The following is a 57,671-nucleotide window of genomic DNA, read 5'->3' as shown; positions in this document are numbered from 1 at the left end:
TACAATATCCACTTTGGCATCTGGCTGCCCCTTCCTTACTACATCCGCTTGACTAACAGTCTTTGGGCCTTTCCACTGATGATCATTAGTCTTTATCTCTGCAAGCTGATCAGCCTCACCAATTTCCTACAAGGCTTTGTTAAAATTTCCGGAGCCTTGTCACTTGAACTATACCTGGGCCACGTTTCGGCGCGGATTTTTCTCACTGCCCACCACATGTCCTTGTACATTCTTTGGCAATACCTGGTCATGATCGTCCTCTCCTACCTGGGCAGTTTCCTCTTGAAATGGCTGGAAAACAAGATCCAAGGCCGGCTCTTGCCGCCATCGCGTTAAAAATAGAAAGATATAGCATCAAAAGAATAGAAAGGTATTTCTAAATTGGATATAAAAAATAATCTCCACACTAACAGCGAGAGCAACCCGCGTAAATTGAATTTGATTTACCTGGGCCTTTTGCTCTTCGTTACTTTACTGACCACCCTTTACCTGGCCAGCACGAAGGCGATCTTTGCCTTCTCAGACTGGACCTTCCACGCCGCGCGGGTAGAAGAAATCTACCTAAATCTCAAATCTGGCTCCTTCTTTACTTTTATCGCGGCCAGAACTTTCCACAACACCGGAGCTGCTTCTTTCCTCTTTTACCCATATATTTTCTTTTATCCATGGGCCTTCCTGCGTTTTGTTCTCTCTCCGGTCAACGCCTTTTACGCTTGGTATGCCCTGGTAACCTTTGCCACGGCCGCAATCAGTTACTTCTCCATGAAGACATATTCCCAAAAGTCCCTGGCCAGCTTCATCTTCTCCCTGGTCTATACTTTCGCCCCTTACCGGCTCTACTTGGGCGGAGCAGTCTTTGGCGAATACCTGGCTGTAACCTTCCTGCCCCTGCTTTTTCTTGGCATCTATGAAGTCCTGTGGGGCAATAAGAATAAATGGTACCTCTTGGCCATTGGCGGGGCGCTGATTGCTTATGCCCACATCCTCTCAGTTTTTTTGAGTCTGGAATTTGCCGTGATCCTCTTCATCATCAAGCTGATTACAAGCCGCGGCATCAGCGAAGATCGGCTTAAGTCCCTGTTTTTGGCTGCCAGCGTCTGCATCTTTCTGGTTTTACCAGTGATCGTTCCATTTTTCACTGACTTTATCGGTCAAGGGCTCTCCAGCGCTAAGCCAGGCATCAACTATACCATAGGGCCACGCTACCTACTTCTCAACTCCTTCTCAGCCCAAAAGGGCTGGAAGCTGAGCTTCATGCTGATGCTAACAATTTTTACTGCCTGGGCCTTTATTAAAAGCCGAAGGAACTGGATCATCTATGCTTTGGGCCTCTTTGCCTGCTTCTTAACTACCCGCTACTTCCCTTGGAAGCTCACTGCTGGCTCGCCTTTTGAAATGGTCCAGCTGACTGCCCGCTATCTTTCTTACGCTTCACTTTTCTTAACCATCCTTTTTGCCTTGGGTAGTAACGACGTACTTGAAGAACATGTGGCCGACCGAAAAAAGCTTGCCCTCTGCTGCAGCCTGGCCGTCTTCATGGCTCTCTTCTCCCTCAGCTCCCTTTCAGTTTACCGGGATACCTTGAAGCGTGTTAAAGACATGCCGAAAACCAGTGCTAACAGCACCCAGCCGGCACCATTCAATCGCTTGCGTGACTATAACTATTACAACCAGTTCAATTACAAGATTCTTTTCGGAGCCTTTGACTACATGCCAAAGAGCTCACTGACCAGCGTTCAGAAGCAAAATTCCCTCTTGATACACCAAGCCTACCTTAATGGCAAGACTTTAACCTTGAGTCCTTCAATCAAAGCCAATCAAATTACTTACCAAGTCAAGAGTGAAAAAGCAGCTGATATTGACTTGCCAGTAATTGCCTACAAGCACACCACTGTCAGCGTTAACAAGCAAAGCCGGCCATTCCACCGCGGAAATCGAGGAACTGTGGTTGTACAGATCAACCGCGGGCAAAACATTGTCGCGGTTAGTTACAAGGCTAGTCCTGTCCTCTACTTAAGTATCGTCATCAGCATCATCAGCTGGCTCGCCTTACTTATCTACCTATTCAAGTTCAAGACAAAATAAATACAATAGCAAAGCATTGAAAAAAGAGTACGCGAGAAATCACGTACTCTTTTTGAATATAGCCGATTAGTTCATCATGATCGTACCGTTGTTTGAACCGCCAGTTGATTCTCTAGTAACAGTCGAAACCGGAACCCAGGCGATAGCGCCATAGTCGTAGGCATTTCTGTGACTAGAGCCGCTGCCAGCGCTATAGTAGCATGGGTCATAAACTAGGAAGCGGCCGTTCTTGTAACCAGCGATAACCTTAGCGTGGTGCTTGCTGCGGAAGTAAGTTTCATAGCTTGAAAAACCGTAATAAATCACTGGGTGCCCGCTCTTTACGACAGACTCGATCTTTGCCATGCTGCTACCAGTAATGTTGGTAAAACCGCCGTCAAACTTCTTCATGTAGTTGGTTAAGCTTGATGCTGACAGCAAACCGTGGAAGTTGGCAGTTGAGTAAACGCCGCCGTATTGCGGCAGATTGTTATAGGCGTATCTCATGTTGAAAGACCGGTTCTTGATGCTCAAGAGAGTTGCTGAAGACGCGACCGCGCAACCTTCTGGCGCGTAGATTGGCGTAAACTGGCTGTGCCAAGTTGGGGCGTGTAGGACACCGCTTGACAAAGCGTAGTAGTCTCTGCCGCCGACAAAGGCAAACTTTTTGATGAACATAGCGCCGGTTTTCTTGTCAAAGTAGTAGCCCTTGCCCTTGATCTTTTGGTAGCCCGTCTTTCTTTGCCCGTTTGAAGCGTAGTACTTCTTAGATTTGCCAACGGTTTGCAGGCCTGTAGTCATACAAGCGTTCTTCTTGCTGAAGTAGTAACACTTGCCATTGACCTTTTGTTCACCGTATTGCAACTGGCCGTTCGTCGCGTAATAAACCTTATACTTCTTGGTAGTCTTTTTCTTGTACTTCGTCTTGATCAGCTTGCCGCGCTTCTTGACCCACTTGTAGGCTGTCTTGTAAGACTTCTTAGAAACGGTTTGAAAACCAGTCTTCATCGCGCCAGACTTGTCAGCGAACCAATACCAATGACCGTCGATCTTCTTCTTGCCGTAAACCATGTGACCACTAGCATCATAATAAACGGTCTTCTTTTGCTCAGCAATCGTCTGGAAACCGGTCTTCATCGCACCGGTTTCATCATCGAACAGGTACCAGTTGCCATCAACCTTCTTTTGCCCATGGACCAAATTTCCACTAGCATCATAGTAGACTGTTACACCGTTTTCCGTAACAAAACCGCTCTTTTCCACCGCTTGAGCTTTGGTGGCCGCAAAGGCGGTCAAGCTGCCGGTAAGCAGAAGAGCAGTCAATAAGCTATAACCTTTTTTCACTTTTCCATTTCCTTGTTGCAAACAATAGACAAAAACTATAACGACACGGTTAAACAAACAGTGAATATTTACATTACGGCAAAACTTGCTATTTTACTTGTCTTATTCTAAGCCAAACCGGCAACTTACTCCCCAGCTTCTCCAGGCTCCAGTAAAACATATCCAAGAGCAGGCTGGCCAAGACTGTTATGGCCAGCAAAGTCAGATAAGCTACTAGAGGATTCCTTGACCAAAAAACCGCAACCACAAATGGGTAGAAGTAATAGCAAAAGAAAGTGTGAGTCAGCCACATATTTGTGCTCAAATGGCCGAAATACTCAAAAATCTTCCGCGGCCACTTCGCCAGATCCAGTAGCAAAAGGCAACCTGCCATAAAGACCGGAGTGATAATCAGCATCATATCGCTGACATTGCCGAATACCTTTTCTTGAAAATAAAAGGCTGAAACTATCAGCAAAATTCCGATCACTGTCCGCCAAATGGTCGTATAGCCGCTAAAGAGACGGCGAAGATTGCTGAAGACATCATATTTGCCAAAAACGATCCCAAACAAGTAAGTGCAGATAAATGCATTAGGCATAAAGAGTTGGGTCCACAGGTAGCTGGAATCCAGGCTGTTGAACGGTGACAGCTTGGTCAAAGCTGGCAGGAACCTAACCGTAAAGACGGACAGCAGCAAGACCAGGCCTGTTTCCACATAGACATTGTTGACCTTTTCTGTCAAATAATAGTAGACGCTGCCTAGCACAATTGCCGCTACGAAGACACGGACAAACCACCATTCACCGTTATAAGTCGAAGCGTAGCCGGTCAAATTCTGAATGAATTTTCCAAAAGAGAAATCAGCAAAGCGATTCCACATAAAAGCCCGCGAATACCGCGGCTGCTGGCTGAAAAACAAGAAGCCCAGTGGGACAAACAAGAAAAATACGCGCCAGTAAACCCGGTACAAGTTCCAGATTTTCCTCAGCAAATGAAACTTATGCGCCTCAATCTGTTTAGCAAGGCCCAATCCGCCCAAGAACATAAAGATATACACGCAGATTTTGCCGAAACTGCCGACCATCTGCAAATGCTTTAAAGCCTCAGCCGGCAAAGCAAATTTATATTTGCTTGGAATCCGGTCGGGGAAAGCCATACTGTGGTGCAACAGCATCAGCAAAATTGCGATACCCTTCATCGCCTTGGTGTCTTGGCGCGAGAATTGCCATTTGTTTATATTCAAAATAGTTACCCTTTATCATTTTATCTAAGCATATGCAAAACTGTCAATCACTTTATATCAAAATATCAAATTACGTAAAAACAACTTCTTAAGCCTTGAGGCCGGCAATTGTACGCTGAGCCCCTTCTTCTAAAGAAAATTTAGCCTGCCAGCCCAGGGCTTCCAGCTTTTCAGCATCTAAAGAAGAATTAGTCATCAAGTTGTAGCCTTTTTTCTCCACGTCTGTCGGGTTCTCAAAAACAACATGAGTCCCAGCTGCCTTGGCCAGAGCTTCGGCCAACTGGCGGACAGTAACAACGGAATTCCGGTTGGAAATGTTGTAGGCATTGGCGTTCTTGCCATCAAGCAAGATGGTCAAAAGCGCTGACGCGCAGTCTAACGTATAGCAGTATGACCGCAGCTGCTGACCCGCGCTTTTCATGACGATGTCTTCGTGATTGACCGCGTTACGAGTAAATTGGGCTGAGGCCCGGCTATCAGACTTGGTAATGGTTGGTCCGTAAATATGACCGGGGCGGGCGATTACCGTTTCCAAGCCATACTCTTGGCTAAAGGAGGCGCACAGAGTTTCTGCCGCCCGTTTAGCACTTGGGTAGCAAGCACGTGAGTTTAAAATGTCCAAAAAGCCATAGTCTTCTTCTTTGAAAGGATCATTATTGTCTTTGTTCCCGTAAACTTCACTGGAAGACAAGTACAAGAGGCGCTTGGCCCCGTACTCTTTGCCCATCTTTAGCAGAGAATAGAGGCCACTGAAGTTGGCCAGCATCGTTTCAACCGGCTGGCTGACATAATAAGAAGGATTGGCATTGCTTGCCCCATGGATGATATAGTCAACTTTTACATTCAGATCTACTTCTTTGGTAGCATCGTACTGGAAAAAGATATAGTCTTTTCCTTCTCCAAACCCGGCAAAACGGGTTGCCATCCGTTCACGGCTGCGGCCGGCCAGGACCAGACTAATTCCGGCATCTCTGTTTTTGTTCAACCAAAGCAAGACGTCAACCAGGGCTGAACAGATCATCCCTGTTGCTCCGGTAATAAATAATTTCTTACCAAAAAGCAGTTCCAGATTCGGAACTGCCTTTTGCACGTGGTCTACGTCATCCCAATATTGTTCAGTGTACTTCATCGTTACCTCGTTACTTGAGCCACTCGTCTTTCTTAGTGGAAAGCAGGGCTTCAAAAATCATCAAGTCGTCAACCGTCGTAATTTTTAAGTTGGTTTCCGACCCTTTAGAGAAATAAACTCTTTCTCCCAAAGCCTGCATCAAGGTGCAAGTTGCGGCCGTGTTGGTAATACCGCGCTTGCCGGCTTCTTCATGCGCCCAGAGCAGCTTGCCCAAGGTGTAGACGTGCGGCGTCTGCGTTCTGTAAAGCTGCTCACGCGGAATTGAATCAGTTGAAGATACGCCACCGTCACCGCTGCGGAAAACTGCTTCTACACACGGAATAGCGGTAATCGCACTGCCGTGTTCCTTAAAGGTAGCCAGGCTGTCAGAGATGATTTCCTGGGAAACATTGCAACGGTTTCCGTCATGGATTAAGACAACTTCATCATCTCCTAATTCCTTGGACAGGACTTCCAAGCCATTGTGAATTGATTCTTGGCCGGTTGCCCCACCTGGCACGACCCACTTGAGCTTGCTGATGTTAAACTGCTTGGCATAAACTTTCAAAACATCCATCCAGGCGGGCAGGGTAACCACCATGATTGCATCAACCAAGGGATGCTTTTGGAAAGCTTCCATCGTGTGAATGATGATCGGCTTGTTGTTCACATGCATGAACTGCTTGGGAATATCCTGCTTCATCCGTGAGCCAACACCGGCTGCCGTCAATAATGCTACTACCATTTTTACTCCTTCAGCCATTTTCTGGCTTTGCTGTTAAGCCATCAATGCAACTTCTTATTCAAAATTCTCCGGCAAAAACTCGCCATCACTTTCATTTTAACAGATCTATCCAACATTTGAACCGCATTAACAATCTGCTTATTTAGGTATTTTTGTCTTTTCTTCCTGTCATTTTTTAAATTTCTTTAAAAAGAAGAATAAAATTATTGTGGTATACTTGGAAGTTAGTATTGTGCAAACCAGCATACTTTTTCAACTAATGCATCTGCATAAGAATGTGAGGAAATCTAGGTGAACAATTTTTACAGTATGGCTGACACCACGCTCACTTTAAAAGAGCTGGCCAAGCTGATCTGGAAGAATCTACTGCTGATTATTATCGGCACGGCCTTGTTTGGCTGCCTGGCTTATGGAACTGCCAACTATCTGCTTCCAGCCAGATACACTGCCAGCATGAACTTCGTGGCTAAGGGCAAAATCACGCAAGGCGGTTTTACCAAGCGGCAGGCCAGAAGCCAAAACGAGCAAGCAGCCAACGGCTTTCAAAATATTGCCATCAGCCCTGGCGTCATCGATCATACCACTAATGAAATTGACAACGTTTCGCCAACGGCTCTGCGTGAGAATATAACCGTAACATCTACCCCGCGCTCCAACACCTATACCTTGACTGTCACCAGTTCTTCGCCTAAAAAGGCCAAAAAGACGCTTAAGGTTGTGGCCAAAAATTTCAAGAAAGAATTTAAGCTTGAATACAAGCGGGGTCGCAAGGCCATGCCAACCAAGAAAAAGAAGCGCAAGTACTTGAAACCGATCCTGCCAACTGTCCTAGTCAAATCCATCAAGTTCAAGGATAAAACCAGCGTCGTGAAGAGCTACCCGAATATCAAGTTTGCAGTAGCGATCGGCACGGTAACTGGCTTCCTGCTGGCGACTTGGAGATCAATTTACTGGCGCCTGCGCAGAAGTTACCGATAAGGAGGTTAGCGTGAAGTCTATCAAATCAGCTGGTGACCGCTTCTTTGCAGTCATGGCTTATATCATCGTCATCCTGTCGGTCATGTCAACGACAGTCATGTGGAACTACTTAAGAGGAGCTTTCATCCCAATCGGTACCTACCGCTACCTTCTTTTGGGGATCGGGATCCTTTTGGTTTTGGCTACCAATTCTTACAACTTTAAGGACTTGTCCTTCATTGTCTTGATCGTATGCTACCTGCTAGTCTTCATCTTTTTTTCGCAGGCCAATCCTTTCAAGTACTTTTCCAACCTCTGCCTGCCTTTGACAGCGGCCCTTTTGATTACCTTTGTCTACTGCCGGCACGATAATGGGCATCTTCTTTGGGACAGCTATGCCAATATCGTCTTGATCGTGGCTGGCGTGTCGCTCTTCTTTTACTTTTTCGGCAGCATTCTTGGCCTGCGGATTGGGGCCGTTGACACCTTCTATTACTGGGCCAACAACCCCCACTTTACAACTAGCTACTGCTACCTTTATTTCCACCAGCCCTTACAGGATCAAATGTACCTGGGCCACCACGTGATCAGAAATACGGGGATCTTTACCGAAGCTCCAGGCTACACCCTCTTCCTTTTAAACGGCTTGATTATCGAGCTCTTCGTCAAAAAGTCCAAGACCTTCTGGCGGATTAGTCTCATCCTGGTCACCCTGCTGACAACCCTGTCCGCAACAGCAATCCTGCTCGGAGTTTTGGCTGTATTGATTTCCTTTTTGCAATACCTGCAGGCACAGGGTAAGCTCAACTTGAAGATCGTTATCCCAGTCTTCCTGCTTCTTCTGGTATTAGGAATCATTGTCATCCGGATTAGAAAATCTGGTGGGTCATCTTACTCAGTCAGAGTAGACGATCTGCGCATTGGATTGACTGTTTGGGGCCAGCATCCGATCCTCGGAGTAGGTTTTGGCAATGAAGGAGCCTTAATCAAGATGTTTGCCTTCCACCGGGCAAACAACGGCCTAAGCATGGGGCTAACCACTTTGATGGCTACTGGGGGGCTCTACCTGGCTCTATACTTCCTTGTGCCATTCTTTACCACATTATTTGCTCCAAGCCGCCGCTATCTTCTGCCAATCAGTATTTTATTGCTGCTGGAAATCATTATCTCCAATATTTCTACCAACCCGGTCTACTTAATGGCCATGGCTCTTCTCTGGTATGCCACTTTAAACGACCTTAGGGAGCGAAAATCTTTTGCCGGGCCGAACTATACTAGCCTCTACTTTTAAGGCTGAGAAAAGCATTTTTAGACATTAAAAGAGCATTCCCAGCGGAATGCTCTTTTACTTTGCCGATTTAATTTTTATCATGGTCTGGATCAGTGTCCAAATCATCATGAGATAACTTGCTTTCTTCAGTTACCTCATTAGCGTCATACAGATCATGCTTAATCTTGGAAGAACTAATTTCCGGGGTTCTTGGCAGGTAAACGACGTTGACGCCTTCTTCTTTCAAGAAGTCGAATTTGCCTTTCCAGTCATCCCCCATGACAAAGGTATCAATGTGGTATTCATGCATGTCGTTACGCTTTTGGTCCCAGTCTTTTTCAGGGATGACCAGGTCAACGTAACGGATGGCTTCCAGCAGCTGCTTGCGCTGCTCATATGAGAAGTAGGTCTTCTTGTGCTTGGAGTTCCAGTTAAACTCATCAGTAGACAAGGCAACGATCAAGTAGTCTCCCTGTGCCTTGGCTCTTCTCAGCAGGTTGATGTGGCCGTAATGCAGCAGGTCAAATGTTCCATAAGTAATTACACGTTTCATAATTGCTCCTTGCCCCCTATTTCAGGTATTCCTTGTAAGACTTGTCTGGATCAAAGATGACTGAGCCATGGATAGACCCGCCTCTGACAAAGACATTCCACTTGCCGTACTGTTTGGTCAGCAAAGGATCGTAATCCTTTGGAATCGGCAGGCTGAGCATCTCAAATGGCACTCTGACTGGATTTGCCACGTACTTGCGCTTCCAGCAGCACTTTTCCGTTTCCAGCATGACCATCATGACTTCTTGGGTATCTTGGTCGTCATATTTGGTAATTTCCTTGGCAAAGCGGTCGTAATAAATGTTGCGGCCACCACTCTTTTTCTTATCAAAAAAGAATTTGGTGTAAAGGAGGGACTTTTTCAAGCCGGACAAATTCTTATTCGGATAGCCGTTGCAGTAGTTGTAGAACTGCCGGGCCCGGTGCTTGAGCTGGTTGACGTTTTTAACAAAAGCTTGTCGCTCTTCCAGATCGTCTGGCACACTGTCCAATGGAAAGATATCGATGAAAATCCCCTGGTTAAACTGGTAATGAAAATTCTGTTCAGATTTGAGAATAGCCGTGGTCGAGGAATTACGCAACTGGGCGTGCCCCCTCATGGCACCAGGGTCGGTCTCTTCTGTTTGGAAGAAGTACGGCTCGGTAAACTCATTCTTAGCCACTTCGCACAAACGGTCAAAATCCTTCCGGTACATCATCAAATCGATGTCATCATCCCAAGGAATATAGCCATGATGGCGTACAGCACCCAAGAGAGAACCACCCGACAGGTACCAGGGAATATCGTATTTCTGGCAAACCTGATCCAGTTGGTCCAAGAGGTCTAATTCCACGGCCCAGATCTTTTTCATTTCCGGGCTGACCGTGTAGTCGTTTCTGACTTCTTCTTTAAAAAAATCGTCTGAGAGCTTGAGCTTAATATTGTCCATTGTCTTTTCTAAATTCTCCCTTATCCTCTGCTCAAAATCTTCTTAAGCAGGCCAACTGAATCATCCTGCAAGATAAACAAGGTGCCCAGGTAAGTCCCCGCTCCAAGAATAAACTGAATGCCCAGCTTGATAATGCCAGGATGGCCAAATGGGTTCAAGGTCAGGATGACCAGCATCATTAAAGTCCCGGCAATCAGCTTCTTCCAAATCACCTTGCCAATATAAGCTAGCTCCAAGTAGCCATTATCATGGTAAAGGTAAAGCAGACTAATTGTCAATTCCGCGATGATTGAGGCAAAAGTCGCCCCGGCACTGGCAAAGCGCGGAATCAAAAACAGGTTCAAGACGAAGTTGACAACTGCTCCGATGATAATATAAACCGCGCTCTGCTTCCGCAGGCCGGCCGGGTTATAGTATTGCGAACCCAGGCAGTTGGAAATTCCAATAATCACGATCTGCGGGCTAAACAGACGAAGCAAGAGCGCCACCTTATCCCAGCCATGACCGAAGAAAACCGGCACAAATGTATCCGCGATTCCGAGCAGGCCAAAGCCGATCCCCACCCCGATGAAAAGGATGTAGTTTATGGATCCTTGGATCCGCTGCTTGATTTCCTTCTCTTTCTTCTTGGCAAATAAGTAGGAAATTCTAGCTCCCAGGACATTGTTAACGGCGGTAAAAGTCACTGCCTTGGTCAGGTTGATAATCTTTGTTGCCTGCTCATAGTAGGCGTTCTCCGCATTATTCTGGGTCATGAAGCCAATCAAGGTTTTGTCCATGTAAGTATAAATAGAGGTTGCGATAGTCGGAATAAAGTAGATCAGAGTTTCGTGGAAGTGCCGTTTCAAGTTGGCTAGTTTGATTGGAACTTTTACCACGAACTTATGCAACTCCAGCCACATGGACATGGTCCCCAGCAGGGTCGTCCCCGTCATGATGAAGACGTAAAGGTTGGTATCCTTAGGGCTCTTGACAAAAAGCAGGATCAAGACAACCCCAGCCACCTTGACCAAAGCGTTCTTGGTTACAGTGTACTGAAACTGCTCCAGTCCATCAAAGAACCAGGAGATGTCCAGCATGGTGTTGAACAGGTTCAAGGTCAAGATAAGAAACATGACCCGGTAGTGGGTCTGAAAAGCCACGTAGCCTCCCCATAAGAGTAGCATGGCCAAGGAGGTGAACACGCTCAGCAGTTCAATTTCCCAAAAAATCTGGCTTCGCTTCTTGGCATCGTTGCGGCTACGGGCAATTTCCCGCATCCCATACGAAGCTGTCCCCAAGGCCGCGACCAGGGAGAAGTAGGTCTGGATTGAGGAAGTCCAGCTGTAGGCACCGATCCCATCAGTTCCGATGACTCTGGAAACGTAAGGCGCCGTAATCAGTGGTGTAATGATTGCCAGAATCTGGTACAGGGTGCTGATAACTATATTCTTTTTAATACTAGGATTCTTCATTAACGCTTCCGATCTGATACTACTTGCCCAAATACATCTGGTAAACCTGCTCAGCAGATTCCTGGTTGTCGTAGCCCAGCTTGGTCAGCTGGTTTGCAAATTGCCGTCGGTCCTGGCCGTTGGCCTGGCTGGCCACTTGCGCAATCAACTTGGCCCAGGCAGCAGGATCAGCCTGCAGGGATTCCCGGAAAATCAAGCCCTCGAAGTCCATTTCTGAACTGATGACGTCAGAAATCACGCATGGCAGACCAGTCGTCTGTGCTTCCAGCAAGGTTACTGGCAGTCCTTCATAAAGAGACGGCATGACAAAGGCATCCATGGCAAACAAGTAGTCTGGAATCTTGTCAGTAGACAAGACTATGGTCACCTTTTCCTCAAGACCCAAATCTTTGATCTTAGTCCGCAGGTCTGTTTCCTTTTCCCCGCTCCCGATCAAAAGCAAGTGGGCTTGCGGATTGCTTTTAACCAGTTCATAAAAAATGTCTACCAGGAAAAGCTGATTCTTTTGGTCTGCCAGGCGGCCAATATTGCCTAACAAGAGCTGATCGGCTGCTAAGCCCAAGTCTTCTCTAGTCGCCTGCCGCTTTTCTTCAGAAAAAACATAACGGTCTCGGCTGATCCCGTTGTGGATGATCCGAACTCTGCCTTGGTCTTTAGGATTAAAAAGCCAAGCAGCCGCCTCTTTTGAGCAGGCCGCCAGGTCCGTGGCATAGCGGGCAATCTGCTTGCGCTCGTAAGTTACGAAACCAGGTAGTTTTTGGATGCCGTGTAAATGCTGCATGGCATTGTGGGAGTGGACGATCACACGCTTAACGCCATTTTCCCGGGCTACCTTGGCCATGTCATAGCGACTAGGCAGGTCAGTATCGATATGAACCACGTCATAGTGGTGCTTTTTCAAAAACTGGTCAACCACGGCCACCCGGTTGCGGTGGCTCTCAAAGGAGTTCTTGCCCGAGTAGCGCAGAGGGTAAACATGAACACCAAAAGCCTCCACGGCTGCTTCTTTTTCAGGGATGCTCTTGTCTGGATCGAGCAGGACGTAATCATAGTCCACCCGGTCATGGAGGGTCTTGATCCATTCGTATTCAACCGAGGTCACACCATCATAGTAGAGCATCCCCCTAATCAAAAGTACCTTCAACTTGTCAGTCACGCTATCACCTGTTCTTTTACTCGCGTCTTACTTATCTAAACTTTTGACCGCCTTCTCCAAAGCAGTCTTAGTAAAATAGCCTGCTCTGAGCTTCTTAGCCACATCCCTGGCATTAGCCGCGAAAACTTCGTATTCTTCTTCCGTTACATTTTTTAAAACTTCCGGCAAGTCGCGCAGGGAATCAATAGTTAAGCCCAAATTCTTGCTCTTGATGAAACTAGCTTCGGCAGCCTGGCTCCAGATGATAACTGGCAGGGCTGAGGCCAGATACAAGGAGAGCTTGTGGGGATTGTTGTAACGGAGGTAGTTGCCAAAAGGGCCATCACAGGTCTCAATGCTGCTGCCGTCCCAAATCAAGCCAAAGCCGGAATTCAGCTGCTTCGGAATTTCATCGGCTGGAAAGGCTCCATGGTATTCAACGTTTTTGTAGGCATCCAAAGTGAAATTCAGCCCGTAAAGGTTAAACTTAGCGTCGATCTTGCCGATATCGTTCAAATACTGGGTCTTACGGACATCCAAATTGCCGGCCACGGAAACAGCCCGTTCAAACTTGGCATGATTGATCTCGCCGTCTGGAATCAGATAATCAAAAATCCCCAGCGTAACCAGCTTCTCTGGTGCGATCCCCCGGTCAATGAAGAACTTCTTCATGGAATCATTATGGACGATCAAACAGTCAGCGTATTTCATCATCTGCTCAAAGTCTTCCGCGAAAAATTTCTTGTAGAAGAATTGTCTCAATTCTTCTACATCATGGACTAGATAAATGAATTTAACGTTCTTTTCTTTTTTCAGCTTGGCCAAGGTTTCTTCCCGTTGCAGCTGGTGGTCCCGGGACGGGGCCTGGAAGAGGACGATAGAATTAGGTTCGATCTGTTTGTAGAGCTTTTGCCAGCTGAAGCGGTAGTGCAACTGCCGGCGAACCCGGGAAAGGGCATCCTTTTTTCCAGCGCAGACCCGGACCAAGCGCAGGCTTTCAAAGCCCGCCTTTTCCGCGATCTGGTTGATGTCAGACGGAGCCTTCCCTAAGGCAGTGTCGTCTGAACTGAAAACTTCAAAAATCTGGTACTTCTTCATTAATCCTTGTCTTCTCCCAAGCTGAATTCAAAGAGCGGGTGCTTTTCCCGCTTGTCGACCGGCGGCGGGGTCATGTAGTCTGGCCCATACAGCCGGTTCATGTAGCTTTCGATTCCGGCTGGAAGCTTGACCTTGATCCCCTCAAAAGTTCCTTCCGTAGCCTGGCACATATTCTCCCGGGTATCCATTTCCCCGAAATAGTGCTTGCGGCCGCTTGGAATCGTCACGTACTTGGAGTTGTCATTCTTGCAGCCGGAGTAAACCTTGTAAGTCCAGCGCGTTGCCGTATCCAGCGGGATGAACTTGAAGAAGCGGCCGACCTTGTATTTTTTGCCAAAAGCCGCTCTGACTTCCGGCGTGTCCTGGATTGCCAAGAGCTTTGGCAGGTAGTCGTAAACCTTCCGGCAGCTGAGCAAATAGCCTACTGCCAGGCTCCAGTAGCCCCTAAGCTTACGGGCCAAGGCATTGTCCGGGGTGTTTTCCAGGACAAAAATGTCAATGCAGATCCCGCAGTTTTCCTTGGGCTCAGCCACGTCGTTAAAGGTGCGGTAAACCGTCCCCTTCTTGATGAAGCGGCTGGCAGCTGCCCCATAGCCTGGGGTCAGTTCAGGGGCAAGCAGCTTGTAGCCTTCCCCTAACTCTTTGTCAAAAACTTCCTTGAGCTTGTTGAAGTCTTTTCTGGGCATGTTGATGTCGATGTCGTCGTCCCAAGGGATAAAGCCCTGGTGTCTGATCGTGCCCAAGACTGAGCCCCCACTGAGCGTATAGTTGAGGTCATACTTGGCGCAGACGGCCATGAAGTCCTGGAGCATCCCCAGCAGGGTTTGCTTCAGCTTTTTCAAATCTTCGCCTTCAACGTAAACTACGTGGTCGCTGCCTGCAAAAGCATTCTTCTGGGCAGCGAAACCGTCCTTGGTTCCTAATTTGCTCATGCTTAAAATTCCTTCTCGACGGCTTCCAGGGCAGCAGCGATGACCTGGTCCATGTTGTAGTACTTGTACTGGCCCAGGCGGCCGCCGAAGATAACCTTAGCATCTTCCTTGTCAGCCAGTTCCTTGTACTGGGCATACAGGGAGTTGTTCCGTTCGTTGTTGACCGGGTAGTAAGGCTCATCGCCTTGGTGCCAGTCAGCCGGATATTCCCGGGTGATGATGGTCTTGTCCGGGTCACCCTTGCCGAATTCGAAGTGCTTGTGTTCAATTACCCGGGTATAAGGCGTTTCAGCGTCGGTGTAGTTGATCACGGCGTTGCCTTGGTAGTTGCCGACGTTCTTTTCTTCAGTTTCAAAGCGGAGAGACCGGTATTCCAGTTCACCCAAGCGGTAGTCAAAGAACTGGTCGATCGGGCCGGTGTAGACGACCTTGTCAAACTTCTGCAGGTATTCGTCCTTCTTGTCGAAAAAGTCAGTGTTCAGTTCAACCGTGATCTTGTCATCCTTGAGCAGGTTTTCCACCAGCTTGGTGTAGCCGCCCTTAGGGATGCCCTGGTAGTCATCGTTGAAGTAGTTGTTGTCGTAGATCAAGCGGACTGGCAGGCGCTTAATGATGAATGCCGGCAGTTCAGTTGCCTTTCTGCCCCACTGCTTTTCCGTGTAGCCCTTGATCAGCTTTTCGTAAATGTCGCGGCCGATCAAAGAAATTGCCTGCTCTTCCAGGTTTTGCGGGGTCTTGCCCGCCATTTCAGAGCGCTGCTCGTTGATCTTGTCCATGGCTTCTTGCGGCGTCCGGACGCCCCACATCTGGTTGAAGGTGTTCATGTTGAAAGGCAGGTTGTACATCTTGCCCTTGTAGTTGGCTACCGGGCTGTTGGTGTAGCGGTTGAATTCCGCGAATTGCTGGACATAGGTCCAGACTTCCTTGTTGGAGGTATGGAAAATGTGGGCCCCGTACTGGTGAACCTGGATGCCGTCGATTTCCTTGGTGTAGATATTGCCGGCAATGTGGTCACGCTTTTCAATTACCGTCACCTTGTGGCCGCGCTTGGCAGCTTCGCGGGCAAACACAGCGCCAAAAAGACCTGCACCGACTACTAAATAATCAGCCATAATTTTCTCTCCTGTTCTTCTTTCCTAAAAGTGGGTTTGCTTCTTGCCAACGCCAAGCTTGCGCTTGATGAGGTTGATCCCCTTCTTGATCTTCTTTTCTCCGCCCAGCTGGCCCCAAGTCATTTCAGTATAGTTCTGCTTGGTCGTGTAAAGCCAAACATCCATCAACCGCTCTGAAATATAACCATAGACTCTCTGGTCTTGGACGGAATAGCCGGAAATATCGATTTGCCCCTCCAGCTTGCTCAAAACGCTGAAGATGAATTGACAGTAGTCGGCAAACTGCTCCTTCTTCATGACGAACATGTTAAACATGTGGGCGCTGCGCCGCTTCATCATCATGTCAAAAGCTGGCAGATAGTCAGGATAGTCCTTGGCCAGAATCTCTCTGGTCTTGTCCAGAGGTTCTGCCGGGTGGGCGTGAACATAGTGTTCGTAGTTGCTTTCGATATAGTAGTTCCGCTTGGTCGGGACAATTACGTCATATTTTTCAAGCAGCTTGGCATAGTCGGCCTCGTTCGCGACATTTTCCAAGGTGAAAGGCTTCTTCACGTAAAAATAGCGGCGATAGTGAACCAGACCCACCGCGTCAACGTCTTTTAAGTTCTTCCAAGCCCAGTAAATCCCGGTCAGCTCGTTATAATAGGGATTCTTGGCTGAAATGTTGTCGCCTTCGTCATCGCGCTGGTAACCGATTCCAGGCTTGTAGTTCTTGACCGCGCCAACCAAAACCGGCATGTAGACAGAATCGGCCGGCATTGGAAACTGCTTGTGGGCCGCGACTAATACTTTAACCTTCACTAATAAGCCCCTTCTTTTTTGAAAATACTAAAAATCGTCTGGAAGAAGATCTTCACATCATAGGCAAAAGAGATGTTGTCAATATATTCCAGTTCAACATCGCAGCGCTCCGGATAGCTGATATTGCTGCGGCCCGTTGCCTGCCAAAGGCCCATGGCACCTGGCCTAACTGAAAGAAACTTGGCCTTGCGGTCACCATATTCTTCCAGCTCTTTCTCCACCACCGGACGTGGTCCAATGATGCTCATGTCGCCTTTGAGAATATTGACGAATTGCGGCAGCTCATCAACTGACGTCCGCCGCATCCAGCGGCCGATTGGTGTGATTCTTGGATCCTCTTCAGCCAGCAGCTTGTAGTCGTTTGCTACATATTTGGCATACAAGTCAGGGTCGCTTTTCAAGATCTTCTCCGCGTCCATTTTCATGGAACGGAACTTGTACATCTTAAAGGGCTTGCCGCCCTTGCCAATTCTTTCTTGGGCAAAAAAAGCTGATCCGCCATCCTGGCCCTTGATGATTAGGGACAGAAGCAAGAAAATCGGCGAGAAAACTATCAGTGCCAGCAAGCTGCCGACAATGTCCAAGAATCTCTTTATATACTTGTAGGCGCCCAAGTCGGTCTCGTAATTGGACGATTTTGCTTCTTTACTCATTTATTACCCGTACAACTTAACAACTAAAATATTTCAGCGGTTCTTCTTTGCTTATAAGAATCATTCAGTTTAAGCGTATCAGTCAAAGACACTATTAACCGCATTGTATTCAAGTATAACATTTTTGACCTGGATTGTGCATCACCAATCGCAGATCGCCGCTATAAGCAAAAAATGCTGGATGTTTGCACCCAGCATTTTCTAAATTATTCTCGCTTACTGAACCGTCTTGGTTTTAAGGCCCATGGCCTTTCTGATCAAATTGCTGATTCTCTGACGCTCAGCCGTAGATACCTTCTGGTATGAGACACCGTCTTCCATAAAGCCAGTCCCGTGAGTGTAGTCAGTTACGACATTCTTCGTGGCTGGCAGGTATGAGCTGGCCAGGGAAGTCAAATCACTGAAAGTCAAGTCGGTTTGAACCTGCTTGGACAATGATGAAACAAAACTCGTATTCAGCAAGGTTTGGGCGGATTCCGCCTTCTTGACCAGAGCCTGCAGCACTTGCCGCTGCCGCTTCTGGCGGCCGTAGTCGCCTTCTGGGTCGTCATAACGCATCCGGCTGTATGCCAGAGCCTTGGCCCCGTCCATATGGGTCTTCTGGCCCTTGGTGAAGGTATAGCCTTCATAGCTGAAGCTCAAGACTGGTGAGATGTCGACCCCGCCAACCTTGTTGACGATGGTCTTAAGCCCGCCCATGTTGACCAGAACGTAGGCATTGATTGGGATGTTGAAGTACTTCTTCAGCACCTTGGCCAATTCACCGGCATTGCCATAAGCGTAAGCCGCGTTCAGCTTAGACGGTGAGTATTCCGGATAATCTGGCAGGTTGACTTGGATGTCGCGTTCAAAGCTGACCAAGGTAGTCTTCTTGGTCTTGGGGTTGAGGACCGCGACCATGATGGAGTCGGTCCGGCCCTTGTAGGTTCTGCCCAAGGCCCCGGTGTCAGTCCCCATCAAGAGGACTGCCAGCGGCTTCTTGTTGCTGATGACATCGTTCTTGCTCCCGTTTTCGGCACTGCTGATCCCGCCGGATCTGTAAGCAGTGTTGGCCGCGTTCTTGACTGAGCTGTATTCATACCAGGCAAAGCCAGCCAGACCAAGCACGATTACCCCAATGACAGACCAGAAGATCCGCCAAAACTTGTTGCGCTTCTTGCGCTGTTCTGTTCTTGAATTTATCTTTTTCTCATTCACAGCTTTTCACCATATGTCCAATCTTTAGAATTGATGCAATAGTTTCATTATATATAAAAACGCGGTGTCTGCACCAATTAAATCACTTTCTTCTGTTTTTCTTTAAAAATTCAGAAAATTATTGTCTAACACTTTAATTTTACCAGACCTTTCAGGTATTTAGCCCGGGTAAATAAAGAGGGCACGCAAAAAGGGGTCAAACTGGACCGTTCGACTCCCTTGTTTCTTGTTTTAATAACCCGCGCCAGTATTTTGGCCTGGCCCATTTGAGCCGCCCGGCGTGCCAGAGCCGGCATTGTAATTGCTGCCAGCATTTGTGCCTGGACCAGCATTGTTGCCAGGGGCGGAGCCGGTTGTGCCGGCTGAGCTGCTTGAAGTGGTCGTGCTGCTTGAGCTGGTTGAAGTGTCGATTGAATCAGTCTTCACCTTCTTGGTCTTCAGGCCCAGGGCCTTTCTGATCAAGTTACTGATTCTCTGCCGCTCTGAAACAGAAATCTTCTGGTAAGAAACGCCATCCTGCATGTAGCCCGTCCCGTGAGTGTAGTCGGTCTTCAAGTTCTTCGTGGCGGCAACATAGTTTTTGGCCAAAGCGGTCATATCGCTGAAGGTCAAGTCAGTCTGCACCTGTTTGGACAATGATGAGATAAAGCTGGAATTGAGCAAGGTCGTCGCGCTTTCCGCCTTCTTCAAAAGTGCAGACAAAACTTGCCGCTGCCGCTTTTGCCGACCGTAGTCACCTTGCGGGTCGTCATAGCGCATACGTGAGTATGCCAAAGCCTTGGCCCCGTTCATGTGGGTCGTTTTGCCCTTGGTAAAGGTATAGCCTTCATAGCTGAAAGACAGCACCGGAGCAATATCGATCCCGCCAACCTTGTTGACAATGGTCTTAAGCCCGCCCATATTGATCAAAACGTAAGCATTGATTGGAATATTGTAGTACTTCTTCAAGACCTTGGCCAATTCCTTGGCATTGCCGTAAGCATAGGCCGCGTTCAACTTGGAAGGCGACTTGTCCGGATAGTCAGGCAGATTGACCTGTTGGTCTCTTTCGAAGCTGACCAAAGTCGTCTTCTTGGTCTTAGGGTTGATGACCGCGACCATGATTGAATCAGTCCGTCCCTTGTAGGTTCTGCCCAAGGCCCCGGTGTCTGTCCCCATCAAGAGGATCGCGATCGGCTTGGAGCTGCTGATAACGGAATTCTTGCTCCCATTTTCAGCACTGCTGATCCCGCCGGACTTGTAAGCTGAATCTGCCGCGTTCTTCACCGTATGGTACTCATAGTAGGCAAAGCAACCGATCCCTACCAGGAGAACGCCCAGAACGCTCCAGAAGATGCGCTTGATTTTGCCATTCTTCTTTCGCTTGCCGACTCTGGTATTTATATCCTTGTCATTTTTCAATATTTTCACCAGTATCCTATTCTTTTGAGATAAAAATCATTATCTTCATTATAGTTAAACTTGAATCAAATGGATGCTGACGACAATTTTTTTATCTTTTTTGAAGAGTATTTTCACATCTTGGTCAAAGAAAAAATCCCGCTGATGCGGGATTTTTTTGTTTAATATTAGAAGTTTGCGGACTTGATGTACTTGCCGCTAGCTACAGCGTAGAACTTCTTGCCTTGGAAGATGACTACTGAGCCGTAAGTGTACTTAGTGCTCCCCTTCTTTTGCAAGCCCTTGAGTGCCTTAACCTTCTTGCCCTTCTTAACATAGATGTAGGCATTCTTCTTAAGAGTACGCTTCTTGCCGACAGTAATGTTGCCAGCCTTGATATACTTGCCGTTGCTGAGCTTGTAGTAAACCTTGCCCTTGATAATTCGGATGCCGACAGACTTAGTGTACAGGCCCTTCTTGTAGGTCTTGGTCTTAGTACGCTTGCCCTTAGCTGAGTAAAGTGCAGCGTTGTGCTTCAAACGGATGTAAGTACCAACCTTCTGGTAGCTGATCTTAGCACCTGACTGCTTGTCAAACATGTACCACTTGCCGTTGATCTTCTGCAGGCCATACAGCATTTGGCCGGTCTTAGGACTGTAGTAGACAGTCTTCTTTTGGCTGGCGATGTACTGGAAGCCAGTTTGCATCACGCCGGTCTTCTTGTCAAACATGTACCACTTGCCGTTGATCTTAATTTGGCCAGTAACTCTTGCGCCTGAACCTGGAGCGAAGTAGTAAGTCTTGCCATTGATCTTTTGCAGACCGTACAGCATGTGACCAGTAGCTGGGTCGTAGTAAACAGTCTTGTTTTGGCTGGCGATGTACTGGAAGCCAGTCTGCATTACGCCGTCTTCCTTGCTGAAGAGGTACCAGTAGCCGTCAAGCTTAATTTGGCCGCCAAATCTTGCACCTGAACCTGGAGTAAAGTAGTAAGTCTTACCATCAATCTTCTGCAGGCCGTAGAGCATGTGGCCAGTTGATGGGTCATAGTAAACCGTCTTGTTTTGACTTGCCAGATATTGGAAGCCAGTTTGCATCTTGATTGAACCGTCGTCGGTTGAGTCGTTATACAGGTACCAGTAGCCGTCCTTGTTGACTTGGAAGCTGAAGCTGTCAGTTGACCGCTTGGCTTCCTTTAAAGATGCGGCTGCCAGTTCAGGCTTAGGACTGTTTTCGTTCCAATCCCAAACACCTTGGTCAGTAACCGAGTTGGCCAAAACTGTTGTCTTGTCGCCATCGATCAAAACCAAGAAGCTTGGCCCAAGAGTCGAGTTGAGCCCCTTGCCAGCGACTTCACCCCGGTTACCCATGTAGGAGTTGACCAAAACAACGTGGTTGACGAAGTAGTCCTTGTCATAAGTTACGCCATTGACCGTAATCTTATCACTCTTTAAGTTAGCTGGATTAATCTTGACTACATAGTATGAGTAGGTAGCAGTCCGCCAAGTAGATGGTACTGAAGCACCTACAACCAAGCCATCACCGTTTAAAGGAACATAGTCCCCATCAACCTTGTCAGAAACAAACCCCAGCATAGTGACGTTATCCCCAACCGCGATGTTGGTATTAACAGCTAAATCAGTGTCAGCTGCGTGGTTAACCCGGGCATCGACAAAGAGGTAGTACTTGCCATTCAATTTGACCAAGTCAGGACGTTCAATTTCGTCCCCTGACAATACAGTCTTAACCAATGGATTGTAAAGAACCTGCTTACCATTTTCGTCAGTAGCTACTTTAGGATTCTTAGGGTCACTCATGTCAAGCTTGAGCAAACCAATCGCACTGTTGCTTACGATCGCTCTAGTGTACATGTCGGTACTGTTGAGTAACTTGAACAATTCACTTACGTTGTAAGCAGCGTTGCCACCGTATCTGCTCCAATCGTACAGATTGTCAGCTCCTTCTGGATCGTCGCCGAGATCACCAGTAGCAGTTTCAAAGGCGAGATAGTAACTGCCATCGCTGTCCTTAAAGACGTGGCCATCACGCATTTGTGGGTTGTTTGCTCCACGGTTTTCGCTGTTCTTCCATTGTTCATAGTTTTGGTAAACAGTACCATCACCGATAAAAAGTATGTGGTCATTTTCAGTGTTCTTGATGTAAACACCGTCAGCGTTTTGGCCAATATTTACGGTGACAGTAGCAACTCTTTGGTTATTACTTTCTTGAACAAGAACATTAGCATAAAAGAGCTGGATTGAACCATCTTCATTAAGCATGGCAGAACCGGACCATTGACCAGTAGATGGGTCATTGTTGTAGCCAAAGATTGAGCCAGCAACTTTCCAATTAGCAAAGTTGTTATCACCATACTTGCTGTAAAGCAGGTACAGGTGACTGTCGCTCTTGTGCGGAATCCCCATCATTGCCACGACCAACTGGTAGCCATTCCAGTTTTGTACGTAACCAGTTTCCGGGTCTTGCACTGGCCAAGAGTCCCAGATATCCATGGTTGCTTCTTCACCTGTCTCCGCGTCCTTGACCTTTTCCAAGCCAGGCATATTGACAACTTTCTCACCATTAAAGAGCGGGATTTGGGAGCTACTGTCACGGTTGACAATCTTTTTGGTAATTGAATCATAATCCTTAAAAGTATACTGGTTGTCGTCCGTCTTGTTCAGAACCATCTTGTTCAAAGCAGCAATCTGCGTATCAGTCAGCTTGTCCAGTTCCAAGGTACTGCCTTCTCTTAAAGCGGCAGCCACGATTTTCTTGCCAGTGTCATTCAGTTTTGCATAGTTGTCTTTGGCAGTTTGCGTGGTTAGGTAGCTGTTAATAACCGAGCCTTCGCCAATGTTTTCGTTTGAGACGTCTTCGCTGACGTTTTGCTTGCCCAAATCCGAAGTCTGGTCGCTAGAAGTATTGCCAGTTGATGAGCCGGGATGGGTCTGAGTATTGTCACTTGATGAACCAGGGTTGTCAGTCGTGTTCCCAGTACTCTTAGTGTCCGGATTGGTGCCAGTAGTAGTGCCAGTTGAACCTGGGTTAGTTGGATCTGGAGTACCAGTGGCCGTGCCAGTTGAACCTGTGGTGCCGGTTGTAGTGCCAGTAGTACCTTGGTCGGTATTGCCAGTTGCTGCGCTAGTTGTCCCAGTATTTGTGGTACTAGTATTATTGTTAGTACCAGTTGCAGTATTGTCATTAGCTACAGTAGTAGCCGCAGTAGAATTGTTGGCTGTGGTGGTAGTCGTAGTAGCAGTAGTGGCGGCTGTAGTTGTTGCCGCCTTAACCTCAGTCGTTGCCTTGTCAACAGTATCAGCCTTAACGGTTTGTGCCTTGCCCGCGCCAGCAAGTAAACCGATGGTCATTGCTGACAGCATCAAATAATCCTTGCCGAACAGGTTGCGTTTCTTATCTTCCTTTTTCATAGCCTTAAGTTTTTCCTCTAAAATATAGTCTATCTATTACTTAAAAATATAGAATATTTACACATTTTACTCAGCCAGCTAACAAGCACACTAAGCAATGGTTTTATTTTACAACAATTCTTTCACATTTTTTATAACGTTCGTTTTAACTTATCTATTTAAAGGTAAATCGCTTTACCGTGACCGTTTTCCTCTGATTTTTCTTAAAAAATTAAACCTCATTCATTCCGAGCCGTTTGATATGACCCCCGAAATTAGGACACTAATTTCGGGGGTTATTTTCATGACTAAATACACTAAAGAAATCAAACTCGCTATTTACCACGAATGGGTAGACGATCATAGAAGAGGCACCTACCTCAGCCGAAAATATGGGATGGAGCGCGGAGGAATCCAATATTTGGTAGACTTGATCCAAAAGCATGGCGAAGACATTTTGGATCGCCCACAACAGAAATATACTGCTGATTTCAAGCTTGCTGCCATTGATAGAGTTCTGCTAGGTGGTGAAGCTCTTAGGCAGGTTTCCTTAGACTTAGGGCTTACAAATACAGGAATTCTTGCAAATTGGCTTCGCTCTTTCAAAGAAAACGGGTATACTGTCATTACCAAGAAGAAAGGTAGACCACCCAAGAATGCCCAAAAGCAAGGACAAACAACGGATCAAAGAGCTGGAAGAGCAGGTAAAGAGGCTTACAGTCGAGCTTGCATACATAAAAAAATTGGAGGCCTTAATTCAAGAACGGAAGAGCCAAGAAAAGAAGAATTAGCTCGTGCAATCACTGAATTAAGGCAAGAATTGCGGCTTAGCGTTAAGTACATTATCGACGTTATCAATGCCAACCCTGGATTGCCTCATATCTCAAGAAGTAACTACTACTACCAAATCCATAAGCCTGATAAGGATTCTGGTAACCAGAAGCTGATGGATAGAATCAAAGAGATCTTTCTTGAACACAGCCGACGCTATGGGTACCGGCGAATTTACGGACAGCTTCGCCGGGAAGGCTATGAGATCAACCATAAGAAGGTGCAGAGGCTCATGCAAAAGATGGGCTTATTCGCCATCGCAATCCGCAAGAAACGTAAATACAGCAGCTATTACGGCGTTCAAGGCAAGATCAAGCCAGACTTAATCAAGCGCAATTTTTACGCAATTATTCCGGACAGACATTGGTTTACCGACGTGACTGAATTCCATCTTAAAGATCAAAAGCTCTACCTTTCTCCAATTATCGATGGTTGTACCCAAGAAATCATCTCCTACAACATTTCTAGGCACCCAGACCTTAAGCAAGTGATGACTATGCTAGATGACGCATTTGAGAAGCACCCGGCTCTTAACGGGCTTATTTTCCACTCAGACCGTGGCTGGCAATATCAGCACCAAGCATATCAAGCGGCTCTGGCTAACAGAGGGATCGATCAGAGCATGTCCAGGTTGGGTAATTCTCTTGATGACGGCTTAATGGAGGGCTTCTTCGGCATTCTTAAGCGGGAGATGTTCTACGGCCAAGAACATAAATACAAGGACTTAAATGAGCTTGAACAAGCTATTCACAAATACATCGATTACTACAACAACGTAAGAATCAAGACAGGACGAAAAAACATGACCCCGATTGAATATCGGAATCATGTTTTAACAACCTTAACGGCGTAATACTAAATTGTCCCAATTTTGGGGGTCACATCAGTTCAGCTTGTATTTTTTATTCTTTCTCTATCCAATCATGTTAGAATGTCAAAGTTGTTTGTTCTAACACTAAAGTGATTTTGTAAAGAAGAGGAATTTCCGTGAAGAAAACACTGCAAAAATTAACGGCCCTCCTGCTGGCCTCAGCCAGCTTCCTTGTAGCCAGCCCCGCAAAGGCCAGCAGCCTGGCTGAGCAAAACTACCAGGGCAAGAAAGTCATCACCGTCAACCGGAACCGGCCAACTTTTTCCAAAAAGGCCCTTTCAACTGAGAAAGGCGCCTGGCAAAGCTACCATAACTTGGACTCTTTAAACCGGGCCGGGGAAGCCGATGCCATGCTGAACAAGCGGCTTATGCCGACCAAGGCCAGAGAGCCCCTTTACTGGAACCCAACCGCCTGGCACAACAAGAAGATCGCCGGCGGCTGGCTCTACAACCGCAGCCACTTGATCGGCTACCAGCTGACCGGGCAAAACAACAACCCCAAAAACCTGATCACCGGCACCCGGCAATTGAACGACCCGGGCATGCTCAAGTACGAAAACCAGGTGGCCAGCTACCTTAAATCCTCTAGCCGCCACTACATCCGCTACCGGGTCAAGCCGATCTTCCGCGGCCGGGAGCTTTTAGCCCGCGGGGTTGAAATGGAAGCCCAGTCCACTGGCTCTAACGCTGTCCGCTTCCACGTCTACATCTTCAACGTCCAGGACGGCGTTAAGCTCAACTATTCAAACGGCACCAGCGTGGTTACCGGCGCGGCTAAAAAGACGGTTGTCAAAAAATCCACTTCTTCCAAAAAGAAGATCAAAACTTCTACTACTGGCCGGATCGTCGGCAACCGCCGGTCCAAGATCTACCACGTTCCAGGCCAGGCTGGCTACCACATGAATTCAGCCAACGCGGTCTATTTCCGCACCGAAACAGAAGCCAAAAGGGCCGGCTACCGGCGGGCACTTCGCTAAGGCATATTTCTTGAATTTTTGCAAGGGCCTGTGTAATATTGGCAATAGGAAAAGGCAAGAGAGATGAACCTACCTTTTCCTGTGAAGGTTTTATATCATACTCTTTTCTTATTGCATTTTTACACACATACTCTTTTATCTTATTTGTACACTTTTGGTACAACATGTTGGCATATTAGGCGATTCATTTCTAACATTTCTAACATCTTTCGCATTTTTACCGATTCCTTTCTATTCATAAATGCACCGAAGCGCCATATGCCACCCCTTTTACACATCTATTCAAAGAGGAGTCCCAACTAAGTTGGGGCCCCTCTTTTATTTTATTCAGTTTTCTTCTTGCTAGACTGCTTTTCAGCCTTCTTAGCCGTCTTCTTTTCCGTCTTCGTCTTCTTAACCGGCAGCGGGCTCTCTTCCAGCTTGTTCAAGCTGATCTGGCGGAGCAGCTTCTTGAAGTGGACTTCTGCTCCAACTTTTTCCACCTGTCCCCGATTCCCCTTGAACCAGTAAACGCCGCTGGCGTCTTGAAACAGGCAGACCAGGTCAGAGCCGGCAGATGCACCAGTCAAAGTCCCCTCAGTTTCGCCCGCCGCCACCTTCTTCCGGTAAAAATAGCTGGGCTTAGCTCCGCCAACTGGGAAATAGCTAGGCAAGCTGCTTAAAGTAACCCGGCCGCTGGCCGCTACCGCCAAAACCAACAGGTCACTCACCGCCTGCCCGGTCTCATTGTCGATCTCCAGCTGGAGCTGACTGCCTTTTTCTTCCGTCTCCCAAACGTTTAATCCCGCCGCCGCGCTGGCTGCTGGCAGGTCCTGGTTGGCCTCTTTTAGTGCCCCGTTCTCCTTGGCCAGTCTGGAATTCTTCTTCTTTAAACTTGAATTGTCGCTCTCCAATTTGTCCAGCCGCTTTTTAAGACTTGATGCCTCACTGCTCTTGGTCCGGCTGGCCTGGTAGAGCTGGCCGGCCAGCTTGCTGTTTCTCTGGGTCTGCTTGGCGGCTTGCGCGCTCAGCCAGACGCTGGCCCCCATGGCGACAAAGCCCACGACCAGGGCTAAGACTGTCAGCCAGGTCAGCCAATTTTTCTCCTTCATCGTTCTATCCCCCTTATTTTTCGAATATCACCCTTTCATTATACTACCTTTTCATGAAAAGGCTTACGCTTTGCAAAGCAAAAGAAAAAGGCGGGGACTTCCCGCCTTACTGAGCATCGCGCTCGGCGATATCGCAGCGCATCAGCTTCTCAATAATGTCAATGTATTCCCGCGGCACTTGCCGGCCTTGATAAGTGAGGCGCACATCCCGGTCGGTCAAATCGACCACCTTGCGATCAATCAGCCCTTCCTGCTCCAGTACTTCCACCGGCAGACCAGCCAAAATACTGCTTCTGGACACGCCAAAAACATTCGCTATCTTCTCAACAGCCTTCATCCGCGGCACCTTGCGGCCAACCTCCCAGTTGGAAACCGTCTGCTTGCTTACTCCCAAGGCCACGGCCAGCTCCCGCTGGCTCATTCCCCGCTGGCGGCGCAGGTCTCTCAAATACTTGCCAATCGTGTTCTTATCCATCCAAAGTCACCACCTGTCATAAGCATAGCATAAGTTATGACGAAATGAAATGTTTATGAGAGTGATTTGCCTTTTTTTAGAAAAGAAAAAATAAAAAGAAGTCTGCTGGCGCAAACTTCTTCATAAATCTCTTTACTTGGTCATTTCTGACTTCTTTTCCCGCATCATCAAGGCGTCAACGGTTTCCCGGGCGTCGGCACCGTGGTTGACTACGGCATCAACGGCAAAGACGATTGGCATTTCCACGTCATACTTCTCAGCCAGTTCCAAGGCAGCTGGAATGGCATTGATCCCTTCAACGACCATGCCCACTTCCTTCTTGGCTTCTTCAGCGCTCTTGCCCTTGCCGATCAAGTAGCCGGCATTGTTGTTCCGGCTTTCCTTGCTGGTGGCGGTAACGATCAAGTCACCCATGCCGGCCAGGCCGTCAAAGGAGTCTTCCTTGCCGCCCATCTTGAGGCCCAGGCGCTTGATTTCCGCCATTCCGCGGATGATCAAGGCGGCCCGCATGTTGTCCCCGTAGCCAAGTCCCGAGCAGATCCCGCTGGCCAAAGCAATCACGTTCTTCAAGGCCCCGCAGAGCTCAACGCCCAGGCGGTCAGAGTTGGTGTAAACCCGCATGTTCTTGTTCATGAAGACGTCCTGGACCTTTTCGGCCACGTCTTGGTCTTCACAGGCGGAGACGATGGTGGTTGGCAGGTCCTTGGCCACTTCTTCAGCGTGGGTCGGGCCAGACAGGGCAACGTAGTGGACATTGCCATGCTTGCCATCCTTGTTTACTTCGTCAGCGATAACTTCAGTCAAAGTCAAGAGAGTGTCCGGTTCGATCCCCTTAGCCACGTCAACGATGATCTGCCCATCTGGAATAAACGGGGCAGCAGTCTTGGCAGTTGAGCGGACGAAGACTGATGGTACGGCGAAAAGGATGATGTCCTTGTCTTGGCAGGCTTCTGCAATTTCCTTGGTAAATTTAATTTCGTCAGGAATAACCATACCTGGCAGGTTCTTCTGGCGACGAGTTCTTGAGAGTTCGTCGACTTCTTGCGGCAGGGCTGACCAGACGGTCACTTCATGACCAGAGTTGCTGAGCATCCGGGCCAGTGCCATGCCCCAAGTACCTGCTCCCAAAACACCGATTTTTGCCATATTATTACCTCACTTAGTTTGTTGATTCCTATTCGCGGCAGACAAACTACTGCCGCTGATCTAACCTATTATAGCACTCAGCCGGCAACTTTCTCTTTACCCCCGGCCTAATTATTAAAAAATTAGCCTCTACCAACGCAAAAAAAGACGTTTCCCAATTGAAACGCCCATTAGAGAATAGCCATATTAAAAAGTGTAAACAAAAACAGCTATGAATTTATCTCCAAGTGAAAAACTCAAGAGTTTATTAAAAGCAACCGCTTACTCTTGCATAGCCTATTGTATGATGTAAAATAGTCTTTGACAAGAGTTTTCGTGAATTTAAACATTTTTTATGCACCTTTTTTCAAAAGGCGAACAACTTTTTCCTAATTGCTTTCTCAGTTTTATAACATTTTAACAATTTGTAATAACACTCTCCGCTATAGTATACTGAACAATAGGATTATTCGTTAGCAATTTGAACAAATCCGCAGCCAGTGACATTATAACTAAGTCGAAAACATATTATAGTAAAAGCAAGGTGCAATTCAGCAATGTTTAAACAGCTTAGGAAAGCAAATCAAAACGACTACTTGCTCATCGCGGCCACTTTGATTTTGCTGGCCGTCTTCAATCTCAGCTTGCTCAGCTACGTCCAGGAGCAGCAGAAAGCTGCCGAGCGCGACCAGGCCCAGGCCCTGGCGGCCGGTTTCTCCCGGACCTTGAAGGGTGAGATCAAGAATGCCTTGACCCTGTCAACAACTCTGAAGGAACTGGTTTTAGCCAGCAATGGCAAAGTCCAGAATTTCTCCACCGTGGCCAAGGACCTTTTAGAAGAAAATGAAGCAGCCAGCAACCTACAGCTGGCGCCTAATGGCAAAGTCACCGAGATCTATCCTTTAAAAGGAAACGAAGCAGGCAAGATCAACCTTTTAACCGACCCGATCCGCGGCCCTCTTTGCCGCTACGGGATTGCCCACCAGGTCACCGTGACTCAGGGGCCGATCTCCCTTAAACAGGGCGGGAAAGGCGTGGTCATGCGGACGCCGATTTTTATCAAGAAAAACGGCAAAAAGCAGTTCTGGGGCTTCGCCATCGTAGTGATGAAGATTCCTCAGACCTTCTCCTCCACTGCGGCCAACCTTAAATCAGCCGGCTACAGCTATGAATTGGAAAAGCAAGTTTCTCCCTTAAATACCAGCTACAAGCAGGTCATGCAGCAAGGCAATCTCCATGAACCGATCAGCTACAGCTTTACCACTGCCGACAACAGCCACTGGCTCTTGAGAATCGCTCCAGCCAATGGCTGGCGCTACACTAAGTGGAACTGGTTCATGGGCTACCTCATACTCATCGACTTCGCTATCGCGGGTCTCATGCTCTGGGTGATCAACCGGCGGATCAGCGGGCGGATCCTGGAAAGAGAAGCCACGCTTGATCCTTTGACTCAAGCCTACAACCGGCAGGGCTTTGACTGGAAGCTGTCGAGCCTGTCTGTTAAAAAGCAGCCCGAGACCACGGTGATCATGCTGGACATTGACGATTTCAAGTCAATCAACGATGTCTTTGGCCACCAAACCGGGGACGCGGTTTTAGTCCAGCTGACCAGGAATTTGAAAAAGTGCTTTGGGCCCAATGCCATCATTGGCAGAAACGGCGGGGACGAATTCGTCGTGGCACTTCCTGGCAAGATGTGTGACAACCAGGAAGCTATCAAAGGCCTTTCTGTTTTAAAGCAGGAAGTAGAAAGCAACGGGGAGGAAATTCCTTTCTCCGTCTCCATCGGCTACAGCGAATTCCCAGGCCAGGCCAAGGACTATGAGGAGGCCTTGAAGTTCGCCGACGCTGCCTTGTACGAAGTAAAAATTGCCGGCAAGAACAATTTTGCCAGCTACAAGTCCAGCTTGTCGGAGAAGAAGCACCGCAACCAGTTGGGCCTGGGTCTGAGAGCCCTGGCGGCCGGCGACCCAACTCCTCTTTTGGTCATGCAGATGGATACCAAAGAGGTCATCTACGTCAACAAGAGTCTGCTGGAATTGTTTGGCTGCGAGCTGTCAGCTGACTTTTATGACTACTATGGCCAGTCCCTGCTCAACTTGGTTTCACCAAGCGACAGAGACAGGATCAAGGAGGAGTTTACCGACTTTGTTGAATCGGCAGCTGATGAAGAGCGTTTTAGGGACGACTGCCAGATTTTGACGGCGGACGCCCGGACCCTGCGCGTCTTCTGCGACATGAAGTATTCTGTCAACCAGCGCTATGGCGCCTTGGTTTATATCAGTTTTATCCTTAATTAACGGAGGCAGAAAAAATGGCTGAAGAACAAGAAAACAAGCTGAACATTCCCAATCTGCAAATTTTGGGTCAAGACGACAGTCCCCTTTTTCAAGGAGCAGGCAGCGATGCCAAGAAGGTTGTCTATCCCAAGCAGTTTGCCAACCACCCGGGCTTTAAGCAGGTCTTTCAGCCGGGTAAATTGACTTTCGGCTTAATGGCGCCTTTTAAGGGCTACCCGGACAGCCAGATTCCAGATGTCAGCGACCTTTTTGACTGCGCCAAGGCAGCGGAAAAAGCCGGCTTTGACGCCTTGTGGATCAGAGACGTTCCTTTTTATGACCCATACTTTGGCGACGTTGGCCAGGGACTTGATCCATTCACGACTCTGGGGGCTCTGGCCATGACCACGGACAAGATCGTATTGGGGTCTGCCGGCTTTATTTTGCCTGAGCGGAATCCGATTCACGTGGCCCAGGCGGCCGTGTCAATCGACCGGCTCAGTGACCACCGTTTCCTGCTGGGTTTAGTCAGCGGGGACCGGAAAAATGAATTTAAAGCTTTTGGCCGGGACTGGAACGAGCGCAGCGAGATCTTCAGAGAAGGCTGGGATTTGGCCAAAAAGTCCCTGACTCACCCCAACCGCCTGCACTTCAGTGGCAACTACTACAGTAAGCTGACCGGGTCTTTGAGCGTCGTGCCTCAGCTTGAAGAGGGCTACCAGATGCCAATGGTCGCGATCGGCCGCTGCCGGCAGGAATTATCCTGGCTGGCCAATGAGCCAGACGTCTGGATCTGGCATGGGGTTGGCGAAGATGAGACGGCATCGGTGGTTAAGAAGCTGAACGACTTGAATGAGGACGGCAACTGGCATCCCTTCGGCTACCAGAACTTCGTTGAACTTTTGGATGACCCGGATGCCCCATGCCAGCTCTTCAACAAGATCTACCTGCGCGGGGGAGCAAAGAGCCTGGGACAGTTCTGGCGCAAGCAGCGCGAGGAAGGCTTAAACCACGTGATCATCAACTTCAAGCCAACCAAGCGGCCAATTGCTGATTGCCTGGCTGACATGGAAAAGTACGTTTTCCCGGAAGTAAATAAGGACTAAAAAAAGGCTCTGCCATCGTGATTGATGACAGAGCCTTTAGTTTTGCTCAAATTAATTACTTAGCTGAGCTAGTTGAAGATGCTGAAGTTGACTTTGCGCTAGTCTTCTTAGCGGCCTTCTTAGTTGACTTCTTAGTAGTCTTAGCGGCCTTCTTAGTGTCCTTTGCGGCCTTCTTAGTTGACTTCTTAGCAGTCTTAGCTGCCTTCTTAGTATCCTTTGCGGCCTTCTTAGTTGACTTCTTAGCAGTCTTAGCTGCCTTCTTAGTGTCCTTTGCGGCCTTCTTAGTTGACTTCTTAGTAGTCTTAGCTGCCTTCTTAGTGTCCTTTGCAGCCTTCTTAGTTGACTTCTTAGCAGTCTTAGCTGCCTTCTTGGTGGTCTTCTTAGTAGTCTTCTTAGCTACCTTCTTTGCAGCCTTCTTGGTGGTCTTCTTAGTTGACTTCTTAGCTGCCTTCTTGGCAGCCTTCTTAGTTGACTTCTTAGCTGCCTTCTTGGCTGCCTTCTTGGCGGCCTTCTTAGTTGACTTCTTTGCTGCCTTCTTGGTGCTCTTCTTAGCAGCCTTCTTGCTTGATGATGAAGCTTCTGATGAGCTTGAAGCCTTTGATGATTCAGATGAGCTGGTCTTCTTTGATGAAGTTGATGAGCTTACTGAGCTGGTCTTCTTTGATGAAGATTCAGCAGCAGTCTTGTTGCTCTTAACTTCAGTCTTGTTTTCAGTTGCAGCCAGAACTGGGCTTACGCCAGTAGCAAGCAGTGCAGCAGCAACAGTAGCTTTACCAAGGTTCTTCATTAAACGGTTGTTCTTCATAATACGGTTCCTTTCCCTGTATCGAGATCAAAATTATTTTTATTACTTGCCCTTAATTATACTCAATTATTGAAGGATGTTAAGCCAAAAAATGAAGAAAATGAAGAAAATTAGAATTAAACTTTTATCCTAGGAATAGATAAAATTATCCAGCTTATTTTCTAGTCATGCACGTTTTTAACCTGCTTTTTCCACCTATGAACATTGTATGATTCATTTCTATATGTCTACACAAAAAATAAAAGTTATATTTTGCCTAAAAAGTATAAAAAAGTATAAACAAAAACAGCCCTGCTGCTCGCCAACAGGACTGCTAAAAAACTTATTCTCTTTATCTGCTTCGCCGGAGCAAGGCGATCAGCCAGACTACGACCAAAAGACCGAGCAGGGCCATAGCGCCGTAATAGATCAGCTTCTTCGGGGAAATGAAGAAGCCTGACTTGCCCTCCTTATCCTCCGGCAGGTTCTTTACTCTGACCCCTCTGACCAAGAGCCGCTCGGTGTTGATCCCGTAAGGCGTGCAAGTGAGCAGGGTGCAGTAGTCCTTGCCTTTGACGATCTGCAAATACTTGACGTTGTTAGGCTTAACGACATGGATAGCGTCAACCTTGTAGGTGATCTTTTTGCCTAAAGTGGTGACCGTAAAATAGTCCCCCTTCTTCATGGCATCCAGGTCGGTAAACAAGGTCGCGCTCGGCAGACCCCGGTGGCCCACCAGTACCGAGTGGGTCGACTTGCCCCCGATCGGCAGGCTGGTCCCCTTCAAGTGACCGATCCCGTCACCCAAGACGCTGTTGGCTGTCCCGTGGTAGACCGGCAGATGGACTCTGATTTTAGGAATGTCAACGATAGCCATCACGTCTGTGTCCGCTACTTTAAGCTGACTTGAGTAGCCCGGGACCAGGTTTGGGTGGTAAAAAGTTTCTGGATCTTTAGCCAAGGCCTCGTTATAGGCTCTAGCCTTTTTAAAAAGCTGCTGGCGCTGCTTTTTGGTCGCCTTTCTTACGGAACCGGCGTAGCTGTTGACCGCATTGCCGCTGTTTTGCGTATTTACATAGTCACTTATGACCGGATACAGAAGGATGATGAAGCCGGCCAGGATCACCAAGAGCCGGATGATCAGTGATTTTTTCGACATTTTTTCAGTCACTTTCTATTCTTTCTGTACAATATTCTACTACATGCCGCTGGCCAGCAATTACATTGCGGCGATAAAAATACTTGTCAATTCTGCCCTAAAGATGATTCGAGGTTCTAAATTGAAAATTGCCGCTTGTTTATGCTAGTATACGTTAAAAGCATAGTAAGATTAAACAGATACAAGAGGAAAAAATGATCGATCCACGACTACTTGAAGAATTAGTTGCCTTTGCCGAAAGCGGGACCCTCAGCAGGGCAGCTGAAGAGCTGCACTTGACCCAGCCGACGGTGACGCGGGGGATGCAGAAGCTGGAACAAGAGATGGACGTCGCCCTTTTCAACCGATCCGGCAACAACAAAATCACTCTGAACACCACTGGCCAACTCGCCGCTAAAGAAGCCGCCCGTTTGCTCGCCATGGAGAGCAGCATGCTGGAAAAAGTCCAGAACTTTGCTAAAGGCCAAACCCGTTTCCTAATTGGCTCAGACGCTCCAGGCCCGCTTTTGATCAGCGAACGCTTGCGGCGCAAACTGCCAATCAAGGTTGAAATCGACAAGGACCTGCTTGAGGAAAAATATATCCTCCCTGCCGTCGAAAATTTCCACTACCAAGTCGTCTTCAGCAGCCAGGAATACCAGACTGAGGCCTGTGAATCCCGCTATGTTGGCTATGAAGAGCTTTTTCTCATGTGCGACAAGGACAGCGACTTAGCCAAGAAGGGCTCAGTTACCTTCCAGGAGCTTGCCGGGGTCAGCTTTATCGTCTTGCAGGATATCGGCCCTTGGAAGCAGATCAAGGAAAAGGCCATCCCTCATCCTCACTTCATCTACCAGGATGATGTGGATTCCCTCACCGAATTAACCAAATACTCCCAGCTGCCCGTCTTCCGGTCCAACCTGTCCAACCCTGACTACCCAGAACTTGGCAACCGGGTTCCGGTCAGAATTGCTGACCCGAAGAACCGGCTTGACTTCTACGCCGTCTACCGCAAGGACCAAAAGAAGATGGTCACCCCTCTCTTGGACCTTTTAAGCAAAAACTGGCCAGAAGATTTTCCATATTAATTTATAAGCAGCAAGCATTTTTCCTTTTTTTAGAGGTAAAATTAAGTAAACTACGAAAGAGGAGGAGACTGACATGCAATTTACCAAGCAATTTGAAGGCACTTTTGCCCAAGTCAAGGAGCAAATCGACAAGTTTGTTGCTGAAGGCGGCCACATCGACGCGGTCATCACTGACCACACCGGCGAAAAGGTTACCGAAGACCACACCTTTGGCTACAAGATGCGGGTCATCGCTATCTGCAGCGAAGAAGAAAGCTAAATAAGCGCAAAAGGCGCCATCCCCAAATCGAGGGATGACGTCTTTTTTCTCTGCAAATTATTCAACGCTTGGCAGCTTAACGTCCACGCCGTGCTTGTCAGTGACTACCGTCATGACCGTTGGGTCGTAGCCGGCTTCCTTGATGCCGTCCAGGTCAAACTCGATCAGAGTCTGCCCGGCCTTAACCAGGTCACCTTGTGCAACCTTGACGTTAAAGCCCTTGCCCTTAAGCATAACCGTGTCGATCCCGATGTGGATCAGCACTTCCGCGCCGGCCGTAGTCTTCAAGCCAATCGCGTGGCCAGTTTCAAACAAGGCTGCTACTTCACCGTCAACCGGAGCCTTAACCACGCCCTCAGTTGGCACTACCGCAAACCCTTCGCCCATGGCACCAGTTGAAAAAACTGGGTCGTTGACGCTTGACAGGGCAATCACCTTGCCAGCTACCGGAGCAGTCAAAGTTTCGCTCTTTGGCTTAGCTTCACTGCCTGGCCGTTGCTTCTTTTCAACTTTCTTACCGGCAACCATTTCATCATTGTAGCCCCAAACCCAGGCCACGATGAAGGAAATTACCAAAGCTGCCGCGCTGGACAGAAGGAAGGCATAAAAACTGGTCAAGTCGCTTGGATTCTTCGGGTTGAAGAAGGATGAGAAACCGATCAAAGAACCAGTAAAGCCGTACATGGTCCCGTGCATCAAGCCAGTAATCAAACCACCGACTGCTGACCCGATCAAACCTGAGATGAAGACCTTCTTAAAGCGAAGGTTGATCCCGTAAATAGCTGGTTCAGTAACCCCGCAGAAGGCTGAGACAGCCGCGGAGATACCCAAAGTCTTGGTCCCCTTCTTCTTGGTCTTCAAGGCTACAGCCAAAACTGCCGCACCTTGGGAAACCATGGTAACAGAAATAATCGCGTTCAATGAACTCTGGCCGCTTTGGGCAATCTGCTGGGCAACCAGCGGTACAACACCCCAGTGCAGACCGAAGATAACCAGAACTTGGTAGAAGGCACCGATCAAGAGGCCGCCGATCCAACCAGATGCTGAAACAACCCAGTTGATCAAGTCCGCGATCCCGTTGGCTACGCCTTGAATCACCGGACCGGTAACCATCAAGGTCACTGCTGAAACCAGCAAGATGGTGATCAATGGCGTGAAGATCATCTGCAGGTAGTCCGGCAGGTGGTCCTTCAGCCAGTCTTCCAGTTTCTTAGCCAGCCAGGCGGCCAGGATCATCGGGAAGATTGAGTAGGTGTAGTTTAGGAACTGGAAGTTAAAGCCCCCAATGCTGAACATGGTCTTGTACTGCCCGCCCCAAGTAACCAGCTGCGGGTAAGTCAGGACCCCGCCGATTACCGCGGCCACGATCGGGTCGCCGTTCAACTTTTTAGCAGCGGCGAAGCCAACCAGGATTGGCAGGAAGTAGAAGGCTGAGTCCGCCATGGCACTGACCGTGATGTAAGCCGTGCTCTTAGCGTTCAAAAGTGCCCCCAATTGCGGCAAAGTCAACAGGGCCAGGATCCCCTTGATGATACCGGAAGCAGCGATAACGCCAACTACCGGACTCATGGAACCGGTGATGAAGCCGATCAAGTTGCCAAAAGCTCTGGAAACCGGGTTCTTGCCGTCGTCTTCCTTAGTTTCAGCTGCTTCGCCGCCTTCCGGCAAGCCGCCCAGTTCCGCCATCACGGCGTCGTAAACCTGGGTAACCGCGTTGCCGATGACCACTTGGTACTGGCCGGAAGCGTGCATTACGTCGATAACGCCGTCGGTTTCCTTTAACACTTCATCGTTGGCCTTGCTTTCGTCCTTAAGGTAGAAACGCAGACGCGTGATGCAGTGAATCAAGCTGTTGATGTTCTCCTTGCCGCCTACATTGGCGATGATCGTCTTCGCCAGGCCGCTGTAATCTTTCTTTGCCATATTCATTCTCCAAAAACTTAGCGGGGTAACCGCTTTCTCTTAACTGTCTCCATCTTACGCTTGTGCATACAAGTTGTCAATAGCTATTTTAAAGTCTTTTTCCATCAGCATTGTTTCCGGTTTCTGTTTTCAATTTATCTTGTCCATACATGTTGAAAAAATCTGCCTGCCCGGCTATAATGAGGGCATAAAAGAATTTGGAGGCAAGAAAATGACTGCCAAGCAAGATATGATTACCCAAGACCTGGCCGGCAAGATCAGGCACGGGATCTACCCGCCCAAGTGCTTTTTGCCCAGCGAAAACGAACTGGCCAACCTCTACGGGGCATCCCGGAACACGGTCAGAAAATCCCTGGAAGACTTAACCAGCCTGGGATTAATCCAGAAGATCAAGGGCAAGGGCTCAATCGTCCTCGACTTTTCCCGTTTAAGTTTTCCTATTTCCAGGATCACGACTTTTAACGAGCTGAACCAATCCCTGGGGCTGAAAGCTCAGACCAAGCTTTTGGAAATCAAAGAAGTAAAAGAAGTTCCCGACGACTTCAGCTGCGACAACACAGAGCCTTTTATCAAGGTCAAGCGGCTCAGAATCATTGACGGTGAGCCGGACGTTTTGGACGTGGACTACATCTCCACCAAATACGTCAAGGAAATCAGCCCATCCGTGGCGGAACATTCCTTATATGACTACTTTGAAAATGAGCTGGGTCTGAAGATTTCCTACGCGGTTAAAGACGTAAGCGTGCAGACCGTGAGTGAGGAATTAGCCAAGATGCTGGAGCTGGACTCCGACCGAAAAGCCGTTTTAGTTAAGAGCATGGTCTACTTAGAGGACACCTCCCTCTTCCAACTGACCGCCTCTTACCACAATCCCAATCGTTTCAGATTTATTGACTTTGCTCGCCGCAGCAAAATATAGGAGAAAAATATGCAAAATTTAGGCCAAAAAGTCATCTACCAGATCTACCCAAAGTCCTTCTACGACGCTAACGGCGACGGAATCGGGGATCTTCGGGGCATTATCGAGAAGATCGACTATATCAAGAAGCTGAATGTGGACATGATCTGGTTCAACCCCTTCTATGTTTCCCCGCAAAACGACAACGGCTATGACATCGCCAACTATAGGGAGATAGATCCCCTTTTTGGTACCATGGCTGACTTTGAAGAGCTGCAGGCCAAACTGGCGGACATCGGCGTTGGCGTGATGCTGGACATGGTCTTGAACCACTGCTCAACTGAACATGAATGGTTTAAAAAGGCCCTGGCCGGGGATGAAAAATACCAGAAATTCTTCTACCTGCGGCCTGGCAAGCCTGACGGCGGTTTGCCAAACAACTGGCAGTCCAAGTTCGGCGGCCCGGCCTGGTCCAAGTTCGGCGACACTGACCTCTACTACCTCCACCTCTATGACCCAACCCAGGCCGATCTGGACTGGCACAACCCGGAAGTCAGAAAAGAACTGGAAGACGTGGTCAACTTCTGGCGGGGAAAGGGCGTCCGGGGCTTCCGCTTCGACGTCATCAACGTGACTGGCAAGAGCGAGGACCTGGTCGACTCTACTGACCCAACTGAAGAAAAGACCCTCTACACCGACACGCCGGTGGTTCACGACTACTTGAAGGAACTGAACCGGACGACTTTTGGCCAAGATGAGGACTCAATCACAGTTGGGGAAATGTCTTCAACCACCATCCCCAATAGTGTCCGCTACACCAACCCTAAGGAAAAGGAACTGTCCATGGTCTTCACCTTCCACCACTTGAAGGTCGACTATAAGGACGGGGAAAAGTGGACCAAGATGCCTTTTGACTTCATGAAGCTGAAGGGCCTGCTCAGCTCCTGGCAGACAGGGATGACGGCAGGCGGCGGCTGGAACGCGGTCTTCTGGAACAACCACGACCAGCCTTGGGCCTTGAACCGCTTTGGCGATCCGGTCCACTACCGGGAAAAGTCAGCGGAAATGCTGGCGGCGACGACTCACTTTTTGCGGGGAACGCCATTCATCTACCAAGGTGATGAACTGGGAATGGTTGACCCGGACTACCAGTCAATGGACGAGTACGTGGACGTGGAATGCAAGAACGCCTACCAAGAATTGCTGGACAAGGGCATGAGCGAAGATGAGGCTTTTGCAATCATCAAGGCCAAGTCCAGAGACAACTCCCGGGTGCCGATGCACTGGGATGCCAGCAAGTACGCTGGCTTCAGCCAGGTTAAGCCGTGGCTTATGCCAACCCACCAAGACGAAATCAATGTCGAAAAGGAACTGGCTGAGGGGGAAGTTTTCGCCTTCTACCAGAAGCTGATCGCTTTGAGAAAGCAAGAGGACGTGATTTCCGCCGGCGGCTTCCGGGAAATTCTGCCGGATGACCAGCAAGTTTTTGCTTACGTCAGAGAACTGGACGGAGAAAAGTTAGTTGTCTTCAACAACTTCTACGGAAAAGAAACCATTGTGTCCGTGCCAAGCGACCTGCGGGAAAGCGGGCAGGTTCTTTTGGACAACTATCAAAGAGAGCTCAGCCAGCTGCCAGCTGAATTGAGCCTGCGGCCATACGAAACCTTAGCCTTTAAGATTCAATAAATATGAAAATGCCTTGCAAGATTTAGACCGAAAACCGGTTGCTTGCAGGGCATTTCGCTTACTATTCATCATTTTTTCGTATTTGATCGTCCATTAATGCGATTTTTTGCTAAAATTATTTATAAGGACTTACTTTCATATTGTTCGTTTAGATTATAAGTAGAGGAAGTCCTTTTCTTATAGCCAATTGAGTGTAATTTTCTAAGCATGTATCGTTTTTTAATGATACATAAAAATTTTTACATAAATATATAGTTGTTTTAGTATAAAATCATAGAGGACTGATAATCATGAGCCATAAACACGATCCCTACTTCAACGCCAAATTAAATGGGAAAGAAAAGTTTGGCTTTCGTAAATTATCGCTTGGCCTGGCGGCAGTTGCGTTAGGAACCAGCTTTTTCGTAAGTAACGGGCAACTGGTGCACGCGGCTGACGATCAAGCAACTGAAACTGTCGTGCAGCAAAGCAGTGCGAGTGACAGCAGCTCGGCAGATACAAGCTCTAGTACTGCAGCTGCAGAGAATACTAGCAGTGAGACAGCTACTGCTGCCGCGGAAGAGACTACTACTGCGGAAAATGCGGCTGCAGAGAGTACTAGTAACGACTCTACCGTCACAGACACGGCAACTGCAGAAAATACAAGCAGCGAATCTACTAGGGAAGAGACTGCTACTGCTGCTGAGCAAAAGCAAGCAGATGTAACAAGCAGTCAAACTGCTTCAGCAGAAACAGCAGACAAGGAGACTGCTGAACCAGCAAAAGAAAGCGCGGCAGCCGCTGAAAGCAGCATCCCGGAAAACGAGGTAAGCACTTCCCAAAATAACACTGAAGCCCAGGAAAGTAAGCAAAGCAATGTCAACTACAACATCACTGTCTACGACAGCGCGGAAAATGCCAAAAGTGCCAATCCTGCTGGCAAAATCGAAAGTTCCCCGGACAAGCCTGAGAATTTGACGCCAGGCAATCAAAACATCTATCTGCGCTTCAACATTTCTGGCTTAGCGGAGAATACCACCCCGCTTACGATTTCTTTTGACAACGCGGGCGGCTTAAGAAACAGCAGCAAGGATTTTGTCATTTCCTATAACGCGGGCACTACCACCCTGCTTGAACAGAGCAAGCCGGTTTGGAACTTAATTAATAACGGTGACGGCACCCTCACTTTAAGCCGGGCTGAAAACACCAACGCTACTAGCGCGGATTTTTACATTCCTGTCCAAGCCAACCGGGCAATCAATCCCAGCTTAAGTGACGAAGGAAAAGACAGCAGTTTAACGCCGGTGATTACTACTAGCGACGGCACAGCAGTTTCTTCAACAACTAGCGGCCCGGTTCTGTACGCCAAGATTACGCCGGCCAAGGATTTTGTCCAAAGCGATGAGATCCTCTACGGTTTTTCCATGGAAGAAAGATCTCTGACCGATGAAATGAGATATAATCCCGGCGCGAGCGATGGCGACTCCACTGATATTTCGCTTGAGCATGAATTGGACTTGCTGAAGGCCAACAGCGACGGCGATGTGAAGCAGTTTATCGACAGCGCGGTTGCCAACAACACTGTCTACCAGTGGGGATACTACTTCAACTACCCTAAGACCAGTTTGGAAAACGCGGACTTCAGATCATATTTTGACAAGATGCAGATCCCGCTTTACTCGACGCTTAAAGTTTTTGCAGTGCCTGACGATTTAGTCAGCTACACTAATAGCGCGGGGCAAACCGTCAGAATTGGCGAAGACCAGAAGTTAAGCGAGCTTCCGGAAGATATTCAAGCTCATTATATCGATGGAAAAAATATTACCGGGGACACGACCGTCTACAGTATCATCACTTCTACGCCAACTGTCACGGACCTGCAAGACTATTTAAGAGACTTGATTAAAAAGCAAACCAGAACAACAAGCAATGGCTATGATTCAAGCATCCCTACTGAGGAGAATGGTTTTACTTACGACCAGACTGATTTGACCCAGTACGCGGGCAAGGCTTACTTTTTCCAACTAGATACCCTGCCTTCTGCCGGGAGCGGAACTAGCATGCACTTTGAGGACGGCCGCGCCGGGACGTATAACGTTCCGCTAAACAGAAACGGGGATGCTGGCGGCTTCGGCAGCGGCAGCACGATCACGACCAGAGAAAGCAAGACGATCACTGAGCAGATCAAGTACGTCGATGAAGACAAGATTGGGGCAGATTCTACTGCTGAGGAAATTTTTGCCGTGGCTTTTGGCAACAATGGTGATCAATACTCGATCAGCAGCGACTATAAGTCTGGCATGGTTACCTTGACTAGAGATGTGATCACTGAGGAAGCGACCGGTGTAAAAAGCTATGGTGACTGGACTATTTCCAGCGGCTTTAGCGCGGTAAGCAACCCAGCTATCGATAACTATAAGATCGATGCAAGCAAGATCTACGAGCAGTTCATGGGCGTGGCCAGCGCTTTAGCGTCAACTAGTGCGGACAGCGTCGGCAGTGTTTCGACTGATGCAATCCTTAAGGAAGCCGATGCCATCACTGATGGTTCTGTTCTGCAAGTTGTTGTTCCATATAAGCAGAACATCTCAATTTCTCAAGAAACTAAAACTCTCAGTGAACAGATCAAGTACGTCGATGAGGACAAGATCGGGGCCGATTCTTCTGCTGTGGAAATCTTTAATGCGGCTTTTGGCAACAATGGTGACCAGTACTCTATCAGCGGCGACTACAAGTCTAGTGCTGTCACTTTGACTAGAGACGTTTATACTAATGACGTCACTGGTAAAAAGACTTACGGCGACTGGACGGTTTCCGGCGGCTTTAGCGCGGTAAGCAACCCGGACGTTGCAAACTATAAGATCGATTCAAGCAAAATCTACGAACAATTCATTGGCGCAGCCAGCGCTTTAGCATCAATCAGTGCGGAAACTGTTGGCAGTGTTTCGGCTAATGCAATCCTTAAGGAAGCCGATGCCATCACTGACGGTGCTATCCTGCAAGTTGTTGTTCCATATAAGCAGAACATCTCAATTTCTCAAGAAACTAAAACTCTCAGCGAGCAAATCAAATACGTTGATGAGGACAAGATCGGGGCAGATTCTTCTGCTGTGGAAATCTTTAATGCGGCTTTTGATGAAGGTGGTGACCAGTACTCTATCAGCGGTGATTACAAGTCTGGCATGGTTACCTTAACTAGAGACGTTTACACTAATGACGTCACTGGCGAAAAGACTTACGGCGACTGGACGGTTTCCGGCGGCTTTAGTGCGGTAAACAACCCAGCTATCGATAACTATAAGATCGATGCAAGCAAGATTTACGAGCAGTTCATGGGCGCAGTCAGCGCTTTAGCATCAACCAGTGCGGAAACTGTTGGTAGCGTTCAAGCTGAGGCACTCCTTAAGGAAGCAGACACCATCACTGACGGTGCTATCTTGCAAGTTGTCATTCCATATAAGCAGAACATCTCGGTTTCCCAGGAAACTAAGACTCTCACTGAGCAGATCAAGTACGTTGATGAAGACAAGATCGGGACTGATCCTTCCGCTGTGGAAATCTTTAATGCTGCCTTTGGCAAGGACGGTGACCAGTACTCTATCAGCGGTGACTACAAGTCTGGCATGGTTACCTTAACTAGAGACGTTTACACTAATGACGTCACTGGCGAAAAGACTTACGGCGACTGGACGGTTTCCGGCGGCTTTAGCGCGGTAAGCAACCCGGACGTTGCAAACTATAAGATCGATTCAAGCAAAATCTACGAGCAGTTCATGGATGCAGCCAGCGCTTTAGCGTCAACTAGTGCGGACAGCGTCGGCAGTGTTTCGACTGATGCAATCCTTAAGGAAGCCGATGCCATCACTGATGGTTCTGTTCTGCAAGTTGTTGTTCCATATAAGCAAAACATCTCAGTCTCACAGGAAACTAAGACTCTCACTGAGCAGATCAAGTACGTCGATGAGGACAAGATCGGGACTGATCCTTCCGCTGTGGAAATCTTTAATGCTGCCTTTGGCAAGGACGGTGACCAGTACTCTATCAGTGGTGACTACAAGTCTGGCATGGTTACCTTAACTAGAGACGTTTACACTAATGACGTCACTGGCGAAAAGACTTACGGCGACTGGACGGTTTCCGGCGGCTTTAGCGCGGTAAGCAACCCGGACGTTGCAAACTATAAGATCGATTCAAGCAAAATCTACGAGCAGTTCATGGATGCAGCCAGCGCTTTAGCGTCAACTAGTGCGGACAGCGTCGGCAGTGTTTCGACTGATGCAATCCTTAAGGAAGCCGATGCCATCACCGATGGTGCTATCTTGCAAGTTGTTGTTCCTTATAAGCAGAACATCTCTGTCTCACAAGAAACTAAAATTCTTAGCGAGCAAATTAAATACGTTGATGAGGACAAGATCGGGGCCGATTCTACTGCTGTGGAAATCTTTAATGCGGCCTTTGATGAAGGTGGTGACCGGTACTCGATCAGCGGTGATTACAAGTCTAGTGCTATCACTTTAACTAGAGACGTTTACACTAACGACGTCACTGGCGAAAAGACTTACGGCGACTGGACGGTTTCCGGCGGCTTTAGCGCGGTAAGCAACCCAGCTATCGATAACTATAAGATCGATGCAAGCAAGATTTACGAGCAGTTCATGGGCGCAGTCAGCGCTTTAGCATCAACCAGTGCGGAAACTGTTGGTAGCGTTCAAGCTGAGGCACTCCTTAAGGAAGCAGACACCACCACCGATGGTGCTATCTTGCAAGTTGTCATTCCTTACACAGCAGTACCAACTACGCCAGATAAGCCGACTACACCAACTACTCCAGACGTGCCTACTACGCCAACCACGCCGGACGTACCAACTACGCCAACTACACCAGACGTACCGACTACACCTACTCAACCGGATGTGCCTACTACGCCGACTACACCAGACGTGCCTACTACACCTACTACGCCGGATGTGCCGACCACTCCAACTACGCCAGATAAGCCGACTACACCTACTCAACCGGATGTGCCGACTACACCAACTACGCCAGATGTACCGACTACGCCGGTAGTACCGAATGAGCCTACCACTCCAACGGTACCTTCGAAGCCAACCACACCTAACGAACCTACCACTCCAACGGTGCCTTCGAAGCCAACCACACCTAACGAGCCTACCACTCCAACGGTGCCTTCAAAGCCAACTACACCTAACGAGCCTACTACTCCAACGGTGCCTTCGAAGCCGGCTACTCCTAACGTGCCTGCTACCCGGCAGCTTAGTCATGGTGGTACGCCAAGTAAACATAAACATGTCACTACTAGCAAGAGTAATGAAACTACTTTGCCACAAACTGGTGAAAAGAAGTCTAACTACAATCTTGCAGCAATGATTCTGACTTTGCTTAGTACTCTTCTTTTTGCATTCACTGGCAAAAAACGCAAGAACGATTAGTTAGGTTAAAATTATCGAGATAAAAAATCGCAGTACCGATAATGGTGCTGCGATTTTCGTTTGATTAATAAGTTTCAAAGCGAACAAACTCCGCGAATCTAGGCAGGGCAAAGGAGATGGTTCCATATCGGCGGGTATCGATCAAGCCCTGGTTCTTGAGTCGGCGCCGGTATTGATTGAACAGGTTAGGATTCATTTCCAGCCGTTCACGGAATTCCTTCACCTTTCCGCCTTCGTTTTCAGCAATCACGCTCAAAACACGCTGATCCAATTCAGACAGCTCACTCCATAACTTGGCGTATGAAGCATCAGCTAAGAGCTGATCGTATTCTTGCAGAGTATCTTCGCCAATCTCACAATTTCCCTGCTCCCAGCAAACATAACCTAGAGTCTGAAAAGCAAAAGGATAGCCCCGGGTCAACTTGGCCATTTTTATACTCTGCTCTTGATCAAGCTTGAAGATGCTGGAATACGCATTGGCTACCGCCATCTGGTTCAAAGGCGCCAACACAATCTTTGGCGACCGGTAAAGGAAAGTCAGATTTTTAACATCTTGCAAGGACATGATTTCATCATATAAGCCAGTTGCCAAAAAGTACAAAGGACGATTATTACTGATGAAAAGTTGGAAAGCACTGGCAAATCTTTGCATCTGCGGGGTGTTGGTTGCTTCATCGATTGCTACTAACACTTTAATCCCCTGCTTTTGGAAGGCCGCCAAAGTCTTGTCAATGGCATCTACCAGATTAAGCTCCGGCCGCTGGTGGTTAACCGTAACACTTGCGCCGAATAATGAAAGGCCATAACTTGCTTCGTAATTGTTAGGATTGAAATAACGGCTGTTTTGCAAGTCGCTGTACAAAGCTTCCAGAATATCATCTAGAGGACTAATCTTGATTACCAGCCAATTTTTCATTCGACCGATCCGCTCACAGATGTCCGTCAAAAGAACCGTCTTGCCGCTACCTCTGATACCCATCAAAATATATACTTGATCAGTTACAGGTGGTTGAGTAAACGTTGTAATTACTCTGTTGCTGTCACTTAAACGGGTAATATATTCTACTGGTTTTCGTCCAAAAGAGATACTAAACGGGTTTTTACCTAAATACATGTCTGCCCTCCTTTTAATGTTTGTCTTTGTGTTAATTCTTATTATACAAGTTTTTACAACTGTATACAACTGACTACAACTTTTGATTTCTTATACAACTGACTACAACTAGCTACAACTGTATACAACTTTTTTCGCAAAAAATAGCAGCATCCCCGCGATGCTGCTATTCGTTTTCCCTCTTAAAATCAATGATCAATTCCGTACTGTCCTTGTCAGTAAGCAACTTCGGCTGAGTCGCCTGGAGCTTGGCCATGGTCTGGTAGATCCGCTGGCCGCCATTGCCCGATCTTTCACCCAGCCTTGCCCGCATGCAGGCTGAAAAAATCAAGGGGTTGCGGGGCAGGGACTTGCCACCTTTAATGAAATCGCTGGTGGAAATCTGCATCCCTCCCGGGTTGAAGAAGTCAATCGCCGTCCCCTTCATCGTGATCTTGCTGGACAAGTGGGAAGAGTAATCCGCGTGAACCAGGAAATTGACCAAGGCCTCATGTAAAACCAGATCTTCCTCCTCCCGGTTCGGCGAATCCTGGATATCGCGGTTAAACCGCTGCCGGACTTGCATGTAGAAGGAAAACAGATTTTCCGGGCAGCCATTTTCTGAAGAAGTATAGATTCTGCCTAGATCGGGCTGGTCGGGATTGCTGATGAAATCAATGAAAAAGCTAGGGAAAACGTAGCGGATCGAGTCGTACTTGCCAAACAGCAAAAGTGCCGCCTTGGTGTACTTCCACACCCGCTGGCTGGATGACCGGTCTTCCTTGATGAGGCCGATCGATTTCAAAAAGCTCTCGTCATCCAAGGCCACATAGCTCCGGCTTCCCCTGGCTTCCAGCAGGGCCTGGTATTGGCGCAAAGACGGCAGATCAAAATCCTGCAACTCAAAATTGTCCAGCATTTCTGAATCTACAATCTGCCCGCCGCCCTTAAAAAAGCTCTCCAGCCGGCCGGCGTTCAGCTCTTCAAGAAATGGAATTTCCTGGGCAAAAAGTTCCGCGCAATTGCTCATCACAAGACCCTCCCTTTATCGTTTATTTTAATTTTACAATGAAGCTGAACGACCAACAATTAATTTTCTATGCTTTTCTACTTAAAAAGCTATAAATTGCGCTACTCTAAGTAGAATTATCAGCAAAAGCATTACCGGTGTGTATAATATTTAAGTTATAATAATTACACAAAAAATAACAGCACCGTAATTGGTGCTGTTATTTCACATACCGATATTTTCGTCAAAAATCCGGTTCTTTTCAACGTCAAACTGGCGAAGCTTGTCTTCAACCCGCTTGAGCACCATCCCGGAGCCAACCACCAGGAAGAGACCCCGGCTGATTTCTTCAGCCGTCAGGATCTCCTTAAGCTGGTCATCCTTAAAGCGGTGCTCCTGCTGGTCCACTTTAGCCCCCTTTTCGGTCAGGCCAGTGAACCGGTCAGCCAGGTAATTTTCCTCCTGCCCCCTTGACCAAATCAAGTGAACAGGCCGCTTGCCAGCATATTCTTCCGCCAGGTCGATCAAGGGCGCTATCCCTGTCCCCAAGGCATAAGCAACCAGGGGCCGGTCTGGATTCTCCCTTAAAATCTGGTCAAAAAGTCCATACGGCCCTTCCAAATTTACCTGGCTGCCAACCGGCAGATCGGCCAGCTTCCGGGTGTAGTCGCCGACTTCATGGATCAAGAAGGAAACTTGCTTGTCTCCTCTTTTGAAAACGGAGAAGGGATGCTTTTCTCTGGAAAAACCCGGAGCCTTGACGGACAAGAAGTAATAGCCATCCGCTTCCAATTTCGGGGCATCTTCTCCCAGCTTGACGGTTATTTCCAAAACGCGGCGGGCCAAGCTTCTGCTGCCCGCCAGCTGCCCCTGCCGGCGCGGGTCGCCATCTGCCACGAACTTCTGGTACGCGTATAAGGAAAAGAAGAACAGTGTGTACAGGTTAAATACCAGTGTAAAGTAAGGCAGATTTCTGATCCGCGGAATCACTTGGACATGCAGCCAAATCAAGCCAATCACGGCAAAATTCAGCCGGTGCAGCCAGAGACTCAACTGGTGGGGCAGCTTTTTCTTTAAGCTGTCAAAAAAGACGATCCGGTTACTCAGCCAGCCGGACAGGAAGACCACGGCCAGGAGAATGAGCACGATTTCTAAGCCCCAGGCAAAGTTTCCCGTGTTCCGGATGATGGCATGGAAAGAGGAAAGATCCAGCTTGTGGACCGTCACCGCCAGAAGCGCCGCGATCCCCAGCATCCCATGCAAAGCATACATGACTGGCAGACCCAGCCGCTTTTCCAGCCACTTAGGCCGGGTTGCCAGGAAAACAATGGCCAGCCACCAGACATAAGCCGCGATCCCCAGGTCGATCGCCAGAAGATTGGCCAGGCTGTCCACCAGATAGCGGTTGAGAAGCAGGGTCAAGGGCAGAGGCAGGAACAGAAACAAAACAATCCCGGTCATGACTGATGCAAATTGGTGTTTTTTCATATGCTAGTATCCCATCTTTTTAAAAACCAGCTTGGCAGGATAAGTCTTCTTTAAAGGCTCAGCCGCTTTTTTCGAGCTGGACGCCTTCATCGCCGTGACCGGAACTACTTTTTTGGCCTTTTGGGCGGCAGAATACGATTTCTTGACCTGCGAAACCTTTAGAGCAGACTCTGGTGAAAGAGAGCTGGTCTGCTGGCCAGGGTAAAAAGCAAAAACGCCTCCGGCCGCCAAAACAAACCCTATTATTATCAAAGTACGTTTCATTGTCATTCCCCGATTACAGCAAAATACACTAATTAATCAACGATGACGTAGGACTTGATGACCTCGCGCTTGTCCATGGCTGAGTAAGCCTGGTCAATTTCATCCAGGCTGAAACTGCCGGTAAAGACCTTGCCCGGGTTGATTTCACCCTTGAGGACGGCATCAAGAAGGACCTCCTTGTCATAAGTCGTTACCGAAGCCGGACCACCAGCCACGCTGATATTTCTGTAAAACGGACTGGTCATATCCTGAGCAGGCACGTGTGGCAGACCGACCCGGCCGACAGTTGAGCCTGGACGGCCGACAGCCATGGCGGTTGCCGTTGACTGTTCAGTGCCGACGCATTCCAGAACTGCGTCAGCCCCGAAGCCCCCGGTCAAAGCCATGATGGCCTTGACCGCTTCATCGCCGCGGACGGCCACATTGTCAGTTGCCCCGAATTCCTTGGCCAAAGCGGCCCGGTCCGGGTGGCGGCTGGTGGAAATGATCCGCTTAGCCCCCAGCATCTTGGCGGCAATAATCGCGCATTGGCCAACTGCCCCGTCGCCCATAACGACGACCGTGTCGCCTTCCTTGACGCCGGCGACTCTGGCAGCGTGGTAGCCAGTGGCCATGACGTCAGCCAAAGTCAGGAAGGACTTGAGCATCCCTTCGCTGTAGTCTTCCGGCTTGCCCGGAATTTTCACCAGGGCCCATTGCCCGTGCTGGAAACGGATGTATTCAGCCTGGTTTTCGCCGCTGAAGTTGTCCGTGTGCCCCTGGCAGGCCCCGTCAAAGCCCGCCCGGCAGGCTGGGCACTGGCCGCAGCCGTGGGTGAACGGCGCGATCACGAAGTCGCCCGGCTTGACCGTGGTGATGGCTGAACCAGTTTCCACCACGATCCCAATGGCCTCGTGGCCCGAGTTGGCGGAGTCAGCGCCGACGTGGTCGACGTCGCGGTAGTTCCACAAGTCTGACCCGCAGACACAGGCCCGGATTACTCTGATGATGACGTCATCGTCTTTTTCCAGCTTGGGCTTAGGCGCGTCAACCAAAGCCATTTTTCCTTTTTCCGCAAATACTGCTGTCTTCATGAAGACCTTGTCCTTTCTTTAAAAAATCGCTTAATCAGCCGTCTCGATTTCAACCTGGTCAAAGTCGATCTCCGGGTCGTCCAGGATGATGTCGTCTACGTGACCGACCTTGATCTTCCCGCTGACCGGGTTCTTGATGCTCATGATGTCGCCGGTGATTTCGGCATCGATATTCTGGCAGTATTCAAAGGCCAGGTCGGTCCGCCGGGTCCGGCAGTCCCGCATCTTTAGCCCGTCGATGTAGCACAGGCCCTGGTCGCTTTCGATCGTGCAGTTGATCAAGGTGATGTTCTTGGTGTTCCAGGCCAGGTACTCCCCGCTGATTCTGGAATCATAAATCGTCACGTTATCGCAGTTCCAGAAGGCATCTTTAGAAACCAGGCGGGAATTGTGGACTTCCACGTTCTTTGCCCCGTCAAAACAGTAGTTGCCGATCAAATCCAGGTGGTCAATGTAGATGTTCTCGCTGTTCATGCCAAAGTAGTCCCCGTTGACCGTCAGATTGGTCAAACGGACATTTTTACAAGTCCACAGGGTTTCTTCCGCATTGGAAAAATGCACGTGATCCAAAGTTACCCCGTCGCAGCGGCGCAGCTGCTTTGGCGCCTGGATGCTGCTGTCGGTGATCGTAATGTCGTCGGTATACCAGATCCCTGACCGGGCCATGGTTTCAAAAATCGTGTCTTTTACTTTGACATGCTTGTCGTACCAGAGAGGGTACTTCCAGGTAAACAGCACCCCGTCTAAGTCCAGGTTGCGGCCTTCCTTCAAAGGCGATTCGCCCGTGCCAAAAGTCACGTCCTTGATCACCGCGTCCCGGGTTCCAAACAGGGGGCGCTCGCCGTCATAGTAGCCATTGCTGATTTCTTTCATTTCCGGAAATCTCCTCTCATTCAATTTTCGTCACAATCTTTTTCTCTAGTATAATTCCATCTGCCTCTTATAACTAATCGATAAAAGTTATACATCGCTATTCTTCTTTGGAATAGTACTGCAGCCACGGGCAAATATCTTACATTTTAAGCATAACTGGCGGGTGGCCAATGGAAAAATGCTTTCTAAAAATGGTAGTATGTCCTCGAAGAATAGCATTCCGGGTCAAAAAACTTGCTTTTTTCTTCCGGCTTGCACTAAGCTGAACAAGAGACAGGAGGCAAACTTATGAAGACAACGATTTTTCTTTTTCACCCGGATCTGACCGCTTCCAAGGTCAACCGGGCCCTGGCCGCCGCTGCCAGCGAGGCGGGCTTTGAAGTCCGCGACCTCTACCGGCTCTACCCTGACTGGGAGATCGACGTCCAAGCCGAGCAGGCCGCCATGGAAGCCAGCGACCGGATCGTCCTGCAGTTTCCGATGTACTGGTACAGCTGCCCGCCTCTTTTGAAGAAGTGGGAAGACCTGGTTTTAGAATACGGCTGGGCTTACGGATCAACCGGGACCAAGCTGCATGGGAAGGAACTCTTGCTTGCCGTTTCCCCTGGCGCTCCGGCTGACAACTACCAGCACAGCGGCTCCGTCAACTACACGGTAAGCGAACTGCTCCGGCCCTTCCAGGCAACCAGCAACTTAATCGGCACCAAGTATTTGACGCCTTTCGTGACGGCCGGCGCATCATCAATTTCTGACCGCGACCTGGCTGAGCAGGCGCAAAAATATGTGAACTATTTAAAAAATGACAACATTCCGCTTTTAGCAGCACACGAATAGGAGAAAAAATGAACTACGATTTTGATACGATGATTGACCGCAAGGCCAGCAACTCCATCAAGTGGGAGGTCAAAGACGGCGAGCTGCCGATGACGATTGCAGACATGGACTTCAAGACCGCCCCGGAGATCATAGAAGCCATGCACGAAAAGGTGGACAGCGGGGTCTTTGGCTACGAGTACCCAACTGAAGAATACTTCAAGGCCGTCCAGTCCTGGTATGCAAAAGAGCACGCATCCAGCGCCCCAACCAGCTGGATGACCTTCATGACCGGGGTGATCCCGGCAATTACGGCCAGCGTCAACCATTTCAGCCAGACCGGCGACAAAGTCTTAATGCTGGAGCCGATCTACAACACTTTTTACAACTCAATCATCAACAGCGGCCGGCAGGTTCTGGCCAGCCAGATGACTTATGACCCGGACAAGCTTCGTTATGCCGTTGACTGGGCCGACCTTGAGGAAAAAATGGCCGATCCTTTGACCACCATGATGATCCTCTGCAATCCCCACAACCCAACTGGCCATGTCTGGAGCAAGGAGGAGCTGGAAAAGATCCTGCTTTTGGCCCAAAAGCACGGCGTCATCGTCATCAGTGACGAAATTCACGGGGACCTGGTCCTAGAAGGCGATGACTACACGCCGGTTTTCTCCCTGGATGAAAAGCTGATCAAGAACGCCATCACCCTGGTTTCGCCAAGCAAAACCTTTAACCTGGCCGGCCTGCACGCCGCTACGGCGATCGTGTCCGACCCAATCTTGCGCGAGCGCTTCGTCCGCGCCGTCAACAAATACGACGTTGCTGAACCAAACCTGCTGGCTATCCCGGCATCAATTACCGCCTACACCAAAGGCAATGCCTGGGTCCACCAGCTCAAAGACTATGTTTTGAAGAACCGGAACTACCTGGCTGACTTTTTGAAGAAAAATCTGCCCCAGATCAAGCTGGCTTCTGAGAATTCAACCTACCTGGTCTGGGTCGATGTCAGCTCCGTCACTGACGACAGCGCTGAATTTGCCCGGCAGCTGCGGGAAAAGACGGGCCTAATCGTCAATCCGGGCACTGTCTACGGGGGCAACGGCAATAAGTTCATCAGAATCAGCCTGGCCTGCCCGCTCGCCCAAGTCAAGGACGCGGCAAGCCGCCTGCAGAAGTTCTTTACTGAATAATCCTGAAAAGAGCGCTCAAACGAGCGCTTTTTTCATGCAGTTTAAAAGAATCTTTCCCTTTTTTTGCTAAAGTAGGTCAAAAGAAAGGAGCTCAGAGATGCGAATCGAATACCTGCAACAGTTTATCACCCTCTCTCAAGTCAAAAATTACCAAAAGGCAGCCGACGCCCTCTACATTTCCCAGTCCACCCTGACCAAGCACATCCAAAGTCTGGAAAAGGACCTGGGCTGCCAGCTGGTCCGGCGCAAGGGGCGGAACTTTGAACTAACCGAAGCCGGCCTCCTGGTCGTCCGCTATGGGCACGGAATCTTGGACGCCAACCAGTGGCTCTTGACCGCCCTCAAGGAAAATCAAGCCAACGAAAAGATCGAGATCAACATCGGCTCAACTGCCGTCATGATCGAGTACGGCCTCTTACGCCTCATCAAACAAGCCATGATCGCCATGCCGCGCCTTAGATGCAATGTCCAGGAGCTGGCCGCGGAAGAGATCAACACCCGCTTTGACCAGGACAAGGTCGACCTGGTCTTCGTCAGAGAAACCGCCCCGGCTAAAAAATCTCCCGCCAGCTGCAACATTTTAAAAGAAGATCTGGTCGCCATGTGCCCAGCCGCTTCGCCTTTAGCCAGCCAAGATCAAATCAGTCTAGCCGAACTCGAAGACGAACCCCTCTTGTCCACACCCATGACCAGCCCGGAATACCGCTTGCTTAGCCAGTGGTTTGCCAACTATTATGAAAATCATGACCAAACGGATCTGAACAAGTACCCTAACGTAGTTTTTACCGCCAACCGGATTGAAAACCTGGTCTCCATGGTCCAAGCTGACGCTGGCACCGCCATTTTGCCCAGAAAGCAGGCCGAATACTACCAGGCCAAGGACACGGTCATCATCCCCCTTAAAGAAGATCTGCCCCTCTACCTCAATCTAGTGGTAAACCCTCATCTCTTAGACGACCAGCAGCGCCCGCCCAAACACATCCGCCGCTTCATTGAAATCGTCCTGGGTAAATGATTACCTTTTGGAATAAGTCCCAGCTTAAAGCGAATTGATAAAAGCGTTTTCTCCTCCTAGAATTCTAAGTAAGAAATCTGAAGGAGGAAGATAAAACATGACAGAAGCAAGCAAAAAATTACTTTTTGACCCGGAAAAATACACGGTCAAGCAGACAGAGGACGGCTTTGCATACTGCAGCTGGGAAGGATTGGACTACGTGGCTAAGCCTGCAGATCCAATTCAGAAAGTGAATGTATTCGCTCCCGCCGCCTACGCTAAAGGCGAAAAGTGCGCTGCCTACAGCAGAGAAACCGCCCCGATCTTTATGCCCAACACGGTTGGCGGCTATATGCCAGGTCCCCGCGACTACCCGGGCAACAAGAATTTTCCATCCAACTCCAAAACCATCGTGGCTGCTTTAAAGCGCGGCTATGTCGTAATTTCAGCTGGTCTGCGCGGGCGGACTTTGGCAAGCGGCAAGGCACCAGCCTTTATCGTCGACATGAAGGCAGCAGTTCGCTGGGTTAAGTACAACTCTGGCCGCCTGCCAGGCAACGCCCAAAGAATCATCACCAACGGGACCAGTGCCGGCGGGGCGACCAGTGCCTTGACGGGTGCTAGCGGCAACAGCAGCTTTTTTGCCAAATATCTGGCAGAAATCGGAGCAGCACCTGGGACTGACGATATCTTTGCCGTTTCCGCCTACTGCCCGATCCACAACTTGGAACACGCCGACGCCGCTTATGAATGGGAATTCTGCGGGATCAACGACTGGCACCGGACCAAGATTGACGGCTTCAAGGATGGGGAACCGAACTTTGTCCCAATCTCCGGTGAATTGACTGAGGAAGAAAAGGCCCTCTCCCCGCAATTAAAAGACCAGTTCATTGCCTACCTCAACTCCTTAGAGCTGAAGGATCCGGAAACTGGCACCCTTCTTTCCCTAAACCCAGACGGCAGCGGCTCTTTCCGTGACTTAATCGTCAAATACTTGAAGGCTTCTGCCCAAAAGGCATTGGCTGACAAGCCGGAATTAGCGGAAGCTGACTACTTGACGGTTGAAGACGGCAAGGTTACCGGCCTTGACTGGGACAAGTACCTCCACTTCATCACCAGAATGAAGGCTGTTCCTGCCTTTGATGACTTGGATGCTCAAAGTCCGGAAACCGACCTCTTCAGTGAGATTGGCGGCCAGCCCCGGCACTTTACCCAGTTCTCTCAAGAACACAGCCATGTAGACACAACTTTGGCGCCGGCAGATTTGATCGCCGCGGTCAACCCGATTACCCACCTGCTCAGCGGCAAGACAGACACGCCAAAGTACTGGCGGATCCGGCACGGAGCCAGCGACCGGGACACTTCCTTTGCTATTCCGGTAATCCTGGCCACCCTCTTGGCCAACCAGGACAAGGAAGTCGACTTTGCCCTGCCATGGGGGATCCCGCACAGCGGCGACTATGACTTAGATGATCTTTTCGCCTGGATCGACCAGATTATGCAGAAAGAAGGCTAGGGTCATGGAGAACACAATGAGTAAGAGCAAAAAGCAAGTCAATTCCGGCAGCTTGATGTTCAAGACCGCGATCCTGTCTTCCACCCTGCTTTTAACTGGGGTGGGCCTGGGCTCAGTCTTCCTGCCGAGCTTAAAGGCCAGCTATCCAGGCATCTCAGACGTCATGCTCAAGTCCTTCGTCTCCCTGCCTAACGCCACCCAGCTTTTAGCCCTGGTTTTGGTTGGCCTTTTGACCAGCAAATTTGGCAAAAAGAACCTGCTTATGTTCGGGGCCCTGCTCTTCGTGGCCAGCGGGATCGTGCCCATGTTTGTCAGCAGCTTCACCGTCATCTTGATTGCCCGCCTCTTCTTGGGTTTCAGCGTGGGCCTGGTTCAGCCAATCGGTACCAGCCTTTTGGCCGACTACTACACCGACCAGGAAAGAAACAAGCTGATGGGCTTCCAAAGTGCCTTTTCCGGCCTGGCCAACACCTTGATGACCTTTATCGTTGGCCTCTTCATCCAAACCAGCTGGCGGACCGGCTTTAGTGTCTACTTGATCGGTTTGATCATTTTCTTCCTGACCTGGATCTACCTGCCAAAAGACCAAAAAGTTCAAGCTCCAGCAGATATGCCAGCTAAAGGTAAGACCAAGCTCAACTTGAATGTCATCTGGTGGATGCTGGCCATGTTCCTCTTTAATATGGCCTATAGTTCCGGAATCCTGGAATTCAGCCTAACAGTCGTGGAAACTCATTCCGGGACCGCGACTGACGCCGCCAATGTTACAGCCGGCGTTGCCATCATTTCCTTGGTAGCTGGCCTTTTCTTTGGCAAGTACATGCAGCTGGCCAAGAAATATGCCGGGATTTTAGCTATCGCCTTGATTGGGGCCGGCAACTTCATCATGGGCCTGGGCGACGGGATGGGTGCCTTTATCACCGGTGACTGCATGGTTGCCCTGGCCTTCGGCCTCTTTATGCCATACGTTATGGCCGCCGTCAACCGCAATTCCACCAAGGAAAACTCAGCTGGCTTGACTGGCCTGGCCCTGTCAGCCGGTTCCGTGGCCAACTTCGTGTCGACCTATTTCTATGCTGCTTTTGGGAAGATTTTTGACAACACTAGCTCCCAGTTTGGCTTTATCTTCGGCGGCATCTGCTGCGTCCTCTTGGTTATCGAAATGAGTTTTATGCTCAAGAAGAAGATGCTGGACTAAAATCCGATTATTCTCCCTAATCTCTTATCAATAGCTTTTTATCACTAATTATCCTCAGAACTCAATCATTCAGAAATACCGCTAAGCAGATATCTTTAGCGGTATTTCTTTTTCTCTGACAAAAAATAAGCAGTTTTATCAATAGAGATCTTTTTAGCAGTTGAAAAGAAAAATCTATTGACAATAAGCCAAGTTCCTTTAAAATTAAGACTATGAAATAAAGATTACAGAAATATTAAATTACTTTTTGTCTGATATGGGAGGAACAAATCATGAAAGAGGTCAAGCGAATTATGGTCGCCGCTGCCGCAGCCGTCATGGCGCTCACGGCAGCTGGCTGCAGCTCATCATCGTCATCATCATCCAGCAAGTCTTCTTCCAAGGTCTACAAGATCGGCATCTGTCAGCTGGTCCAGCACGAAGCCTTGGACGCGGCTACTAAGGGCTTCAAGGATGAAGTCACCAAGGAACTGGGGAAGAGCCATGTCAAGTTCGACACGCAAAACGCTCAAGGTGACTCCTCAACAGCCACCACGATCTGCAACAACTTTGCTTCTGAAAATGAAGACTTGATTTTGGCCAACGCGACGGCATCCCTGCAGGCAGCCAGCGCGGCTACTAAGTCAATTCCAATCTTGGGAACGGCGGTTACCAACTACCAAGTGGCCTTGAACCTGAAGAAGTTCAACGGTACGGTTGGCGGCAACATTTCCGGGACTTCCGACCTTGCTCCTTTGGACAAGCAGGAAAAAATGATCAAGGACTTTGTTCCTAAGGCTAAGAAGCTGGGCATCCTCTACTGCTCAGCTGAGCCAAACTCCAAATACCAGGCTGATG

Annotated in this window: 47 protein-coding genes (2 of these 47 running past the window's edge); 19 read left to right on the top strand and 28 right to left on the bottom strand. The window is 48.8% G+C overall.

The window, feature by feature from the left end:
• Window positions 1-336: the 3' end of an acyltransferase family protein gene (locus ACYVUV_RS01075; RefSeq protein ID WP_439776401.1), read on the top strand. Its footprint begins 711 nt before the window's first position; only the last 336 of its 1,047 coding nucleotides appear in the window; its start codon lies off the left edge, out of view; its stop codon occupies window positions 334-336.
• A 96-nt stretch (window positions 337-432) separates the two neighbouring features.
• Window positions 433-2,085 (top strand): hypothetical protein, encoded by a 1,653-nt coding sequence (locus ACYVUV_RS01070; RefSeq protein WP_439776402.1) that lies wholly within the window; start codon window positions 433-435, stop codon window positions 2,083-2,085.
• 66 nt (window positions 2,086-2,151) lie between these two features.
• Here the strand turns inward: ACYVUV_RS01070 and ACYVUV_RS01065 are convergent, their stop codons facing one another.
• The 4 genes from ACYVUV_RS01065 to ACYVUV_RS01050 form a co-directional block, all read right to left on the bottom strand.
• Window positions 2,152-3,408, bottom strand: coding sequence for a C39 family peptidase (locus tag ACYVUV_RS01065; protein ID WP_439776403.1), 1,257 nt, complete (start codon window positions 3,406-3,408; stop codon window positions 2,152-2,154).
• Window positions 3,409-3,496: 88 nt separating this feature from the next.
• Window positions 3,497-4,588, bottom strand: coding sequence for an acyltransferase family protein (locus ACYVUV_RS01060; RefSeq protein WP_439776404.1), 1,092 nt, complete (start codon window positions 4,586-4,588; stop codon window positions 3,497-3,499).
• Window positions 4,589-4,721: 133 nt separating this feature from the next.
• A complete protein-coding gene (locus tag ACYVUV_RS01055) occupies window positions 4,722-5,762 on the bottom strand; it encodes an NAD-dependent epimerase/dehydratase family protein (RefSeq protein WP_439776405.1) in 1,041 nt (346 codons plus the stop codon).
• 10 nt (window positions 5,763-5,772) lie between these two features.
• Window positions 5,773-6,486 (bottom strand): IspD/TarI family cytidylyltransferase, encoded by a 714-nt coding sequence (locus tag ACYVUV_RS01050; RefSeq protein WP_439776406.1) that lies wholly within the window; start codon window positions 6,484-6,486, stop codon window positions 5,773-5,775.
• A 291-nt stretch (window positions 6,487-6,777) separates the two neighbouring features.
• On the opposite strand from ACYVUV_RS01050, the gene ACYVUV_RS01045 reads away from it, so the two are divergent.
• Together ACYVUV_RS01045 and ACYVUV_RS01040 are read left to right on the top strand one after the other, a co-directional pair.
• On the top strand, window positions 6,778-7,464 hold the full coding sequence (locus ACYVUV_RS01045) for a Wzz/FepE/Etk N-terminal domain-containing protein (RefSeq protein WP_439776407.1): 687 nt from the start codon (window positions 6,778-6,780) through the stop codon (window positions 7,462-7,464).
• Window positions 7,465-7,474: 10 nt separating this feature from the next.
• The gene (locus ACYVUV_RS01040) at window positions 7,475-8,734 is read left to right on the top strand and encodes a beta-carotene 15,15'-monooxygenase (protein ID WP_439776408.1); all 1,260 of its coding nucleotides are present in this window, start codon (window positions 7,475-7,477) and stop codon (window positions 8,732-8,734) included.
• Window positions 8,735-8,801: 67 nt separating this feature from the next.
• Here the strand turns inward: ACYVUV_RS01040 and tagD are convergent, their stop codons facing one another.
• The 12 genes from tagD to ACYVUV_RS00980 form a co-directional block, all read right to left on the bottom strand.
• Window positions 8,802-9,266 (bottom strand): glycerol-3-phosphate cytidylyltransferase, encoded by a 465-nt coding sequence (gene tagD / locus ACYVUV_RS01035; RefSeq protein WP_439776409.1) that lies wholly within the window; start codon window positions 9,264-9,266, stop codon window positions 8,802-8,804.
• Between the two features lie 16 nt (window positions 9,267-9,282).
• Window positions 9,283-10,194: a LicD family protein gene (locus ACYVUV_RS01030; RefSeq protein ID WP_439776410.1), complete on the bottom strand. Its 912-nt coding sequence runs from the start codon at window positions 10,192-10,194 to the stop codon at window positions 9,283-9,285.
• Window positions 10,195-10,214: 20 nt separating this feature from the next.
• Entirely contained in the window at window positions 10,215-11,648 is a 1,434-nt protein-coding gene (locus ACYVUV_RS01025; protein ID WP_439776411.1) for an oligosaccharide flippase family protein, read from the bottom strand.
• 19 nt (window positions 11,649-11,667) lie between these two features.
• Window positions 11,668-12,804: a glycosyltransferase gene (locus ACYVUV_RS01020; protein WP_439776412.1), complete on the bottom strand. Its 1,137-nt coding sequence runs from the start codon at window positions 12,802-12,804 to the stop codon at window positions 11,668-11,670.
• A 27-nt stretch (window positions 12,805-12,831) separates the two neighbouring features.
• Window positions 12,832-13,881 carry a glycosyltransferase gene (locus tag ACYVUV_RS01015; protein ID WP_439776413.1) on the bottom strand — a complete coding sequence of 350 codons (1,050 nt, stop codon included), beginning with the start codon at window positions 13,879-13,881 and terminating at the stop codon, window positions 12,832-12,834.
• On the bottom strand, window positions 13,881-14,813 hold the full coding sequence (locus ACYVUV_RS01010; RefSeq protein ID WP_439776414.1) for a LicD family protein: 933 nt from the start codon (window positions 14,811-14,813) through the stop codon (window positions 13,881-13,883). Before ACYVUV_RS01010 ends, ACYVUV_RS01015 begins: the two co-directional genes overlap by 1 nt.
• 2 nt (window positions 14,814-14,815) lie before the next feature.
• Window positions 14,816-15,925, bottom strand: a complete 1,110-nt coding sequence (gene glf / locus ACYVUV_RS01005; protein WP_484498916.1) for a UDP-galactopyranose mutase — start codon at window positions 15,923-15,925, stop codon at window positions 14,816-14,818.
• 24 nt (window positions 15,926-15,949) lie between these two features.
• On the bottom strand, window positions 15,950-16,726 hold the full coding sequence (locus ACYVUV_RS01000; RefSeq protein WP_439775484.1) for a DUF4422 domain-containing protein: 777 nt from the start codon (window positions 16,724-16,726) through the stop codon (window positions 15,950-15,952).
• Window positions 16,726-17,322, bottom strand: a complete 597-nt coding sequence (locus ACYVUV_RS00995) for a sugar transferase (RefSeq protein ID WP_439775488.1) — start codon at window positions 17,320-17,322, stop codon at window positions 16,726-16,728. Before ACYVUV_RS00995 ends, ACYVUV_RS01000 begins: the two co-directional genes overlap by 1 nt.
• Window positions 17,323-17,595: 273 nt before the next feature.
• Complete coding sequence (locus tag ACYVUV_RS00990) at window positions 17,596-18,576, bottom strand: LCP family protein (RefSeq protein ID WP_439775485.1); 981 nt, start codon at window positions 18,574-18,576, stop codon at window positions 17,596-17,598.
• Window positions 18,577-18,807: 231 nt separating this feature from the next.
• Window positions 18,808-19,986 (bottom strand): LCP family protein, encoded by a 1,179-nt coding sequence (locus ACYVUV_RS00985; protein WP_439775486.1) that lies wholly within the window; start codon window positions 19,984-19,986, stop codon window positions 18,808-18,810.
• A gap of 158 nt (window positions 19,987-20,144) precedes the next feature.
• Entirely contained in the window at window positions 20,145-23,384 is a 3,240-nt protein-coding gene (locus ACYVUV_RS00980; RefSeq protein WP_439775487.1) for a glycoside hydrolase family 68 protein, read from the bottom strand.
• 283 nt (window positions 23,385-23,667) lie between these two features.
• Between ACYVUV_RS00980 and ACYVUV_RS00975 the strand changes: the two genes are divergently transcribed.
• Both ACYVUV_RS00975 and ACYVUV_RS00970 read left to right on the top strand, forming a co-directional pair.
• Window positions 23,668-25,047: an IS3 family transposase gene (locus ACYVUV_RS00975; RefSeq protein WP_484498894.1), complete on the top strand. Its 1,380-nt coding sequence runs from the start codon at window positions 23,668-23,670 to the stop codon at window positions 25,045-25,047.
• Between the two features lie 134 nt (window positions 25,048-25,181).
• Window positions 25,182-26,042 carry a DNA/RNA non-specific endonuclease gene (locus tag ACYVUV_RS00970; protein WP_484498915.1) on the top strand — a complete coding sequence of 287 codons (861 nt, stop codon included), beginning with the start codon at window positions 25,182-25,184 and terminating at the stop codon, window positions 26,040-26,042.
• A 323-nt stretch (window positions 26,043-26,365) separates the two neighbouring features.
• On the opposite strand, the gene ACYVUV_RS00965 is transcribed toward ACYVUV_RS00970, so the two are convergent.
• From ACYVUV_RS00965 to ACYVUV_RS00955, 3 genes are all read right to left on the bottom strand, one after another.
• Window positions 26,366-27,133, bottom strand: coding sequence for a hypothetical protein (locus ACYVUV_RS00965; protein ID WP_484498914.1), 768 nt, complete (start codon window positions 27,131-27,133; stop codon window positions 26,366-26,368).
• A gap of 106 nt (window positions 27,134-27,239) precedes the next feature.
• Entirely contained in the window at window positions 27,240-27,608 is a 369-nt protein-coding gene (locus ACYVUV_RS00960; RefSeq protein WP_439774734.1) for a helix-turn-helix domain-containing protein, read from the bottom strand.
• A 132-nt stretch (window positions 27,609-27,740) separates the two neighbouring features.
• Window positions 27,741-28,754, bottom strand: coding sequence for an NAD(P)H-dependent glycerol-3-phosphate dehydrogenase (locus ACYVUV_RS00955; RefSeq protein ID WP_439774735.1), 1,014 nt, complete (start codon window positions 28,752-28,754; stop codon window positions 27,741-27,743).
• Window positions 28,755-29,290: 536 nt separating this feature from the next.
• Here ACYVUV_RS00955 and ACYVUV_RS00950 point away from each other — a divergent pair.
• Both ACYVUV_RS00950 and ACYVUV_RS00945 read left to right on the top strand, forming a co-directional pair.
• A complete protein-coding gene (locus tag ACYVUV_RS00950; protein ID WP_439774736.1) occupies window positions 29,291-31,033 on the top strand; it encodes a diguanylate cyclase in 1,743 nt (580 codons plus the stop codon).
• 14 nt (window positions 31,034-31,047) lie between these two features.
• Window positions 31,048-32,118 (top strand): LLM class flavin-dependent oxidoreductase, encoded by a 1,071-nt coding sequence (locus ACYVUV_RS00945; RefSeq protein ID WP_439774737.1) that lies wholly within the window; start codon window positions 31,048-31,050, stop codon window positions 32,116-32,118.
• 55 nt (window positions 32,119-32,173) lie between these two features.
• On the opposite strand, the gene ACYVUV_RS00940 is transcribed toward ACYVUV_RS00945, so the two are convergent.
• Window positions 32,174-32,923 carry a hypothetical protein gene (locus ACYVUV_RS00940; RefSeq protein WP_484498913.1) on the bottom strand — a complete coding sequence of 250 codons (750 nt, stop codon included), beginning with the start codon at window positions 32,921-32,923 and terminating at the stop codon, window positions 32,174-32,176.
• 331 nt (window positions 32,924-33,254) lie between these two features.
• Complete coding sequence (locus ACYVUV_RS00935; RefSeq protein WP_439774739.1) at window positions 33,255-34,061, bottom strand: class C sortase; 807 nt, start codon at window positions 34,059-34,061, stop codon at window positions 33,255-33,257.
• Between the two features lie 194 nt (window positions 34,062-34,255).
• On the opposite strand from ACYVUV_RS00935, the gene ACYVUV_RS00930 reads away from it, so the two are divergent.
• Together ACYVUV_RS00930 and ACYVUV_RS00925 are read left to right on the top strand one after the other, a co-directional pair.
• Window positions 34,256-35,128, top strand: a complete 873-nt coding sequence (locus tag ACYVUV_RS00930; RefSeq protein ID WP_484498912.1) for a LysR family transcriptional regulator — start codon at window positions 34,256-34,258, stop codon at window positions 35,126-35,128.
• A 73-nt stretch (window positions 35,129-35,201) separates the two neighbouring features.
• A complete protein-coding gene (locus ACYVUV_RS00925; RefSeq protein WP_002879841.1) occupies window positions 35,202-35,387 on the top strand; it encodes a hypothetical protein in 186 nt (61 codons plus the stop codon).
• Between the two features lie 57 nt (window positions 35,388-35,444).
• Here the strand turns inward: ACYVUV_RS00925 and ACYVUV_RS00920 are convergent, their stop codons facing one another.
• Window positions 35,445-37,310: a beta-glucoside-specific PTS transporter subunit IIABC gene (locus tag ACYVUV_RS00920; protein WP_439774741.1), complete on the bottom strand. Its 1,866-nt coding sequence runs from the start codon at window positions 37,308-37,310 to the stop codon at window positions 35,445-35,447.
• A gap of 211 nt (window positions 37,311-37,521) precedes the next feature.
• On the opposite strand from ACYVUV_RS00920, the gene treR reads away from it, so the two are divergent.
• The 3 genes from treR (at window position 37,522) to ACYVUV_RS00905 (ending at window position 45,323) form a co-directional block, all read left to right on the top strand.
• The gene (treR, locus tag ACYVUV_RS00915) at window positions 37,522-38,229 is read left to right on the top strand and encodes a trehalose operon repressor (protein ID WP_439774742.1); all 708 of its coding nucleotides are present in this window, start codon (window positions 37,522-37,524) and stop codon (window positions 38,227-38,229) included.
• Window positions 38,230-38,238: 9 nt separating this feature from the next.
• Window positions 38,239-39,894, top strand: a complete 1,656-nt coding sequence (gene treC, locus ACYVUV_RS00910) for an alpha,alpha-phosphotrehalase (RefSeq protein ID WP_439774743.1) — start codon at window positions 38,239-38,241, stop codon at window positions 39,892-39,894.
• A gap of 290 nt (window positions 39,895-40,184) precedes the next feature.
• Window positions 40,185-45,323: a mucin-binding protein gene (locus ACYVUV_RS00905; RefSeq protein ID WP_484498911.1), complete on the top strand. Its 5,139-nt coding sequence runs from the start codon at window positions 40,185-40,187 to the stop codon at window positions 45,321-45,323.
• Between the two features lie 64 nt (window positions 45,324-45,387).
• Here the strand turns inward: ACYVUV_RS00905 and ACYVUV_RS00900 are convergent, their stop codons facing one another.
• From ACYVUV_RS00900 to ACYVUV_RS00875, 6 genes are all read right to left on the bottom strand, one after another.
• Window positions 45,388-46,437: a P-loop NTPase family protein gene (locus ACYVUV_RS00900; RefSeq protein WP_484498910.1), complete on the bottom strand. Its 1,050-nt coding sequence runs from the start codon at window positions 46,435-46,437 to the stop codon at window positions 45,388-45,390.
• A 166-nt stretch (window positions 46,438-46,603) separates the two neighbouring features.
• Window positions 46,604-47,446, bottom strand: a complete 843-nt coding sequence (locus tag ACYVUV_RS00895; RefSeq protein ID WP_439775687.1) for an ATP-binding protein — start codon at window positions 47,444-47,446, stop codon at window positions 46,604-46,606.
• Between the two features lie 204 nt (window positions 47,447-47,650).
• Window positions 47,651-48,913, bottom strand: a complete 1,263-nt coding sequence (locus tag ACYVUV_RS00890) for a ferric reductase-like transmembrane domain-containing protein (RefSeq protein ID WP_484498909.1) — start codon at window positions 48,911-48,913, stop codon at window positions 47,651-47,653.
• A gap of 3 nt (window positions 48,914-48,916) precedes the next feature.
• Entirely contained in the window at window positions 48,917-49,177 is a 261-nt protein-coding gene (locus ACYVUV_RS00885) for a hypothetical protein (RefSeq protein ID WP_439775690.1), read from the bottom strand.
• A 32-nt stretch (window positions 49,178-49,209) separates the two neighbouring features.
• Window positions 49,210-50,250 carry a zinc-binding dehydrogenase gene (locus ACYVUV_RS00880; protein ID WP_439775691.1) on the bottom strand — a complete coding sequence of 347 codons (1,041 nt, stop codon included), beginning with the start codon at window positions 50,248-50,250 and terminating at the stop codon, window positions 49,210-49,212.
• Between the two features lie 30 nt (window positions 50,251-50,280).
• On the bottom strand, window positions 50,281-51,123 hold the full coding sequence (locus ACYVUV_RS00875) for a DUF3737 family protein (RefSeq protein ID WP_439775692.1): 843 nt from the start codon (window positions 51,121-51,123) through the stop codon (window positions 50,281-50,283).
• Between the two features lie 288 nt (window positions 51,124-51,411).
• Between ACYVUV_RS00875 and ACYVUV_RS00870 the strand changes: the two genes are divergently transcribed.
• From ACYVUV_RS00870 to ACYVUV_RS00845, 6 genes are all read left to right on the top strand, one after another.
• The gene (locus tag ACYVUV_RS00870) at window positions 51,412-51,957 is read left to right on the top strand and encodes an NAD(P)H-dependent oxidoreductase (RefSeq protein WP_484498908.1); all 546 of its coding nucleotides are present in this window, start codon (window positions 51,412-51,414) and stop codon (window positions 51,955-51,957) included.
• 8 nt (window positions 51,958-51,965) lie between these two features.
• Window positions 51,966-53,126 carry a MalY/PatB family protein gene (locus ACYVUV_RS00865; protein WP_439774858.1) on the top strand — a complete coding sequence of 387 codons (1,161 nt, stop codon included), beginning with the start codon at window positions 51,966-51,968 and terminating at the stop codon, window positions 53,124-53,126.
• Between the two features lie 97 nt (window positions 53,127-53,223).
• Window positions 53,224-54,141, top strand: a complete 918-nt coding sequence (locus tag ACYVUV_RS00860) for a LysR substrate-binding domain-containing protein (RefSeq protein ID WP_439774859.1) — start codon at window positions 53,224-53,226, stop codon at window positions 54,139-54,141.
• Window positions 54,142-54,238: 97 nt separating this feature from the next.
• Window positions 54,239-55,636 carry a subtype B tannase gene (locus ACYVUV_RS00855; RefSeq protein WP_484498907.1) on the top strand — a complete coding sequence of 466 codons (1,398 nt, stop codon included), beginning with the start codon at window positions 54,239-54,241 and terminating at the stop codon, window positions 55,634-55,636.
• Between the two features lie 16 nt (window positions 55,637-55,652).
• Window positions 55,653-56,834: an MFS transporter gene (locus ACYVUV_RS00850; RefSeq protein ID WP_439774861.1), complete on the top strand. Its 1,182-nt coding sequence runs from the start codon at window positions 55,653-55,655 to the stop codon at window positions 56,832-56,834.
• 272 nt (window positions 56,835-57,106) lie between these two features.
• A protein-coding gene (locus tag ACYVUV_RS00845; protein WP_439774862.1) for an ABC transporter substrate-binding protein crosses the window boundary here: on the top strand, window positions 57,107-57,671 show its 5' portion. It continues 425 nt past the right edge of the window; the window shows 565 of its 990 coding nt (coding positions 1-565); the start codon lies at window positions 57,107-57,109; its stop codon lies beyond the right edge, outside the window.

The sequence above is a fragment of the Lactobacillus sp. WILCCON 0149 genome (genome assembly GCF_057197965.1).
Note: the sequence above shows the minus strand (reverse complement) of the source record. Positions and strands in the feature narration are given on the sequence as shown.

Coding starts and splice junctions, on each gene's coding strand:
- ACYVUV_RS01015 (WP_439776413.1), bottom strand. CDS start 13,881: ATGAAGAAGTACCAGATTTTTGAAGTTTTCAGTTCAGACGACACTGCC.
- glf (WP_484498916.1), bottom strand. CDS start 15,925: ATGGCTGATTATTTAGTAGTCGGTGCAGGTCTTTTTGGCGCTGTGTTT.
- ACYVUV_RS00855 (WP_484498907.1), top strand. CDS start 54,239: ATGACAGAAGCAAGCAAAAAATTACTTTTTGACCCGGAAAAATACACG.
- ACYVUV_RS00885 (WP_439775690.1), bottom strand. CDS start 49,177: ATGAAACGTACTTTGATAATAATAGGGTTTGTTTTGGCGGCCGGAGGC.
- ACYVUV_RS00895 (WP_439775687.1), bottom strand. CDS start 47,446: ATGAGCAATTGCGCGGAACTTTTTGCCCAGGAAATTCCATTTCTTGAA.
- ACYVUV_RS00870 (WP_484498908.1), top strand. CDS start 51,412: ATGAAGACAACGATTTTTCTTTTTCACCCGGATCTGACCGCTTCCAAG.
- ACYVUV_RS00925 (WP_002879841.1), top strand. CDS start 35,202: ATGCAATTTACCAAGCAATTTGAAGGCACTTTTGCCCAAGTCAAGGAG.
- ACYVUV_RS00890 (WP_484498909.1), bottom strand. CDS start 48,913: ATGAAAAAACACCAATTTGCATCAGTCATGACCGGGATTGTTTTGTTT.
- ACYVUV_RS00950 (WP_439774736.1), top strand. CDS start 29,291: ATGTTTAAACAGCTTAGGAAAGCAAATCAAAACGACTACTTGCTCATC.
- ACYVUV_RS00980 (WP_439775487.1), bottom strand. CDS start 23,384: ATGAAAAAGGAAGATAAGAAACGCAACCTGTTCGGCAAGGATTATTTG.
- ACYVUV_RS01030 (WP_439776410.1), bottom strand. CDS start 10,194: ATGGACAATATTAAGCTCAAGCTCTCAGACGATTTTTTTAAAGAAGAA.
- ACYVUV_RS00920 (WP_439774741.1), bottom strand. CDS start 37,310: ATGGCAAAGAAAGATTACAGCGGCCTGGCGAAGACGATCATCGCCAAT.
- ACYVUV_RS01050 (WP_439776406.1), bottom strand. CDS start 6,486: ATGGTAGTAGCATTATTGACGGCAGCCGGTGTTGGCTCACGGATGAAG.
- ACYVUV_RS00960 (WP_439774734.1), bottom strand. CDS start 27,608: ATGGATAAGAACACGATTGGCAAGTATTTGAGAGACCTGCGCCGCCAG.
- ACYVUV_RS00880 (WP_439775691.1), bottom strand. CDS start 50,250: ATGAAGACAGCAGTATTTGCGGAAAAAGGAAAAATGGCTTTGGTTGAC.
- ACYVUV_RS00900 (WP_484498910.1), bottom strand. CDS start 46,437: ATGTATTTAGGTAAAAACCCGTTTAGTATCTCTTTTGGACGAAAACCA.
- ACYVUV_RS00875 (WP_439775692.1), bottom strand. CDS start 51,123: ATGAAAGAAATCAGCAATGGCTACTATGACGGCGAGCGCCCCCTGTTT.
- ACYVUV_RS00860 (WP_439774859.1), top strand. CDS start 53,224: ATGCGAATCGAATACCTGCAACAGTTTATCACCCTCTCTCAAGTCAAA.
- ACYVUV_RS00850 (WP_439774861.1), top strand. CDS start 55,653: ATGAGTAAGAGCAAAAAGCAAGTCAATTCCGGCAGCTTGATGTTCAAG.
- ACYVUV_RS00945 (WP_439774737.1), top strand. CDS start 31,048: ATGGCTGAAGAACAAGAAAACAAGCTGAACATTCCCAATCTGCAAATT.
- ACYVUV_RS00940 (WP_484498913.1), bottom strand. CDS start 32,923: ATGAAGAACAACCGTTTAATGAAGAACCTTGGTAAAGCTACTGTTGCT.
- tagD (WP_439776409.1), bottom strand. CDS start 9,266: ATGAAACGTGTAATTACTTATGGAACATTTGACCTGCTGCATTACGGC.
- ACYVUV_RS01010 (WP_439776414.1), bottom strand. CDS start 14,813: ATGAGCAAATTAGGAACCAAGGACGGTTTCGCTGCCCAGAAGAATGCT.
- ACYVUV_RS01055 (WP_439776405.1), bottom strand. CDS start 5,762: ATGAAGTACACTGAACAATATTGGGATGACGTAGACCACGTGCAAAAG.
- ACYVUV_RS00930 (WP_484498912.1), top strand. CDS start 34,256: ATGATCGATCCACGACTACTTGAAGAATTAGTTGCCTTTGCCGAAAGC.
- ACYVUV_RS01060 (WP_439776404.1), bottom strand. CDS start 4,588: ATGAAGGGTATCGCAATTTTGCTGATGCTGTTGCACCACAGTATGGCT.
- ACYVUV_RS00865 (WP_439774858.1), top strand. CDS start 51,966: ATGAACTACGATTTTGATACGATGATTGACCGCAAGGCCAGCAACTCC.
- ACYVUV_RS00935 (WP_439774739.1), bottom strand. CDS start 34,061: ATGTCGAAAAAATCACTGATCATCCGGCTCTTGGTGATCCTGGCCGGC.
- ACYVUV_RS00965 (WP_484498914.1), bottom strand. CDS start 27,133: ATGAAGGAGAAAAATTGGCTGACCTGGCTGACAGTCTTAGCCCTGGTC.
- ACYVUV_RS01025 (WP_439776411.1), bottom strand. CDS start 11,648: ATGAAGAATCCTAGTATTAAAAAGAATATAGTTATCAGCACCCTGTAC.
- treC (WP_439774743.1), top strand. CDS start 38,239: ATGCAAAATTTAGGCCAAAAAGTCATCTACCAGATCTACCCAAAGTCC.
- ACYVUV_RS00975 (WP_484498894.1), top strand. CDS start 23,668: ATGACTAAATACACTAAAGAAATCAAACTCGCTATTTACCACGAATGG.
- treR (WP_439774742.1), top strand. CDS start 37,522: ATGACTGCCAAGCAAGATATGATTACCCAAGACCTGGCCGGCAAGATC.
- ACYVUV_RS00955 (WP_439774735.1), bottom strand. CDS start 28,754: ATGGCAAAAATCGGTGTTTTGGGAGCAGGTACTTGGGGCATGGCACTG.
- ACYVUV_RS00905 (WP_484498911.1), top strand. CDS start 40,185: ATGAGCCATAAACACGATCCCTACTTCAACGCCAAATTAAATGGGAAA.